Annotated in this window: 39 protein-coding genes; 32 read left to right on the forward strand and 7 right to left on the reverse strand. The window is 34.4% G+C overall.

The window, feature by feature from the left end:
* Positions 1–201 precede the first annotated feature (201 nt).
* The 16 genes from ACW9JY_RS06260 (at position 202) to ACW9JY_RS06335 (ending at position 19,784) form a co-directional block, all read left to right on the forward strand.
* The gene (locus ACW9JY_RS06260; RefSeq protein WP_103076768.1) at positions 202–1,617 is read left to right on the forward strand and encodes an MFS transporter; all 1,416 of its coding nucleotides are present in this window, start codon (positions 202–204) and stop codon (positions 1,615–1,617) included.
* A gap of 79 nt (positions 1,618–1,696) precedes the next feature.
* Entirely contained in the window at positions 1,697–4,321 is a 2,625-nt protein-coding gene (locus ACW9JY_RS06265) for a valine--tRNA ligase (protein ID WP_457283740.1), read from the forward strand.
* The gene (locus ACW9JY_RS06270) at positions 4,322–5,638 is read left to right on the forward strand and encodes a bifunctional folylpolyglutamate synthase/dihydrofolate synthase (RefSeq protein WP_457283741.1); all 1,317 of its coding nucleotides are present in this window, start codon (positions 4,322–4,324) and stop codon (positions 5,636–5,638) included. It abuts the gene before it with no gap.
* A 24-nt stretch (positions 5,639–5,662) separates the two neighbouring features.
* Positions 5,663–6,235 carry a Holliday junction branch migration protein RuvA gene (gene ruvA, locus ACW9JY_RS06275; protein ID WP_457283742.1) on the forward strand — a complete coding sequence of 191 codons (573 nt, stop codon included), beginning with the start codon at positions 5,663–5,665 and terminating at the stop codon, positions 6,233–6,235.
* A gap of 209 nt (positions 6,236–6,444) precedes the next feature.
* Positions 6,445–7,800, forward strand: coding sequence for a bifunctional UDP-N-acetylglucosamine diphosphorylase/glucosamine-1-phosphate N-acetyltransferase GlmU (gene glmU / locus ACW9JY_RS06280; protein WP_457283767.1), 1,356 nt, complete (start codon positions 6,445–6,447; stop codon positions 7,798–7,800).
* A gap of 1 nt (position 7,801) precedes the next feature.
* Positions 7,802–8,752: a ribose-phosphate pyrophosphokinase gene (locus ACW9JY_RS06285; protein ID WP_103076763.1), complete on the forward strand. Its 951-nt coding sequence runs from the start codon at positions 7,802–7,804 to the stop codon at positions 8,750–8,752.
* 226 nt (positions 8,753–8,978) lie between these two features.
* Positions 8,979–9,650: a 50S ribosomal protein L25 gene (locus tag ACW9JY_RS06290; protein WP_457283743.1), complete on the forward strand. Its 672-nt coding sequence runs from the start codon at positions 8,979–8,981 to the stop codon at positions 9,648–9,650.
* A 3-nt stretch (positions 9,651–9,653) separates the two neighbouring features.
* The gene (gene pth, locus ACW9JY_RS06295) at positions 9,654–10,229 is read left to right on the forward strand and encodes an aminoacyl-tRNA hydrolase (protein WP_103076761.1); all 576 of its coding nucleotides are present in this window, start codon (positions 9,654–9,656) and stop codon (positions 10,227–10,229) included.
* 28 nt (positions 10,230–10,257) lie between these two features.
* Positions 10,258–11,673, forward strand: coding sequence for an Rne/Rng family ribonuclease (locus tag ACW9JY_RS06300; protein WP_103076760.1), 1,416 nt, complete (start codon positions 10,258–10,260; stop codon positions 11,671–11,673).
* A 28-nt stretch (positions 11,674–11,701) separates the two neighbouring features.
* Entirely contained in the window at positions 11,702–12,952 is a 1,251-nt protein-coding gene (locus tag ACW9JY_RS06305) for a hypothetical protein (RefSeq protein ID WP_457283744.1), read from the forward strand.
* 36 nt (positions 12,953–12,988) lie between these two features.
* Positions 12,989–14,071 (forward strand): AAA family ATPase, encoded by a 1,083-nt coding sequence (locus ACW9JY_RS06310; RefSeq protein WP_103076758.1) that lies wholly within the window; start codon positions 12,989–12,991, stop codon positions 14,069–14,071.
* Position 14,072: 1 nt separating this feature from the next.
* Positions 14,073–15,257, forward strand: coding sequence for a vWA domain-containing protein (locus ACW9JY_RS06315; protein ID WP_103076757.1), 1,185 nt, complete (start codon positions 14,073–14,075; stop codon positions 15,255–15,257).
* An 18-nt stretch (positions 15,258–15,275) separates the two neighbouring features.
* Positions 15,276–15,662, forward strand: coding sequence for a YbaB/EbfC family nucleoid-associated protein (locus ACW9JY_RS06320; RefSeq protein ID WP_103076756.1), 387 nt, complete (start codon positions 15,276–15,278; stop codon positions 15,660–15,662).
* 98 nt (positions 15,663–15,760) lie between these two features.
* Positions 15,761–16,765: a type I glyceraldehyde-3-phosphate dehydrogenase gene (gene gap, locus ACW9JY_RS06325; protein WP_457283745.1), complete on the forward strand. Its 1,005-nt coding sequence runs from the start codon at positions 15,761–15,763 to the stop codon at positions 16,763–16,765.
* A gap of 70 nt (positions 16,766–16,835) precedes the next feature.
* The gene (gene tpiA, locus ACW9JY_RS06330; protein WP_457283746.1) at positions 16,836–18,803 is read left to right on the forward strand and encodes a triose-phosphate isomerase; all 1,968 of its coding nucleotides are present in this window, start codon (positions 16,836–16,838) and stop codon (positions 18,801–18,803) included.
* Positions 18,804–18,938: 135 nt separating this feature from the next.
* Entirely contained in the window at positions 18,939–19,784 is an 846-nt protein-coding gene (locus tag ACW9JY_RS06335; RefSeq protein ID WP_457283747.1) for a GNAT family N-acetyltransferase, read from the forward strand.
* A gap of 4 nt (positions 19,785–19,788) precedes the next feature.
* On the opposite strand, the gene ACW9JY_RS06340 is transcribed toward ACW9JY_RS06335, so the two are convergent.
* A complete protein-coding gene (locus ACW9JY_RS06340) occupies positions 19,789–20,112 on the reverse strand; it encodes a hypothetical protein (protein WP_457283748.1) in 324 nt (107 codons plus the stop codon).
* Positions 20,113–20,523: 411 nt separating this feature from the next.
* Between ACW9JY_RS06340 and ACW9JY_RS06345 the strand changes: the two genes are divergently transcribed.
* Positions 20,524–22,200, forward strand: a complete 1,677-nt coding sequence (locus ACW9JY_RS06345) for a peptidylprolyl isomerase (protein ID WP_457283749.1) — start codon at positions 20,524–20,526, stop codon at positions 22,198–22,200.
* Positions 22,201–22,269: 69 nt separating this feature from the next.
* Entirely contained in the window at positions 22,270–22,722 is a 453-nt protein-coding gene (locus ACW9JY_RS06350) for a QueT transporter family protein (RefSeq protein ID WP_103076750.1), read from the forward strand.
* Here the strand turns inward: ACW9JY_RS06350 and ACW9JY_RS06355 are convergent.
* The gene (locus ACW9JY_RS06355; protein WP_457283750.1) at positions 22,719–24,467 is read right to left on the reverse strand and encodes a proline--tRNA ligase; all 1,749 of its coding nucleotides are present in this window, start codon (positions 24,465–24,467) and stop codon (positions 22,719–22,721) included. The genes ACW9JY_RS06350 and ACW9JY_RS06355 overlap by 4 nt on opposite strands.
* 263 nt (positions 24,468–24,730) lie before the next feature.
* Here ACW9JY_RS06355 and ACW9JY_RS06360 point away from each other — a divergent pair, with 263 nt between their 5' ends.
* The 14 genes from ACW9JY_RS06360 to ACW9JY_RS06425 all read left to right on the forward strand — a co-directional run bounded on the left by ACW9JY_RS06360 (position 24,731) and on the right by ACW9JY_RS06425 (position 40,702).
* On the forward strand, positions 24,731–24,937 hold the full coding sequence (locus ACW9JY_RS06360; RefSeq protein WP_041534088.1) for a type II toxin-antitoxin system HicB family antitoxin: 207 nt from the start codon (positions 24,731–24,733) through the stop codon (positions 24,935–24,937).
* A gap of 556 nt (positions 24,938–25,493) precedes the next feature.
* Positions 25,494–27,431: a methionine--tRNA ligase gene (gene metG / locus ACW9JY_RS06365; protein WP_457283751.1), complete on the forward strand. Its 1,938-nt coding sequence runs from the start codon at positions 25,494–25,496 to the stop codon at positions 27,429–27,431.
* Between the two features lie 18 nt (positions 27,432–27,449).
* The gene (gyrA, locus tag ACW9JY_RS06370) at positions 27,450–29,891 is read left to right on the forward strand and encodes a DNA gyrase subunit A (RefSeq protein ID WP_457283752.1); all 2,442 of its coding nucleotides are present in this window, start codon (positions 27,450–27,452) and stop codon (positions 29,889–29,891) included.
* A gap of 35 nt (positions 29,892–29,926) precedes the next feature.
* A complete protein-coding gene (lexA, locus tag ACW9JY_RS06375) occupies positions 29,927–30,544 on the forward strand; it encodes a transcriptional repressor LexA (protein ID WP_103076746.1) in 618 nt (205 codons plus the stop codon).
* A 224-nt stretch (positions 30,545–30,768) separates the two neighbouring features.
* A complete protein-coding gene (gene rpiB / locus ACW9JY_RS06380; protein WP_103076858.1) occupies positions 30,769–31,203 on the forward strand; it encodes a ribose 5-phosphate isomerase B in 435 nt (144 codons plus the stop codon).
* A gap of 14 nt (positions 31,204–31,217) precedes the next feature.
* On the forward strand, positions 31,218–32,207 hold the full coding sequence (locus ACW9JY_RS06385; RefSeq protein ID WP_457283753.1) for a hypothetical protein: 990 nt from the start codon (positions 31,218–31,220) through the stop codon (positions 32,205–32,207).
* 3 nt (positions 32,208–32,210) lie between these two features.
* On the forward strand, positions 32,211–32,975 hold the full coding sequence (locus ACW9JY_RS06390; RefSeq protein ID WP_457283754.1) for a hypothetical protein: 765 nt from the start codon (positions 32,211–32,213) through the stop codon (positions 32,973–32,975).
* Entirely contained in the window at positions 32,972–33,487 is a 516-nt protein-coding gene (locus ACW9JY_RS06395) for a ComEA family DNA-binding protein (RefSeq protein WP_457283755.1), read from the forward strand. Before ACW9JY_RS06390 ends, ACW9JY_RS06395 begins: the two co-directional genes overlap by 4 nt.
* Complete coding sequence (locus ACW9JY_RS06400) at positions 33,484–34,290, forward strand: epoxyqueuosine reductase QueH (RefSeq protein ID WP_457283756.1); 807 nt, start codon at positions 33,484–33,486, stop codon at positions 34,288–34,290. Before ACW9JY_RS06395 ends, ACW9JY_RS06400 begins: the two co-directional genes overlap by 4 nt.
* Before the next feature lie 16 nt (positions 34,291–34,306).
* A complete protein-coding gene (locus tag ACW9JY_RS06405) occupies positions 34,307–35,695 on the forward strand; it encodes a DUF342 domain-containing protein (RefSeq protein WP_457283757.1) in 1,389 nt (462 codons plus the stop codon).
* A gap of 54 nt (positions 35,696–35,749) precedes the next feature.
* Entirely contained in the window at positions 35,750–36,928 is a 1,179-nt protein-coding gene (locus tag ACW9JY_RS06410; protein WP_457283758.1) for a tetratricopeptide repeat protein, read from the forward strand.
* Positions 36,894–37,613 carry an FAD-dependent thymidylate synthase gene (gene thyX / locus ACW9JY_RS06415; protein WP_457283759.1) on the forward strand — a complete coding sequence of 240 codons (720 nt, stop codon included), beginning with the start codon at positions 36,894–36,896 and terminating at the stop codon, positions 37,611–37,613. The genes ACW9JY_RS06410 and thyX overlap by 35 nt, the downstream gene beginning before the upstream one ends.
* Before the next feature lie 312 nt (positions 37,614–37,925).
* Positions 37,926–40,187: a POTRA domain-containing protein gene (locus tag ACW9JY_RS06420; protein WP_457283760.1), complete on the forward strand. Its 2,262-nt coding sequence runs from the start codon at positions 37,926–37,928 to the stop codon at positions 40,185–40,187.
* A 29-nt stretch (positions 40,188–40,216) separates the two neighbouring features.
* Entirely contained in the window at positions 40,217–40,702 is a 486-nt protein-coding gene (locus ACW9JY_RS06425; protein WP_457283761.1) for an HPP family protein, read from the forward strand.
* An 85-nt stretch (positions 40,703–40,787) separates the two neighbouring features.
* On the opposite strand, the gene hpf is transcribed toward ACW9JY_RS06425, so the two are convergent.
* From hpf to ACW9JY_RS06450, 5 genes are all read right to left on the reverse strand, one after another.
* Positions 40,788–41,387: a ribosome hibernation-promoting factor, HPF/YfiA family gene (gene hpf / locus ACW9JY_RS06430; RefSeq protein WP_457283762.1), complete on the reverse strand. Its 600-nt coding sequence runs from the start codon at positions 41,385–41,387 to the stop codon at positions 40,788–40,790.
* Positions 41,388–41,475: 88 nt separating this feature from the next.
* On the reverse strand, positions 41,476–43,770 hold the full coding sequence (gene priA, locus ACW9JY_RS06435; RefSeq protein WP_457283763.1) for a replication restart helicase PriA: 2,295 nt from the start codon (positions 43,768–43,770) through the stop codon (positions 41,476–41,478).
* Positions 43,771–43,785: 15 nt separating this feature from the next.
* On the reverse strand, positions 43,786–45,777 hold the full coding sequence (locus ACW9JY_RS06440; RefSeq protein WP_457283764.1) for an alpha-amylase family glycosyl hydrolase: 1,992 nt from the start codon (positions 45,775–45,777) through the stop codon (positions 43,786–43,788).
* Positions 45,778–45,839: 62 nt separating this feature from the next.
* Positions 45,840–46,649 (reverse strand): Mrp/NBP35 family ATP-binding protein, encoded by an 810-nt coding sequence (locus ACW9JY_RS06445; RefSeq protein ID WP_457283765.1) that lies wholly within the window; start codon positions 46,647–46,649, stop codon positions 45,840–45,842.
* A 32-nt stretch (positions 46,650–46,681) separates the two neighbouring features.
* Positions 46,682–47,098 (reverse strand): OsmC family protein, encoded by a 417-nt coding sequence (locus ACW9JY_RS06450; protein WP_457283766.1) that lies wholly within the window; start codon positions 47,096–47,098, stop codon positions 46,682–46,684.
* Positions 47,099–47,439: the final 341 nt, after the last annotated feature.

Raw genomic sequence — 47,439 nt, forward strand, 5'->3', positions numbered from 1 at the left:
TTTCTTACATGATACCAGATTATTTAATCATTTGTTCATATTTCATTTTTTCTACCCACACTTTTTGGAAGAGAACCCAAAAATAACATTTATTAAATTAGAAAGTAAACTTTATTTTTCATTGGTGAATTATAATATATTTTCAAACGACTACACTTCAAAAACAAAAAAATAAATATAGTAGCAAGGAGAAAAATAAATATGGCAAAATATGCAAAAACAAGGTTTCTCTCTATCTTAGAGGCAGGTTCATACAACGCGTTTTTTATCGGTACACAAGGGTTTATTTTTACGACTCTTGCTCTATACTTTAACGCATCTCCTCTTTTTATATCAATAATGACCTCTTTTCCTATTATAGCACAGATGTTTCAGATTTTCTCTTCACGAATAAACCAATTCATTGGTTCCAAGAAGAAAAGCTTGATAATAAATGCGTTTATATCGAGAACTTTATTTGTTTTATTACCCATTTTCATCTTTTTTGATGTGAGATCTGAGTACATTATGTTAATTATTATACTTTTATTTTCTTTTTTCGGAACATTCGTAGGCAACACTTGGACAGTTTTGATTAGAAGCGTAGTACCCTTTGAGCAAAGAGGTAAATATTTTGGACTTCGTAATATTTTCGCTTCCATAACTGGTATAATTATGATGTATCTTTACTCTATGTTTTTAGAATTTCCAAATTTTAAAACAGGATTGTTGTTGGTTACAAGTTTTATGGCATTTTTCTCTGTTCTTTCAGCTCTTTTGCTGATGAAACATGAGTTTCCAGAAGAAAGCGAAAAAAATCACTCCGTTAACCTAAACATTTTTTCACCCTTTAAAGATAGAAACTTTAAAAATTTTCTCCTTTTTATGTTTGTTTGGAGTTTTGCCATAGAATTTGCAAGGCCTTATTTTGCCTATTATGAAGTGGCGATTTTGAATATAAATTATCAATTTCTTGGGAATATGGGAATAATAACTAGTGTTATCTCTATTTTTTTATATTTGTTTTATGGTATAGTAGCAGATAGATTTGGTAGTAAAAATGTTCTAAGTCTGGGGATTTTGTTGTCAACTTTTAGTCCGTTGATGTACTTTTTAATGAATACAACGAATTATAGGAGTATTGAATTATTAAATGCGATTTTTGCAGCCTTTGCGTGGTCGGCGATAAACTTAGCAATTTTTAACTTACTCTTAGAAATATCCAAAGAGCCATCCGAAAATTATATCGCAGCCAACTCTTTCGTTGCCGGGATCGCAGCGATTTTTGGGTCGTTGAGTGGAGGTTTCTTAGCAAATCATCTTGAAAATATAGAGATTCATTTTATGGGGGACCCCTATCATGGGATTCAATTGATTTTTATTATAGGATTCATATTAAGGATCATATCTGTTATTCTATTAACTGAAGTTGAGGCAATGGAAAAGCCCATCAGATATAAAGGAATATTCTCACCCGAAGCAGCTTTGTTTAAAAGAAGAGAAATCAATTTTCCTTTTGATTTATTCAGAAGGAACAGAAGGAAAATCAAAAAAAGTGAACTTCCCCCTTCCGTTGATGTAGAAAACGAAGAGAAAAATCAAGTAGTTACAAATGACAATAAAGAAGATAAGGAATAAATTCAATCTTTGATTTAATAAAGCATAGAGTGTAAAATTAGATTGACACCATTCATCAAAAATTTAGGAGGTCGCATTAATGGATATTGGAAAAAGATATATGCCACACGAACTTGAAAATAGATGGTATAAGATTTGGGAAGAATCCCATTCCTTTGAGCCAAGACAAGGAAACGATAAGTTCAGTATAGTAATTCCGCCTCCAAATATAACTGGTAAAATACATATTGGTCATGCTTTAAATATCGTTCTTCAGGATATTTCTGTGAGATACAATAGAATGAAAGGGAAGGAAACAGTTTGGATACCCGGAGAAGATCATGCGGGGATAGCAACACAACATGTTGTTGAAAAATATCTTTTAAAAGAAGAAGGTAAAAGAAGAGAAGATTATACTAGAGAAGAATTTTTAAAAATTACTTGGGATTGGGCAAACAAATATCGTAATCACATACGTGAACAGATAAAAGCATTGGCAGCCTCTGTCGATTGGAGCAGAGAAAGATTCACTTTAGATGAAGGGCTCAACCAAGCGGTAAGAAAGGTCTTCGTTTCTTTGTACAATGAAGGTTTAATATACAAAGGAAAATATATAGTAAATTGGTGCCCTTCCTGTGGAACCGTCCTGGCAGACGATGAGGTTGAGCACAGCGAAGAAAAAGGCAAACTTTGGTATATAAAATATCGTCTTGAAAATACTCAAAATTATGTAACTGTAGCAACCACTAGACCTGAAACTATGTTAGGAGATACAGCTCTCGCTGTTAATCCTTCAGATGAAAGGTATAAAAATTTGGTTGGAAAAATCGCTATTTTGCCAATTGTCGAAAGAAAATTGAAAATTATAGCGGATCCTTACGTAGACCCAAACTTTGGTACAGGTGTCGTCAAGGTTACACCTGCCCATGATCCCAACGATTATCAAATTGGTTTAAGACACAACTTGGAAAGAATACAAATTATAGACGAAAATGCAAAGATAAACGAAAATGGCGGCAAGTACGCTGCATTAGATAGGTATATAGCTAGAGAAAGAATAGTCGAAGACTTGAAAAAAGAGGGATTATTAGAAAAAGAGGAAGATTATACTCATTCAGTCGGTCATTGTTACAGATGTGGCACCGTTATAGAACCTCTTCTTTTGGATCAATGGTTTGTGAAAATGAAACCCTTAGCAGAAAAAGCAATACAAGTAGTGGAAAATGATGAAATAAAATTTTACCCCGAAAGATGGAAAAAAGTGTATCTTAACTGGATGTATGAAATAAGGGATTGGTGTATATCAAGACAGCTTTGGTGGGGACATAGAATCCCAGTTTGGTATTGCCAAAACTGTGGGCATGTGAATGTATCCGTCGAAGACGTTAAAAAGTGTGAAAAATGTGGTTCTACGGATCTAAAACAAGATGAAGATGTACTAGATACGTGGTTTTCTTCAGCTCTTTGGCCTTTTTCTACCCTAGGATGGCCCGAAAAAACGGAAGATCTTAAAAAATTCTATCCAACCGATTTGTTAGTCACCGGATTTGATATAATCTTTTTTTGGGTTGCAAGAATGATAATGATGGGAGAAAAGTTCATGGGGGAGAAGCCTTTTCATGATGTTTACCTACATCAATTGATAAGAGACAAATATGGAAGAAAGATGTCTAAATCGTTGGGCAACGGTATAGATCCCTTAGAAGTAATTAACGAATATGGAACGGATCCTGTTAGATTTACTTTAGCAATTTTAGCTGCTCAAGGAAGAGATATTAAATTAGATGTTGGATCCTTCGATGCCTACAGAAAGTTTGCAAATAAAATATGGAACGCCGCTAGATTTGTACTCTTAAATATGGAAGACTACGAGAAAATTGTACTGAAAGAAGAAGATTTAAAAATCGAAGACAAATGGATTTTAACCAGATTGAATTCTACAATACTAGAAATATCCAAAGATTTAGAAGTTTATAACTACGATCAAGCTGCAAGAAAACTGTACGATTTTTTCTGGAATGAATTATGTGATTGGTATATAGAAGCCTCAAAAAATAGGTTAAATTCGAGTGGTAAAGATAAATTGGTAGTACAAAATGTTATTCTGCAAGTCTTTGATTCTTCATTACGTTTATTACATCCCTTTATGCCTTATATATCGGAAGAACTATGGCAAAAATTGTCTATAGAGAAAGATTCAGAATTATTGATAAGCGCTAAGTGGCCAGAGAGTAACGAGAATAATATTTATCCTGAATCAGAAAAGGTATTCTTGAAGATTATGGAGTTAGTTAAGGGTGTAAGGAACGTTAAAGCCGAAATGGATATACCCCAAACACAAAAGGTTGACTTGAAATACAAAATTGTCGCAAAAAACAACGATTTTATAGAAAAAAACATAAGTTTAATTGAACATTTAGCTTTTTTGAAAGATATAACTCAAACTGAAGTGAAACCAGCAAAATCTGCCACTGCTTATGTAGATGAAAGTGTAGAAGTTTACATACCTTTAGGTGATTACATAGACATCGATACAGAGAAACAAAGGTTAACAAAAAAGTTGGAAAAGCTAGCAAAAGATATAGAATTATATAATAAAAAATTATCAAATAAAAATTTCGTCGAAAAGGCTGATCCGGATGTAGTAGAAAAAACAAAAGAAGATTTGATAGAAAGTGAGAAAAAATATCAAAAATTGCAAACACTCTTAAAGGAGATTAGTTAAATGGAATTTACCAATTTAGTTGATTATCTTTATCAAAGAGGAGCAGCAAATTTCAAGGTGAAATTAGGTCTCGAAAGGATAGAAGAATTAACTAAACGTATAGGATGCCCGCAGAATTCGTTCAAAAGTATACACGTCACAGGTACTAACGGAAAAGGAAGTGTTACCACTGCACTTTCACAAATTTTAAGATATAATGGAATGAAAGTTGGAACCTTTATATCCCCACATTTGGTTTCATTAACTGAGAGAATAAAAATAAATGGGAAAAACATTTCTGAGAGAGAATTTGTGGAGATATACAATGAGATTGAAGAAGAAATAAAAAAAATGGATCTGAAAGGTGAAGAATATGCACCATCATTTTTTGAAATAACAACAGCTATGGCCTTTAAGTATTTTGAAAAGCAAAAAGTGGATGTAGGAATCATTGAAGTGGGCTTAGGAGGAAGGTTGGATGCTACTAATGTTATCAATTCTGATGTCTCAGTGATAACCTCTATATCTAAAGACCATATCAAAACCTTAGGTAATACTCTTGAAGCGATAGCTTATGAAAAAGCAGGTATCATAAAGAAAAACAATTTTTTGGTATTGGGAAATATAGACGAAAGCCCAAAAAAAGTTATCTTAAATAAAGCTAAAGAAGTCAATGCAGAAAAGGTTTATGAACATGGAAAAGATTTTAATTCTACCAACCATAGATATTTTATTAACAATAATATGTTAGATTATTATGGTATCAATTCTGAAATTAAAGATCTGATTTTTGGTGCCAACGGGACGTTCCAAATGGAAAACGTTACAACATCTTTGGCAGTAGTAGAAGCGTTTATGCAAAAATTTGGAAAAGCTCTATCTATTGAGAAAATCCGAGAAGCTATGGCAAACTTTTATTGGGAAGGTAGGTTTGAGTACACAGAAATAAACGGTAAAAAGATAGTTTTCGACGGTGCCCACAATTTTGCTGCTGCCCAGCAATTAGAAAAAAGCATCAATCTTTACTTTCCTACTCAGAAAAAAATTGCCTTGATTGGGATATTGGATGATAAAGACTACAAAAAAATGTCACAAATTTTTGCTTCAGTTTTTGATAAAATTATTGTAACATCAGTTCCTACCGAAAGGGGAAGACATCCCGAATTAATATATGAAGAATTTAAAAAGCATTCCAAAAATGTTGAGTTTATAAAAGACCCTTCGGAAGGTTTCAATAAGCTTTTATCAGAAAAAAGTGATATTTATTTTTTCACTGGTTCTTTGTATCTCCTTGGAAAAATTAAAGAATTAATATCTACTAATTTAGTAGCATTGTAGATATCTTTTATCGAGGTATATAATATGATAAGAAAAATTAACGCAACAATTGAAGATTTTGAGGACGAAAAAGTTCTAATCAAAATTGGAGCTTTAACTCTGGAAGCGTATCCTTCGTTGAACGTTATAAGATACTTAAAAAAGGGTGACAAATACGATTTTTTTGCATCCCTTGAAACAAGCGAATGGAACACATCACTTTATATTTTTAAAGATAAAATAGAAAGAGATGTTTTTGAAAGTTTAAAGAAAGTTTCAAAAATCGGACCAAGAATTGCTTCAAAAATCCTTAGAAAAACGGATGCAGAAGAATTTATACAAATGATAAACTCCCAAGATACAACGCTCCTTTCAAACCTGCCTGGCATAGGTAAGAAAACAGCCGAAAGACTAATATCTGAACTTTCTGATTCTTTCAGTGCCTATTCAGCTGGGGTAGGCGCTCAATCGTATGGAAATAATAATGTAAAAGAAGCTATAGAAGCTTTAGAAACTCTTGGATTTCAAAGATATGAAATTATGAAGGTCATAGGTCAACTTGATCTAGAAGAACTAAAAACGGAAGAAATAATTAAAGAATGCCTTACAAGGCTGTAGGTAATTTTCTGGTGGGATTTGCGAAGCGAAGAGGCGCTAACAAAAATCTTTAGAAATTAAAAAAATTTCAAAAAAATCTTTTGATTTTAAAAGGGTCAAAGGGCGAAGCCCTCCACCCCTTGTTGGACTTAGGGACCGCAGGTCCCTTCCTTAAGAAGGGTGGGGAGAGGGGGTAGGGGCGCTAAAAATTATGAAAGGAGGAGGTAGATATAAAAGTATTAATACTTGCCGCTGGGCAAGGAAAACGAATGAAATCAAAGATCCCAAAAGTTGCACATAAAATTCTAGATAAGCCAATGATAAATTGGGTCATAGATGTTGCAAGAAAAATAACCGACGAAATCGGGATAGTCCTAGGAAATGGTAAAGATCTAGTAAAAGAATTGTTGGATGAAAATGTTAAAATTTTTGAGCAAAAAGAAAGATTAGGAACGGGTCATGCTGTACTCTGTGCAGAACAATTTCTCGATGATAGCGATATCTTGATACTTTACGGCGATGTGCCATTTATCTCTTACCAAACTTTAAATTCTCTCATTGAAAAACATTTAAAAGATAATAACAGTTCGACTATACTCTCAGTAAAATTAGAGGATCCAACTGGTTATGGACGTATAATAAAAAACGAAGATAAATCTGTTAAAATTGTTGAGGAAAAAGATGCCGATACTTTTGAAAAGCAAATAAAAGAAGTTTATACAGGAATTGCAGTTTACAAAGGAGAGCAATTAAAAGAAGCCTTACACCGTATCACCCCCCAAAATGCGCAAGGAGAATATTATTTAACCGATGTTTTTGAGCATTTGGAAAAAGTTGGTGTGGTAGAATTAGAAAATGAAACAGAGGTTATAGGTATAAACGATAGAATACAGTTAGCGCAAGCTGAAAAAAAGATAAGAAATGAAATTTTAAAGAAACATATGTTAAATGGAGTTACAATACAGGATCCAGATTCTACTTACATCTCCGTCGATGTAAGTATCTGTCCTGATACAATAATTTATCCCCAAACATTTATATACGGAAAAACGACCATCGGAGAAAATTGTGAAATAGGTCCATTAACAAGGATCAAAGATTGTATCATAGAAGACAATGTGAAAATAATTCGATCGGAATGCGAACTAAGTAGAATACAAAAAAATGTTTCAGTAGGTCCTTTTTCAAGGCTGAGAGAAGGAACAGAGTTGCAAGAAAACGTTAAAATAGGTAATTTTGTTGAAACTAAGAAAACTAAAATATCTTGCAACAGTAAAGCACAGCATTTAACTTATTTAGGTGACACTTATGTTGGAAGAAATGTAAACATTGGTGCAGGAACTATAACATGTAACTACGATGGTAAGAAAAAGAATAAGACCTTTATAGATGATGGAGCCTTTATTGGAAGTAACACCTCTTTAGTTGCACCAGTTAATGTTGGGAAAAATTCTCTTATAGGAGCGGGGTCTGTAATAACAAAAGATGTGCCAGACAATGCCTTAGCCTTAGCAAGGACGCATCAAATAAACAAAGAAAATTGGGTGTTAAAAAAGGATTCAAAAAATGTAGAGAAGGGAGTATAAAATGTCAACTAAAGAGAATCAATTCAAAGTATTTGCAGGAAACTCTAACCCTCCTTTAGCTAAAAGAATTGTAGAATACATGGACACAAGATTGGGAGACTGCGAAGTATCAACTTTTGCAGATGGTGAAGTAAATGTAAAAATTAACGAAACAGTCAGAGGATTCGATGTATATATAATTCAATCCATAGCTCCACCTGTAAATAATAATTTCATGGAGTTACTAATAATGATCGATGCTTTAAGAAGGGCTTCAGCTGCATCTATATCTGTTATAATTCCATACTTTGGGTATGCTCGTCAAGATAGAAAAGCGAGGGGTAGAGATCCAATTACTGCAAAGCTAGTTGCTAATTTAATAACAACGGCAGGAGCAACTAGGGTAGTAACAATTGATCTTCATGCCGAGCAAATCCAAGGGTTCTTTGATATACCAGTTGATAATCTGTGGAGTTTCCCAATTTTTTCAAAGTATTTTTTAGAAGAAATGAAATTGACACAGCACGACACCGTGGTAGTCTCCCCGGATGTTGGTGGCGTAAAACGAGCTAGAAAGTTTGCCGAAAAATTAGGATCTTCTTTAGCCATTCTAGACAAAAGAAGGCCCAAAGATAACGTTGCAGAAGTAATAAACGTAATAGGAGAAGTAGAAGGATCCAATTGTATAATATTCGATGACATAATAGATACTGGTGGATCTCTAGTAGCTGCTGCTGAAACTCTACATAACAAAGGTGCGAAGAAAATTATTGCTGCCGCTACACACGGGATATTTTCACTCAATGCTATTGAAAAATTGCAAAATTCAAGTATTGATAAAATAATTGTTACAGATACAATATATCATAAAGAATTGCCTGACAAGTTTGTAGAATTAAAATCCTCTGAACTTTTGGGAGAAGCGATAGTCAGAATAAGAAAAAATTTATCTGTTAGTATACTTTTCCGATAATTAACGGTTGGGAAGCTAGGCAAAAGGATTATTTTCTTTTCCTTATGGGTGCGGAGCGGGGCGAATCCCGTTTGCTGGTTTGTGCAAAAAATGTTTTTAAATAATTTTAATATTGAACTTGGGGATTTTAAGGGGGTTACCCCTTAGCGTCCCGGGACAAAAAGCGCTAACAAACAACTTTTAGAATTTATAAAGTACTAATAAATAATGGTTAGGAGGTTATTGTATGGCAACAGTTTTCAAAATGGATGTTAATAGAAGAGATTCAAAGATCAAGGCCAGGAAATTTAGAAATGAAAAATTAATTCCAGCAGAAATATACGGCCCGGCTTTAAAGGAGAACAAACACATAAATATTCCATATAAAGAACTGGAAAGTATGTTAGAAAAAGTTTCTGAAACTACTTTGCTTGAGCTTAATGTAAAAGGAGAAAACAGCGAAGAAAAAGTGAGATGTTTCATAAAATCTGTTCAAAGGCATAAAGTGTCGGACCAACCAATCCACGTAGATTTTTATGTTCCAGAAGAAGGAAGAAAAATGCATTTAAGGATACCTCTAGAATTTGAAGGAGAGCCTCTTGGAGTTACACAAGGCGGTTATTTAAATACCTATGTCCATGAAATACCTGTCGCAATTCTACCTTCGGATATCGTTGATTCAATAAAGGTAGATATCTCTGAGCTAAAAATGGGCGAATCTTTATCCGTTTCAGATATTAAAAATCTTCTTCCAAAAAGTGCGGAGGCCCTTCTAGAAGACGAAGAAATCGTCATTAGTGTAATAGAACCGAAAGCGGTAGAAGAAGTTACCGAAGAAACTGAGGAAACTGAAGAAGGAGAACTAACTGAACCCGAAGTAATAGAAGAAAAAACGCCTCAAGACATGAAGGAAGAATAAAAAGTGAGAAATTTGGTAATAGGTTTAGGAAATCCTGGCCCGCGTTATGTTTTTACAAAACATAACGTGGGTTTTTTAGCTTTAGATAAATATGAAGAAACCAAAAAAAATAGATCGAACATAAAAAAAATATCTGGTAAGAACTTTGAAGGCTTTACTATAGAAAACGATATTTTCATCAAACCGTTAACTTACATGAATGCAAGTGGAGAAGTGTTACCATATGTTTTTAAAAAATTTGGTAAAATAGAGGGAAGTTTATTAATAATTTACGACGATATATGGTTGGACTTAGGTGAAATTCGTATAAGAAAAAGCGGCTCTGATGGGGGACACAATGGATTGAAATCAATAATAGCCATTTTAAAAAGTACCGATTTCCCTCGAATAAGAATAGGTATCAACAATGGATACGAGCATGGATCTGGAAATTTGGCAAATTATGTTTTAAGTCCTTTTACCGAAGAAGAATGGGCCAAATTGGACAAAGTACTTGATTATGTTACTACCGCGATAGACTTGATTTTAGAAGGAAGAATAAACGAAGCGATGAATAAATTTAACAAAAAGATAATTTAGAACAGAGTTGGAGGAAGGAAATAAAGCAATGGACGAAGAAAAGACAATGTTAGTAAGTAAGGCTCTAGAAGAAATCAGAATAGCAATATTGGAAGAAGATAAATTAAGTGAAATTTTTTTCGAAGATTTTGAAACCGATAGGAATACGGGGAAAATCTTCTTAGGTATAATTGAAAATAAAGTCCCAAGTTTGGAGGCTTTTTTTGTAAACATTGGATTAGGAAAAAATGGTTTTCTAAGATACAGAGACGCTCTTGATGATCCTAATCAATATAACGTGGGAGACAAAATTCTAGTTCAGGTAAGAAAAGATGGGGGAACGAGAAAAGGTCCTCAACTTTCTATGCAAGTAAGTTTACCTGGTAAATATCTGGTATACATTCCAAATTCTGATGACAGTATTGGCATATCCCGAAAAATCCTCCAAGAAAAAGAAAGAACAAGATTGAGAGAAATTGCAAAAAAGATACTAATGGATAACGAATCCATTATATTTAGAACCAATTCTGAAGGAATAGACGAAAAAGAAGTAGAAATAGAATTAAAAGAAATGAGAAAAATATACAATAGTATTTTACAAAGATTTCGATCCCAAAAAAATCCTGGAGTTTTATATGAAGAAAGCGACTTTCTTGAGTACATATTAAGAGAGCGACTGGATTCTAAAACAAAAAAAATAATCACAGATGACAGACAAATTTACAGGAAACTAAAAAAAAGTTTGAAAGGCTTTGAACTAAAACCCAAAGTTGAGTATGTTAGAGGAGATGTTTTTCGGATCCATAATATATACCATCAAATGGAAGAGATCTTTACAAAAAAGATCGAACTATCAGGGGGAGGTACCATTACTTTAGATAGAGCAGAAGCTTTAACCGCCATAGATGTAGATTCTGCTGGAAATTTAGAAGGTAAGAACATTGAGGAAACTTCTTTTATTACAAACATGGAAGCAGCCAAAGAAATAGCCAGACAATTGAAATTAAGAAATATTGGAGGAATGATCGTCGTAGATTTTATAGATATGAAAGACTCTTCGCATAAAAAAACGATTATCAATATTCTTAAAGAAGAGACTAAAAAAGATAAATCAAAAGTTACCATTTTAGGATTCACAAACATGGGACTTTTAGAAATTATTAGAAAAAGAACCACACAACCTTTGGATACCAATGTGTATTCACAATGCCCATTGTGTCATGGAACGGGTAAAGTCATAGCCCCTTCTCTGGTGCATGGAAGATTAATAAAAGAATTGTTATCCTCGACCAAGGAAATAAAAAAAGAAAAAATAAAAGTAGTAGAAATAAATGCATTTCATAACCTCTCAGGATATTTAACCCCATCTTTGACTGAAGAACTGGAGAAAAAGTTAAACGTAAAATTAGAAGTATCTTTTAATTGGCAAAATCCTAATTCTTACAATATTAAATACAAAAAATAATTTGTTTGCAAGAAAGCGGTGAAAGTCTATGTTAAAGAAAATATTATTTTTTGCGATAATTACTCTTTCTATCTTTTTTTTCGTTTCTGGAATATACTTTTCTAATTCAAAAACCAACGATACTGTAGATTTTTTAAGTAGCACTTATGATAATCAAAAGGAGCCTCTAATACAGTATCTTTCAGATACGCAAGAAGTCATATCAACCAACAGTCAATCCTTCTTCAAAAAAATCGATGAAAATGGGACGTATCTAACAAAAATAATTCAAACAAACAACAATGAATATGTTTCATTGGCTATTAAAGGGAACCAGTACTATTTGTATTTCATAGACGAAGAAGGCAATATAAGAAAAGAAATGTTCATAGAAAGCGGTCAGGTAAGTATAAACGACTTTGTTTTTTTCAACAATGCTTTCACTCTAGTGGGACAAAAAAATGGAAAACCTTACATTTTAAATATCTCAAACAGTGGAGAAATGAACTGGTCTCTTGTTATAAATTATCAGGGAACCTTAAATACAATAAAAAACACCTCAGGGAGCTACGTTGTTGGAGGATGGGTAATAACAAATGGTAACGGTCAAGCGTACATCTCTGAAATAAACCTTACGGGAAAGAAAATTTGGGAAAACATGTATGGAAGAGATAAAGAAGAACAAATAGTTGATTTAGTAATTGATAACAACAGAATCATAGCCGCGGGTACTTCTAATTCTAATCCAGAAAAACAAAACGACTTATTAATATTAGAATATAGTAGAGAAGGTATATTGCTTTTTTCAGATGAATATGGGTATACTACCTTCCACGAAAATCCAAATAGTATAACCCAAGATAATGAAGGTAACATATATATAGGGGGATATTTAGCTACAATAAACGAAAAAGAGTGGAAAGGCTTTATAATGAAGATATCGAAAGAAATTGAACAAAAAGATAATCTCGAAGTTGAATACTTTGAAACGCTATCGATAAAATCACTTTCTAGGGTTGAAAAAGTAAAAGTTTATAACAATCAAATTTATTTGTTAGGAGTTTGTATTGATAATTGGCCGGATTACGATTTGTTTTTGAGAATTATAAATTCCAACGGGGTATTAATTGAACAGAAAATTTTTGGCACTAACGATCAAGAATTAATCTATTCTTTCGAAATATTACCTGCAGGGGAAATTTTAGGTACGGGGCAGGTAAAAGATTCAAATAACCAAGTTTATCCTTTGATCATAAAAACTGATTCATCATACGGAATACCCCAAAAAGAAAAACCCTGATTCTAAATCAGTATCAACGAAAGGAGAGTACATCAATTGAAACCATCAACGGTAAAATACCTATCAAAAAAAATAATGGCTTCTGGAGAAATTCCTCTCTTATGGGGACATTTTGGTGTAGGTAAAACGGATATCGCTAGGGAGATAGCAGAAGAGACAGGAAGAGAATTAATCATATTGATTATCTCTCAGATGGAACCCGGGGATCTGATTGGACTTCCTTCAAGAGGCTCAGAAAAAACTGTCTTTTTAAAACCTGACTGGTGGCCTAATAAAGATGAAGTAATAATAATGATCGATGAAATAAACAGGGCACATAGATCAATAAGAAATGCTATCATGCAATTATTGATAGACAGAAGAATACATAATCACATATTACCGGCTGGGGCATGGATCATGGGAGCAGCTAATCCTCCAGATGAAGAGTACGACCAAGTAGATTTGATAACCGATCCTGCCTTCATGTCAAGATTCTTTCATTTAGAATTGTCTCCTGATGTTGATGATTGGATAAACTGGTCTAATCAAGAGCAAGTAAAAGGTGAAGTTATTTCTTTTATCAAAGAATATCCTGAATATCTCTCTTCCGATAATATAGTATCAATGAGACTCAATTTAAGGCCTAGTCCTAGAAGTTGGTATAAATTATCCAACGTTTTATCTAATTTATCTGAAAACGATATGAAAAAATATGGGTACGTTATTGCTGCCTCAATAGTTGGATCGGAAGCAGCAAGAGCATTTCTGTCTCATCTGGAAAATAAAGTTGAACTACCAAACCCTAAAGATTTACTAATCGAGGGTAAAAATCTTGAAAGAATTGAGAAATTGACCAATGAAGAAAAAGTAAGTCTTATTTTGAGAATAAATAATTACTTTGAATCATTAAAAGAGGAAGATATAGAACAATTATTATCTAATGGAGATCAAAAAACAATCGCAGAAAATGTAAAGAACATAAGTGTGTTCATACCTAAGGATGCTATGTTCTCTGTATTAAGATTTCTAAACGAAATGGTAGAAAAAAACAAAGGATTAAAAAAAGTCTTTTATGATAAACTTTTGGAAGAAATTGCCATTAAATTAGGAGATTCCACTTGGATGGAAGGAATTTAGGATGAATGATATACTCCAAAACGCTTGGATTGAACTAGAAAAAGAAAGCTTATTTTTTTCTTTTTTGAGGATGAATTTTGATTCCATGCCAACTACTTCTGTAAGAACTATAAGGGTTTCAATAACAGCTCAAGGGAAATTTAGATTATTGTACAATCCGAACCGTTTAAAAAATATTGGTTTAATTTTAACCAAAGGAATATTAAAACATGAGATTTACCATATAATATTTGGACACATATTCATAAAACCCAAAAATAAAAGGGAAAGAGGTATTTGGGATTTAGCAATGGATGCAGCGGTAAACCAATATATCAGAGAATTAGATGTATTTGCAGAACCTTTAGATGTAATGGTAGCCGAAGGACATGCCCCAGACAACGAATTCTTTTTTGTTACCGCTCCTATGAACCTCTTAAATAAAACGGCAGAAGAATACTATAAATATGCAATGGATTTATTAGAAAAAAACAAGATGATCGATATAGAAGAGATACTAGAAAAAAGGGAAAACAATCTCGACTCACACGACTTTTCATCAGATATTCCAGAAGAAATGGCTTTTGATATCGTAAGTGAATTCGTTACAAAAGCCTACGATAAAAGCAAAGACAATCTACCCGATGGCATTGAATTAGCGGTTTCTCTTATGGTAACGAAACCTTTCTTCAACTGGGAAACGATGTTAAGAAGATTTTTTGGCAGTTCTATAGTCGTTGAAAAATACAGGACCCTAATGAGACCAAATCGAAGATATGAGGATCAACCGGGTTGGAGATCCAAAATGGGACCAAATATTGCAATAATAATCGATACTAGTGGTTCCATTATAGAAGAAGAATACAACGCATTTTTCAGTGAAATAGAACATATCTCAAAAACTCTCGGTGGAAAAGTCACCTTAATTCAAGCAGACAGTCATGTCCAAAATATCATGACTTATCACAAAGGAAGCTGGAAAGAACTAGTTTTAAAAGGTAAAGGTTCAACTGACATGCAACCTGCGGTTGATTACGTTGAGGAAAATTTAAGACCCGAAGGCATAATCATATTCACAGACGGTTGGGTTGAAGTACCAAATGTCCAAAGAAGGGTTCTCTTCATCTTGTCAAAAAAACACAATCCTGATTTTATAAATAATGTGATAGAATATTATGGGAAGAACAGTGTTGCAATTATCAGTTAACCGTTAGGAGGAATATTCATGGCCAAAAAAATGAAAAGTTTAGGTGGAAGATCCCTTTCAAAAAAATCTGGTAGCAAAAACAATATGAACAAAATGCTTCAAGAAGCCCAAAGGGCCCAAGCTGAAATGCAGGAAGAATTAGATAGGCTGGATGAAGAGTTATCCAACGTTGAAGTAGAAGCCACCGCAGGCGGTGGTGTAGTAAAAGTTGTGGCCACATGCGATATGCGAATAAAAGATATAGTTATATCTGAAGAAGTTGAAGATGAAGATATAGACACTCTAAAAGATCTTATCATAGCCGCTTCAAACGAAGCTATAGAAAAGGCTAATAAACTTAAAGAGGAAAAGACCAACGAGATTTCACAAAAGTTTTTAGGAACTCTTCCTAACTTTGGGGCTTGAAAAAATTAACTTTTTCTTTTCAAAAAAGTATAATTTTATATGTACAATAAAAGTAAGAGAAAAAAATAACAAACAATTTATCAGGAGGTGTTGTATAAGTGGCAGTTAAAATAGGGATAAACGGTTTTGGAAGAATAGGGAGATTAGTTTTTAGGCAGTTAGTTGAAAACCCAAACTTTGAGGTAGTAGCAATAAATGATCTTACAGATTCAAAAACCTTAGGAACACTTTTAAAGTATGACTCCGTTCACGGAAAATTCAATGGAACGGTAGAGGTAGTTGACAATGGTTTAAAGGTTAATGGGAAAGAAATCAAAGTTTTCGCAGAAAAAGATCCCGCTAACCTTCCATGGGCTAATCTAGGTGTTTCAATAGTTATTGAATCTACAGGTGTATTTAGAAACAAAGAAAAGGCTTCAGCACATCTAAAAGCAGGTGCTAAAAAAGTTATAATAACCGCTCCTGCAAAAGGTGAAGTAGATGCAACAGTAGTTATGGGAGTAAATGACAATGTCATCACTCCGCAGATGGAAGTTATTTCAAATGCATCTTGTACAACCAACTCAATTGCACCGGTTATAAAGGTGCTAAACGACAAATTAAAAATTAAAAGAGGTTTGTTAACAACCGTTCATTCATTCACAAATGATCAAAGAGTTCTAGATTTACCTCATAGTGATTTAAGAAGAGCAAGAGCAGCTGCTCTAAATATCATCCCAACAACAACTGGGGCTGCGAAAGCCGTTGGATTAGTAATTCCAGAACTAAAAGGTAAATTAGATGGAATGGCTTTGAGAGTTCCAACACCAGATGGATCTATTAGCGATTTAACTGTAGAAGTAGAAAAATCAACAACCGTTGAAGAAGTAAACAAAATGATGAAAGACGCCGTTGAAAACGAATTGAAAGGTCTCTTTGGATACAATGAAGAACCAATTGTTTCTTCTGATATTGTTGGTTCAACTGTTGCAGGAATATTCGATGCTACATTAACAAATGTAATCGATGGCACTTTTGTTAAAGTCTGTGCATGGTACGACAACGAAAATGGATACTCAACAACCGTTGTGAAATTGGCTGAAAAATTAGCTAAGATGCTGTAATTTCCAATCAAAAAGAGGGGATTTAATCCCCTTTTTCTTTAAAATAAATGTGAATATAGGGGGTGTCAATATGGAAAAATTAACTATAAAAGACGTTGATTTGAAAGGCAAAAAAGTCATAATGAGAGTTGATTTCAACGTTCCTATAAAAGATGGAAAGATAACCGATGAAACTCGAATTAAAGCCGCTTTGGACACAATTCAATATACTCTGGACAAAGGAGCAAAAGTAATATTACTATCTCATTTAGGACGTCCCAAAGGTGAAAAAAATCCTCAATTTTCTTTAAAACCAGTAGCCGATAGATTAGGTGAGTTATTAAATAATAAAGTTTATTTTGTAGATGAAACCAGGGGACCCAAAGTTGAAAAAGCCGTCTCAGAATTAAAAGATGGTGAAGTGTTACTAATTGAAAATACAAGATTTGAAAAAGGTGAAACAAAAAACGATCCTGAACTGGCAAAATATTGGGCGTCTTTAGCGGATCTTCATGTTAATGATGCATTTGGAACGGCTCACAGAGCACACGCTTCCAATGTTGGTATAGCAAACTATATACCAAGTGTCGCAGGATTTTTGATGGAAAAAGAGATCGAATTTTTGCAAAAGGCCGTTGAAAACCCAGAAAAACCATATGTAGTAATTCTGGGTGGTGCTAAAGTATCCGACAAAATAGGGGTTATAAATAATCTATTAAATAAAGCTGATAAGATATTAATTGGCGGTGCTATGATGTTTACTTTCTTAAAAGCCTTAGGTAAAAACGTTGGTTCTTCGTTGGTGGAAGAAGATAAACTCAATGTTGCAAAAGACATATTAGAAAACGCTAAAGCAAAAGGCGTTGAAATTGTTTTACCTGTTGATACCGTTATCGCCCAAAAAATAGAAGCAGGTGTTGAGAAGAAAACTGTAAAAATAGATGATGGAATTCCCGAAGGTTGGATGGGCTTAGATATAGGACCTGAAAGCGTTTCTTTATTTAAAGAGAAAATTTCCGATGCTAAAACAATTGTTTGGAACGGTCCTATGGGAGTTTTTGAAATGGATGATTTTGCTTTTGGTACCGAAGAAGTAGCAAAGGCAATCGCAGAAGTAACCAAAAAAGGTTGTATAAGTATTATAGGTGGAGGAGATTCTGCAGCTGCCGCTGAAAAATTTGGATTAGCTAGCGAATTTTCACACGTTTCAACTGGTGGAGGTGCCTCTTTAGAGTTTTTAGAAGGTAAAGAATTACCGGGCATCTCTTCAATAAACGAAAAAAAAAAGCTGAATGAAAGAAAATTTATTCTCGCCGGAAATTGGAAGATGAACAAGACTAATACAGAGGCAGCTGAATTTGTCTCAAAACTTGTAGGACAGATAAAAACCGAAGATAAGTTTGAAGTTATTGTTTGTCCCCCTTTCACAGCTCTTGAAAAGGTTAGAGATATCACAAGTAGTTCAAACATAAAAGTAGGTGCCCAAAATGTTTATTATGAAGATAAGGGTGCTTACACAGGCGAGATCTCTGTAAATATTCTAAAGGATATAGGAGTGGAATATGTAATTCTTGGTCATTCTGAAAGAAGGCACATCTTTCAAGAAAGCGATGAACTCATAAACAAAAAACTTAAAAAGGTAATATCATCAGGGTTAACACCCATATTGTGTGTTGGTGAACAGTTAGAAGAGCGTGAAAAGGGTTTAACGTTCAACGTTGTAGAAAGACAGATTAAAGAAGCCTTTTATGGTTTAACTGAAGAAGAAGCAAAAACAATCATAATCGCCTACGAACCCGTATGGGCGATTGGAACAGGAAAAGTTGCCACACCCAACCAAGCCCAAGAAGTTCATAAGTTTATTAGAGACCTTTTGAAAGATATCTTCAATGAAGAATTTGCTAAAAAAACCACAATACTTTATGGTGGAAGCATAAAACCAAACAATTATTTAGGCCTCTTTGGTAAACCAGATATAGACGGCGGTTTGGTTGGAGGTGCTTCATTAACAGAAGATTTCGTGGAACTCGCCAATATTATGAAAGAAATTATCGAATAAGCCACCCTAAAGGGTGGTTTTTTCATATTTTTCAGTTTTTATGTTAAAATTATAGATGGTAGAGATTTTAATTCTGAGGTTTCAAAAAATTGGGATCATATGGTTTGATCTGTGAAGAGAAAGGTGGGGGGTACGATGATTACTTACGAATCATTGAAAAATGTTCCGGCGAGTGTTGTTATCGAGCTTGTGAATGAAGTGTTTAAAGACTATGTTTTCCCAGTGAATTGGAATTTAGAAAGTTTTGATAAAGATGTGAAAGAAAACTCTATTTCCATGGAAGATTCTTTTATAGCTTTTTCTGATGGTATACCTGTGGGATTCAGTATTATATCAATAAGAAAAGATGTTGGAAGAATTGACTCAATTGGAGTAAAAGAAGAATTTAGAGGAAAAGGATTGGCTTCTGAAATCATCTTTCGTACAATTGAAACATTAAAATGGAAAGAGATAAAGAAAATAATTTTAGAAGTTGCCCAAAGTGATGAAAGGTCTATAAGATTTTATAATAAACATGGTTTTAGAGCAACAAGAGAGCTGTCTTCTTTCTTAAAAGAAAAAGATAAACCAACGAATACTCATTTCAAATACGAACAAACTACTTCAGATGTAATCTACGAAATGGCTACCGAGGCAAAATTTAGATTTAAAAGAAAACCAAATTGGCAAAGAGAACCTATAACCATAAAACTTAGCGAAAATAGATACAACTATGAAATCATATACGATAACAATAAGAAATGCGGCTACGTAGTATGGGGATTCAACAAAGATAATTGTTATATAGTTGATGCCTCCCCGATTGAAGAGGGTTACGCCTTCGAGGCAATAATTGAAGATATTACATCCAAACTTTTAAAAATAAAAAATAGAATTGTCTTAGTCTCGGTTCCAGAAGATGATCCATTGCACAAAGCATTGATTGACAATAATTATTCTATATTCATAAAGCAGATAGAAATGGAAAGAATCATTCATTGATTTGTCAAATAAGCTCTATTTGGACAAATTCATCGATATTCAAATTGTTGTTTATAGATACGAAATAATAAGATTTATAATTTTCCTTAGTCTCTAATTTCAGGTAATGTTTGTCTCTTCCAAACTCGAGTGTAAAAATAAACTCATTTCCATTTTTTACGAGATCGTAAGATACTAACTTGTCACTAGTAGCTTGTAAGGTGTAGAAAACAAAAAATAGATACTTGTTTCCCCTTTTGTAGCTAATTTCAGTTTCTAACTGAGGAAGTTGATTATTGAACTTGTGGTATAGAATTCTCATTATCAATTTCTCTTTTAAAGGAATCAATATATGTCCTCCCTCCTGTAGATAGGTTAATCTACTTTTAACTAGAAAGTTATATAATTTTCACTCGATTATACCACATTTAAAAGGAATCAGTCAAATTTTCTGCCCCAGTTTTTAAGGTTCTTTTAATTATTAAAAGATATAATGAAAATATTACTATTTTCTCAGCGGTTAAGAACTGCTCCTTATAGGTGCGCTGCGGAGGAAAAGAAAAAACTTCCTTTCCTTATAGGTAGGCTGCGAAGCCTTACTATCCATTTTCCTTATGGGTGGGCTGCGGGGCGAAGGGGCGCAAACAAAGACTAAGCAAGACTTAAGAGAAAACCCTGCAGACAATTAACTCCCAAAGAGTTTAGTTGTAAAAGTAGTTACAGAGCAACATTAAAATTATCAAATCAGAGGAGGTCCATAATGAAAAAACTTTTAGTAGTACTCGGTGTTCTAATGGTTCTATCCGTATCAATATTCTCAGAGTCAGTGGCATATTTAACTTCACAGGACGGGCAGCAAGTATACGAATCTTATTTTTTGGAATTAGATCAATTGATGGGGGAGTATCATAATACATTATTAAATATGTTGAGTCAAAATCCCCAATACGACCAGTATTTTAACAAACCAATAGATCTAATAAGCATAACGGATGTATTAATGGAATACAAAGCCATGGAAAAGTTTTTAAACGACAATGGGATAACGTTAGATGCAACGAAAATTTCCCAAGAAACAGATCAAATGTACAATCAATACATGGGAAGCGAAAGCACTAAACAAATTTTCTTGCAGTTTTTTGAAAAAGAAGAATATTTTCGTGGTTTCGTTAGCAGCCTAGTGTACAGAAACGAGGTAATTAATGAATTAAGAAATTACTTTTCCAATTTCTCTGAAGAAGAGCTATCAACCTATGTTTCTGATAATTTTGAAAATCTGAAAAGTCAATATGATACGGTTAAAATTAGCAGGATCGTAACTACAGATGAAGGTACGGCCAATAACATTAAATCTGAAATATTGCAAAACAAGATCTCTTTCTCACAAGCAGCTTCAGAAAACTCTGTAGATACTCAAACTGCATCAGTTGGCGGCTTGGTGGGATGGGTTAAACGTGGAGATATTTCTGAAAATATATTTGAAGCTTCACTCTCTTCAACTCCCGGAGAAATAATCGGTCCATTAAGTTCTCCATTGGGATATCAAATAGTGCGAGTCGAAGGCAAAAAAATATATGAAACGCCGGATGAGTTATTAGTAGACGAAGATATAAAAAATCAATTAACTACCAGCTTCGTGGATTACCAGATTACTAATTGGTACGATCCATATATGTCTAATTATGATTTTGTAATTTCATACGAACCCTTGGCTATAGCATATGATATTTATAAAGCTCAATCTTTCGATGACTTAGCAAACGTTGAAAAGAAGTATCGTGACGATATATTGAGTGGTAATGGGTTACCTGAAGAATGGTATGTCTCTTATATTTTCATCGTTGAAAATTTACTACCTATGAAAATATCTCAAAAAAATGACCTTGAAAGTTATTTGAATATAGCTCAATCGTACCCCGAGTTTCTAGAATACAGCAACGATGAAATAAATAGTCAAATTGAACATTATACTCAACTTATGGACACGGCCGAATCAACAGATCTACGTAATGAAGCCTCCCAAAAAGAGAGTGCTTTAAGGGAACTACAATATTTGCAAGGTGCTTACGAGGTCTTCACACAGCCAGAAATTCAGAACAAATACGATGAATTAACAAACGATATAGAACAAATGAATGAAGCCCTGGAAAATTCTCTCGTAACCTTAAGAGAAATGAATCCAGATGCTATAGAGGTTATTGGAAAACTATACCAAACAAAACCCGATGATCCAAATGTAGCTTTTGACTATTATGCAACGGTTTATTCCTACATTTTAGATTATTATAATTCAACTGGAGATATTGAATCTGTAAGGCAAGATTTAGAGACAATAAAAGGTACCTTAAATTCATTAAACACAGAAGACCTTGATGAAGAGAGAGCAAATCAAAGGCAACAAATACTCGAAAATATAGACCAACTTTTAAATCAATAAAAACTTTAAGTTAAAGATAATCTGGTAAAGTTGAAATGCTTTACCAGATTTTTTTTGTTGGAGGGAAACATGAGTTCAATTAGAATCGTTAGAGCCTCTTTAATTGCGGCATTATATGTAGTTCTTTGTATAATCTTTCAACCTATCAGTTTCGGTCCTATACAGGTTCGAATTGCTGAAGCTTTTGTGGTTCTGACTTTTCTCGATCCTGCATTCATTCCCGGTATCTACGTAGGTGCTCTGTTGGCTAATATAATAGGAGGCTTGGGTGCTTGGGATATCTGGTTTGGAAGTCTATTGACCTTGATAGCGGGAATTATAACTTGGAAAATGCCAAACGAGTATTTAGCTCCTCTTCCTCCCATATTAATTAACGCCTTCGGAGTATCCGCTTATGTTGCGCCATTGTATGGAGTACCATATTTCTTTTCTGTACTTTGGGTAGGAGTTGGAGAAGCTGTTGCTACGTATATTATAGGGCTACCTATTTTAAAGATTTTCAAAAGAAATTTCTACAATTAGATTGTTAAATTTTGAGTTGGATCATAGTTTTCTAATGCTTCTTTGACTTTATCGTATAACGCTTTTACGTTTTTGAATTCTATCAGTGTGCTTTCTTCTTTATCTCTTTGTTTTAACTCAATTTTTCCTTCTTTTAAACGTTTGCCGATAATAATTTTTATCGGTACCCCTATTAGATCTATATCTTTGAACTTAAATCCAGCGGAGACTTCTCTATCGTCTATAATAACATCGATTCCTTCTTTTAAAAAGTAATCGTAGATCTCTTGGGATGTATTTACAATTGCTTCGTCGTTCATGGCAATGGGTATTATTGCCACTTCAAAAGGAGCGACGCTTTTGGGCCAGATTATCCCATTTTTGTCGTTTAATTGTTCAACTATTGCACCTAAGGTTCTCGATACCCCCCAGCCATAGCATCCCATTATGTAAGGTTTTTGTTCCCCATTTTCATCGGTGAAAACTGCGTTCATTTTTGAAGAGTATTTGTCTCCTAACTCAAAAATTTGACCAACTTCTATGCCTCTTGTTTTTTTAAGTGTGGAATTACAGCCTTGGGTTGGACATTTTTCTCCTTCTTTTACATATCTAATGTCTGCAAACAAATCTATTCGGAAATCTCGTTCGGGATTGGCGTTTATATAATGCCTTTTTTCCTCCATAGCCCCTATAACACCATTTTTTATGGATTTTACACTTAAATCTGCAACTATTTTGATGTTTTCAGGTATGTTCACTGGACCTATAAATCCAACGTTTACACCAAATTCTTTTAGAACGTCTTGCGGATCGGCTAGTTCCAGACTTTGATCTTGAAGAACGGACCTGATCTTGGCAAGGTTTATCTCATAGTCTCCTCTAATTAGTGCCATAACCCATCCTTTGCTGGATCTTAGCAGTATAGATTTTATCAACTTTTTTTCAGAAATGTTCAAGAATTTGGAGACTTCTTCGATGGTTTTGGCGTGTTGAGTATCAACTTTTTCCATTTCTTTGACAGCTTCGTTTTCATCTACTGAAAAATCTTCACCCGATCTTGCCTTTTCATCACTGGCAGCATAACCACATTTTTCACAGTAAAATATTTCTCCCTCGCCGTTTTGTGCCAATACATGAAATTCATGAGAAAAAGAACCACCAATTGCGCCGGTATCCGCTTCTACAACTACATATTTCAAACCTATCCTTTTTAAGATGTTTTCGTAGGCATCATAGAAATGTTGATAAGATTCATGCAATGAGTTGTAGTCGGTGTGAAAGGTATAGGCATCCTTCATGATAAACTCTCTTGCCCTTAACACCCCAAACCTTGGCCTTATTTCATCTCTAAACTTAGTAGCTATTTGGAAAAGGTTGATGGGGAACTGTTTGTACGACCTGAGCTCATTTTTCATCAAAAATGTGATAATTTCCTCATGTGTAGGACCTAAAGTAAACTCTCTATCGTGTCGATCCTTAAGTTTCATCAATTCTGGACCGTAATCTTCCCATCTTCCCGTCATTTTCCACAGCTCTGCTGGATGTATTATAGGTAGCATGATCTCTTGAGAACCTATCTTTTCCATTTCTTCTCTGACTATCTGTTCAATTTTTCTTATGACCTTCCATCCAAGAGGAAGATAACTGTAAACACCTGACGAAATCTTTCTTATAAACCCTCCTCTGATCAATAACTCGTAACTTTTTATGTCAGAATCAGATGGTGTTTCTTTTAAAGTAGGAGCATAAAGTTTGGAAAATCTCAAGATTATCCCTCCGATTTTTTAGCATATTTAATATTTTATACTTTACGAGAAATTATACCATAGAAATATTGTTAAGTTAAATTTTTATTGTAAGGAATATATTGAATCTTTTGGTATAATTAAATTAAGAAATAAAAAGATCCTTTTGAGTGCGTTCTACTACCCACTCATTTTTTAAAGAAAATAGTTGTTTATGCTTATATTGTATCATCAAATATCATAGAAGACAGTAATAATACATATTATACGAGGAGGTACAAACTATGAAATTTATTGTAACAATTGATCGGGATGAGGATGGCATGTTCGTAGTAGAATGTCCTTCTATCCCTGGATGTGTAAGTCAAGGAAAAACCGAACAAGAAGCGATTGAGAATATCAAAGATGCAATAAAGCAGTGCCTTGAGGTGCGAGCCGAAAGAGGTATGCCTCTCACCGTTAGTATGCGTGAAGTAGAGGTATCAGTTTAATGCAGAAACTTCCGCACATCTCCTGATAGCAGATAAAAGGCTGCGTTTCATTTCACCCAGAGTGCCAATAGTAGATTCTTTTATCCGCAAAACGTTTAGCGACTTTCTCTAAATATTTTCACAAAGGGGTAAAATGAAAGACACCAACAGAACGGCAAACATTCACAAAGACTAAACCGTCGAATATCATGAACCCAATTTTCCAAAGATAATCTCAATAAAACCAATAGAAATACCAGTAATAAACTCATCAAACCAAAACACGGATATATAAGAACTAAAAGAAATATTGAAGTAAGGGTAGTAGGTAGATTCTTGGGTTTTAAAATATATATCACTCCTATATTTTTATGTGGGGTGATATCTTTTTGATGATTTTATTAGCGCCCTTTCACCCCGCTGCTATTCATAGGGGAAGGAATGGTAAGGCTATGCCTTGTTTTTCTACCCTAAAAGAATAAACGAGAATACCAAAACAATTTTAATGTGATATAATATTTTAGGCTTCACAATTAGATATGGGAAAGAAGGTTGAACAGTTTTGGAGGTGCCATTAATGGATAAGTTTTACGTCACTACACCTATTTACTACGTTAACAGTGAACCACATATTGGTTCGGCATATACGACGATAGTTGCAGATATAGTAGCAAGATTTAGGAGAATGATGGGGTACGATGTTTTCTTTTTAACCGGCACGGATGAGCATGGACAAAAGGTGTTACAGGCAGCTAAAGAAAAGAATATACCTCCTCAGGAATATGTTGATTCGCTCTCTTCAAAATTTAAAAATTTATGGGATGAAATGGGGATTAGTTACGATCATTTTGTTAGAACAACAGATGATTATCATATAAAGACCGTGCAGATGTTTGTTGATAAGATGATGGAGAATGGAGATGTGTACAAAGGAAAGTACGCCGGTTGGTATTGCATACACGATGAATCCTTTTGGGATGAATCTGAGATAATCACTCAAGATGGTGTTAAACTCTGCCCTGAATGTAACAGAGAATTGAAATGGGTAGAGGAAGAGAATTACTTTTTTAAACTTTCTAAATATACCGAACCGTTGTTGAAGCATTATGAAAATAATCCGGATTTTGTGGAACCATCTTTTAGAAGAAATGAGATGCTACAAATTTTGAATAATGGATTAAAAGATCTTAGCATCACTAGAACTACGTTCAATTGGGGGATCCCTTTAAAGAGCGATCCTAAACATGTGGTGTATGTTTGGGTGGATGCGTTAATTAATTATATAAGTGCGATAGGCTATTCTGATGATCAACAAAAATTTAACAGGTACTGGCCCGCTGATTTACACCTTATTGGAAAAGAAATAAATAGGTTCCATTCGCTGATCTGGCCTGCTATGTTGATGTCAGTAGGATTGCCTTTGCCGAAGAAGGTATTCGCACATGGTTGGCTAACGGTTAATGGACAAAAGATTTCAAAATCCTTGGGCAACGCCGTTGATCCAAGGGTTCTCATGAACGCCTATGGCAGAGATGTTATAAGGTATTATTTGTTGAGGGATATTGCTTTTGGTAGAGATGGAGATTTTTCGGAAGAAAACTTAATTACTCGATACAACGCTGATTTGGTCAATGATCTAAGCAATTTAGTGCATAGAACACTTACGATGGTTGAAAAGTATTTTAACGGTGTCATACCAAAACCTGAAAGAAAGGATAAGGTGGACGAGGAACTCATAGAACTTTTAGAGAGTAAGAAAAACGCTTATTTGAATTTGATGGAGCGGTATCAGTTTACACAAGCACTTGAAAATCTATGGGAAATCATACGTTTTTCTAATAAATACATAGATTTAACAGAACCCTGGATCTTGGGGAATGATCCAAATAAGAAGGATAGGTTGTCCACCGTTTTATACAATCTGCTCGACGTTATTCGAATTATTTCTATTTTGATTTATCCAGTTATGCCTGACACTTCCGAAAAAATATTAAAAAAGATAGGTTATGGTTTGGAAGTTTTAAATCGAGAGAGCCTTGAAAAGGGCCTTTTACACAGTGGAGTTAAAGTTGTGAAAGGTGATCCCATATTTCAAAGAATCGACGTAAAAAGTTGGAAAAGAATAATTAAAACAGTAGATATCAGTAAGGAGGACGAAGTAATGTCAGAAAGTGAAAATGTTCAAAATATAGTAGAGATAGAAGATTTTAAAAAGATCGACTTAAGAGTTGCTAAAGTAGTAAAGGCAGAAAATATCGAAAAATCTAACAAACTACTGAGACTACATCTTGATTTAGGACAGATGGGTGAAAGACAAGTAATCGCAGGCATCAAAAACTTTTATTCACCTGAAGATTTAGTCGGTAAGAAGATAATAATCATCGCCAACCTAAAACCCGCCAAATTGATGGGGGAATTATCCGAAGGTATGCTTTTAGCCGCTAAAGATGGAAACGGTAATCTGAGTATACTCACAGTAGATAAAGATGTTGAAGCTGGTTCAAAGATTTCTTAATGGAGGTAATATCAAGAGATGGACGATAAAATATTTATCAAAGATTTTACTGAAGAATTAAAAACTTCTTACTTACTTTATTCTTTAAGTGTTATTGTAAGCAGGGCTATACCCGATGTTAGAGATGGGTTGAAACCTGTTCAGAGAAGAATACTTTACTCTATGAGCGAATTAGGGTTGAAACATAACTCTTCATTCAAAAAAAATGCCCGTATCGTTGGTGAGGTAATGGGTAAATATCACCCCCATGGAGATGCGGCTATTTATGATGCCTTAGTTAGAATGGGACAACCTTTTACTATGAGGTATCCGTTAGTTGAGGCACAAGGAAATTTTGGCTCGATAGACGGCGATCCTCCAGCGGCTATGAGGTATACAGAAGCACGTATGCCTGAACTGGGAGAGTATATGCTCAAGGATATCGAGAAAGAAACTGTAGATTTTAGAGAGAATTTCGATGGTTCTCTGAATGAGCCCGTTGTTTTACCCACAAGAGTGCCTAACCTTTTGATGAACGGAGCAAGTGGAATAGCTGTTGGAATGACCACCAACATTCCACCTCATAATTTAAATGAACTCGTAGGTGCATTAAAATTGTTAATAGAAAAACCCGACTCTGAAGTAGCGGATCTGTTGAAGTATATTAAAGGACCTGATTTTCCAACAGGTGGCCAAGTTGTTGACGGAGAAGGGTTGAAAAAACTTTATGAAACAGGTAGAGGAAAGATAACGATTCGAGGAAAGTACAGAATAGACGACGAAGGTAAAGGGACCGCTATCATTTTTGATGAGATCCCTTACAACGTTTCTAAGACCGATATCATCGAGCAAATTGTAAAATACGTGGTTAAGGCAAAAGAACAAAAGAAAGATGTTGGGATAAAAGACGTTAGAGATGAGAGCGATAAAGAAGGAATAAGACTAGTAATAGAGTTGAAAAGAAACGCTAACATAAAAAGATTGATCAACGAATTGTTCAAGCACACAAATCTTCAATCCTATTTTTACGTTCAAATGAATGTAATCGATAACGAAAAGCCCTCTTTGATGAATTTAAAGGGACTTTTACAGAGCTTCTTAGACCACAGGGTTAACGTCATAACAAGAAGAACCCAGTACGAGTTAGAGAAGGCAAGAAAGCGTGCACATATCGTCGAAGGTCTTATCAAAGCAGTTCAAGGTATCGATACAGTGGTAGAAATCATTAGAAACTCAGAAAATCCTCAGGAAGCTTTAAAAAATCTTCAAGAAACAATAGGCGTGAGTGAAGAACAGGCAAAAGCCATAGCAGATATGAGATTGATCAGCCTTTCAAAACTTGAAAGCACCAACTTAAATGAAGAGCTGAAAAACCTATACAAAGATATAGAAAACGCTGTGAATATTCTTCAGAACAAAGAAAAACTTATGGAAGTAATCAAAGAAGAGCTCGATGAAGTAGTGAATAAGTTTGGTGATAAAAGAAGAACGGAGATACTATACAACAAAGGGGATTTAGCCGAAGAGGTTGAAATGATTCAAGATGAAGATGTCGTAATAGTTTTAACCAAATGGGGTTACCTCAAAGCCATTCCTTCATCGGAGTACAAGGTTCAAGGAAGAGGCGGAAAAGGGGTAAAAGGATTAAAAATTTCTGAAGAAGATGATGTAAAAGAGGTCATATATACGAACAAATTATCCAAATTAATGCTCTTTAGTTCTGCTGGTAAAGCATATCAAATAAATGCCTACGAAATCGAAACCAGTTCGAAAAGCACAAAAGGCAAACATATCGCTAACTTCATCAGTTTAGATGAAGGAGAAGAGATAAAAAGTATCGTTTCCATATCTTTAGACGGAGATTACGACAAAGACATTCTCATTTTTACAAAACAAGGTAAGGTGAAGAGAACATCTTTGAGAGAATTCAGCAGTGCACGAGCTTCTGGTATTAGAGCCATCAATCTGGTTGATAACGACTCAGTTGTCGATGTAATATTGCTTGATGGAACGGATAGAGATTTGTTGGTTGTGACAAAGCTAGGTATGTCCTTAATGTTCAACTCTTCCCAGGTAAGAACGATGGGAAGAACAGCAATGGGTGTTAACTCAATAAAATTGCGTGAAGGCGATGAAGTGATCAACGTGGTGAAGGTCGATGAAGGCAAAAAACTGTTGTTGATCACAGAAAGAGGTTATGGAAAGAGAGTTTCGTTTCATTCTTATAAGCCACAAAATCGTGGAGGAATTGGGGTAAAAACGGTACGAGACATAACAAAAATAGGTCCGATAGTTTCAACTATGAGTGTTGAAGATGGGAGAGACATACTGATATTCACTAAAAAAGGTAAGGCTATAAGGGTAAATGTAAATAATATAAATGTTTTAGGAAGAATCACCCAAGGTGTTATAATTGTTAGACTGGATGAAGACGATTCAGTTGTAGGAGCGATTGAAGTTCAAGCTAATGATGAAAAGTAGTTTTATAATTATTAAGCATGGAAGGGGTAAATAAAATGGAGGAATTGACAAAAAGGCAGTCACAGGTTCTGGACTTCATAAAATCTTATATGGAAAAAAATGGATTTGCTCCAAGTATCAGAGATATTATGAAACATTTTAATTTTAAAAGTCCAAGAGCGGCACATAAGCATCTCATAATTTTGGAAAAAAAAGGTTATATCGAGCGTAAAAATGTATCACGCGGAATAAAGATGATGCCAAAATCGGGAGAAATTTTTGCCACAGAGACTTTGGCTCCTGTTTCAGGAAAGATAGCAGCAGGAGATGCCATAGAAGCTATACAAACAATTAGCGATTACATTCCCATACCCACTAACTTTTTCCCAAAAAATTACGAATATTTTTCACTCCGAGTTGAAGGAAACTCCATGATAGAAGCCCAAATCAAGAGCGGTGATTTTGTTATAATACGTAAACAAGATTACGCTATGGATGGAGACATAGTGGTTGCATTGATAGATGGAAATGAAGCAACACTTAAAAGGTACAAAAGGCTGAATGAAGACGAAGTGCTGCTTGTACCAGAAAATAAAAGTATGAAAGAGATAAAGGTCAAAGCTGATCGTTTAAAGATACAAGGAAAGATGGTAGGCTTAATAAGAGTGCTATAAAAGACCTCTTAAAAAGGGTGAGCTACAGATAGGAGCCTTACTATCCCTTCCTTACGGGTGAGTTGCTGAGTAATGGATAAAAATTCTTTTATCCCTACGGGTGAGTTGCTGGGTAATGGATAAAAATTCTTTTATCCTTAGGGGTGGGGAGCGGGGCGAAGGGGCGCTAAATACAAGAGTTACTAAAGACGACATTCTATAATCAAAAGGAGCGAATTTCCGTGATGAAAATTGCAATTGCCTCCGATCATGCCGGATATGAAATGAAAGAACAAATTAAGAATTATCTTTTAGAGAAGAAATTCGATATAATAGATTTGGGGACTAATTCCAATGCTAGTGTTGATTATCCTGATTATGCCAAAAAACTTGGTGAAAAAGTAACCAAAGGAGAAGTTGATTTCGGCATAGGTATCTGTGGTACTGGAATAGGAATGTCAATCGCAGTGAACAAAGTGAAAGGCGTACGAGGTGCATTATGCTTGTATCCATCGATGGCAGAATATGCCAGAAAACATAACGACGCCAACGTTTTGGTTTTAGCAGGTAGACTTATGGGCATTGATTTAGCCATCTGGACGGTAGTAAAATTTTTATCGACAGATTTTGAAGCTGGAAGACATAAAAGGCGTGTTGATAAAATAGACGAAATTAGCTAAAAAGGACGAAAAAAATGAAAAGTATCAGTTTCTCAAAGGGTATTGAAAAAGACATTAATATTAATATAAGCCATGGATATTACAAAGAATTTTCTAAAAGATACGCATCTAAATACGGAACGTTGATGGTAATTGATTCCAATTTGAAAAATCATTTAAATACAGGATCCGGTAACAATATCTTTTACGTAAAAGGCGGCAATGAAACCAAGTATTTCGATAAATATTTAGAACTGTGTAAGGTCATGGTAGAAGGTAGTTACAGCAATTTAGTGGTGATAGGTGGAGGTTCCTTGATAGATATGGCTGGCTACGTTTTTCATACTTTGGATTTTCCAAAAGGGACCTTCACAGTTATGCCAACAACACTGTCTTCTATGATATATTTACCCGTTTCGGGAGAATTCTATTTAGATATGAATTACACTAAGAATTTTTTGAAGGTGAGCGGTTATCCCGATCTAGTTTATATAGATCCGTATTTTTGCAAATTTTTAGATAAAAAAGATATGAAAAACCAGTTTTTCTTGGGATATATTTTAGGACTTTTGTTTGACAATAACTTTGCCAGCTTATCTTTAAAGTATTCTAAAAATTTCATCCGCTTAGATTTAGAGGATTATCTTTATTCTGCAGTTAAATTTGTTTTGTCCCTTTACTCTAACGATTTACCTTTTCCTGGGACCAAATTGATGAAATACATAGCAGATACCTCCGTGAAATCTGATTTTGTTCAAAATGAGAGTTTGTCTTTTGCGTTTCTTGTATATTTGAGTTTTAAATTTGGTTATATACATGAGAAAAGGTTTCAAAATATTTTTCAAAACATAAGAAGTTTCGTAGATTTGAAATCATCAAAAATCCAAAACATCAAGGCTAAAGTGAACAACGTACCTATAAAAGAAATATTACTCAAAGAGGACGGCTTTGTGGATTTGCTTTTGAATTTTGGAGAGCTAAAAGATCTCCTTTTAGAGTTTAAGTCTCTTTTGAGAGGTGTATGAATCATGAAAAAGAATAATCAGCGTTGGTTCACAGTTATTTTAATTCTTGTTTTTATTTTACCTTTGATAACCTTCGCGCTGACAACGTATACCATATATTTAAAAAGTCAGATGAACAATCTTAAGCTTAAAATTGAAGAGTTAGATACTAGTGAAACTGTTGCATCAAATGAAGTTGAATCAGCTTCCCAATCTGCTGTCTTAGAAGATTTAGTACTACCACAGATTGAGATTGGCAACACAATGGCAAGGGCCAGTTACAATATCCAAGAGATCGATTATCAAGTGTTGTTGGAAAATTCAGTGACGATGTTAAAACCATATAATAAAGGTGCCGTAAAAATTTTCTACGATCAGCGTGAGGTTTTTGAAGAGGCGTTGTACGCTTTAAACAATGATATACCTTACTTCATTTTTCAAAACGAGGATAAGTATTACTTGTATCGCTCGGATTATTCTTTAGAAGGGGAAGACAAAGAGCAGTACCTATTTTCTATTCAAATCTATTTATATACTACTCCAGCACCAGCTATGTTCCCAACAATGGCGTTAAGACAAGGGGGTATCCCCGCTTTTGTTTTCAACGGTAAGTTTCAACAGAGTAACGAAGATTATTGGGCCATACTCGTGGGTCTGTTTGACGATTATAACGAGGCACAAACATACCTGAAAAATATGGATGAAGACCTTGTTTTTGAGTTAACTGGGCTCAGTATAGCTGACAGATTCACTAAAGGTATCTACTTTAGTGGAGTAGAAACCCAGTGAGAAAAAAGCTTCTTTTCCCGGTATTAAGCATAATTGTAATCATTTTGCTCGGGATTTTAACGGTTGATCGATATCAAGTTGGAGAAGAAGGTAGTCTTAATTCTTATCAGGAAAATAAAATAGACCTTTTAACGGCGTCAGTTGAAGAGTTGATCGGATTACCTGGAATCGGACCCGCCAAGGCACAAGCGATCATAAATTATAGGCAAGAGAAAGGTTTTAGAGAAATAGAAGACATTATGAACGTTTCTGGTATAGGAGAAAAAACATTTTCAAATATTAAAGACTATATTTATCTTTCAGAGGTTATTTATGAAGTAGTGGATGATAAAGTAAATATAAACGAAGCATCCAGTGAAGAATTGGAAAGTTTGCCTGGAATAGGAGAAGTGTCTGCACAGAAAATCATCGAATATCGGGCTATTAAACGTATACGCTCTTTAGATGATCTAAAAAAGATAGGTATTCCATATTCTACGATAGAAAAAATGGAAGGGAAGATAGTATTTTGAAGATTTTCTTACACGTTTGTTGTGCGCCTGATCTAACGGTTTCTTATAGGAAACTAGTAGAACAAGGATACGAACCTATTGTGTTTTTTTACAACCCGAATATTTATCCCCTTCAAGAATATTCCAAAAGATTGAATGAAGTTAAGAAATTAAGCAATATTTGGGGATTTCAACTCTACGAAGGAGATTATGAACCTGATAAGTTTTTAGAAAGGATAAAGGGGAAGGAAGAAAGTCCCAAAAGATGTTATGAATGTATGAAGTTGAGGCTTGAAAAGACGAAAACCGAAGCTAAAAGATTGAATTTTTCTATCTATTCAACAACTCTTCTTGCTTCTCCTAGAAAGTCTCACAGCGATATTTTAGAAATAACAGACAATTTGGATAAAGAAGAAAGCCCGACTTTTAAGTATATAAACTTCAGATCCGATAATGGTGTTCATATGGCTGCACAAATATGTAAAACTTACAATATTTATCGTCAGAACTACTGTGGTTGTTCTTTTTCTTTGGATGAATCAAAAAGATACGAAGAGCAGTCTAAACAGAAAAATTACAAAAGTTTAGTTGAGATACTTGGAGAAGAATTAACCCAAAAATACTTTAAATATTACAAAAAAGACTTGCTTAGAATCCCACAAGATATTCCAGCAAAACTTCTAGAAAAAGTCGGATTGAAAATTTTGAAATATTTGAAACCTCAGATCATCCTAATAAAAAAGGAAATAGCCCAAGATTTTAACATCCTTACAAGTTCCAGATACAAGATTGGTAATTGGAAGGGAAAAGTGATATTATGGTGAAAGAGGGGTAGTCTAGATGGCTAAGTACGATCTGCGAATCTCTGAAGATGGAATGGTGGCATCTTTAAAATTAATAGATGATGGGCGACCACCTACTATTGGCGGAATAAAGGCTTTTCTAAAGGAAAAAGGTGTAGTAGTGGGGATAAAATCAGAAGTTATTGAAGAAATCGTCTCTGAACCCCAATTTGATAAGGAATACGTTATTGCTTATGGAATACCTGCAAAGGTTGGAAAGGATGCTAAGTTAATATTTCAGAAGAATATTGAAGAAAAGCTTAACACCACTGAAAATAGCTACGTTGACTTAAAAGAAAGTAGCCAGCTGATAATCGTAAAAAGAGGAGACATATTAGCAGAGATAATTCCTCCAACTAAAGGTGAACCTGGAAGAAGCGTACGTGGAGAAAAAATTGAAGGCATTCAGGGAAAAGAGTTAAAACTAAAGTTAGGCAACAATATTATAGTAAACAACAATAAAATAATTTCAAAGATAGATGGGAAATTCATCAGTAAAGAAACGTCAAATGGTGAGATAAGTTTAGATGTTTCAGACGAGCACAAAATAGATGGGAATATAGACTACTCTACTGGTAATGTTCGCTTTCCCGGAAAGTTAATCATCAACGGGGATGTTAAATCAGGTTTTCATGTTGAGGCTACTTCTTATTTAGAGATCAAAGGTGTAGTTGAATCTGCTACGATATTTTGTGAAGGGGAAGCCAAAATATTCGGAATAAAAGGTGCCGGAAAAAGTTCGATAAAGGTTAAAATCTTGAGGTGCAATTACATCGAAAACGCCAATATTGAAGCAGAAGAAGATGTAATAGTTAAAACAGCCATTGTCAATTCTAACATCAAAGCAGGGAAACATGTCATTGTTGAAGGTGGGGCTGGAAAGATTTCAGGGGGGTATATCTTAGCCACCAATCTTATAGAAGCGGAAATGTTGGGAAGTGAAATGGGTGTCAGAACCATCTGTGAAGTGGGAGTTTTACCTGACCTAAATGAAGAGTTAAATAAATTAGAACAAAAAATTACCCTCGATATGGAGAATCTTAGAAAACTTAATTCGATAATCAAAGGGATCCAAACTTTAAAAGAAAAAGGTAAAGTAGACCCAGTGAGGTTAGAATACTACAAGAAATCTTTCAGCACCTACAAAATGCTCTTATCAGAGGTAAAATCAGATAAAGAAAAGCTGGAAACGATTAGAAATCAAATTCAGTCATCTAAAGAATCTGCCTTTATCATTGCAAAAAAAGTGGTATATCCCGGAACTGAAATAATAATTCATAAGAAAAAATTTATGCCCACAAAGCCAATCACTAAGGTAGTGTTTAAATTGGAAGATGATGAGATAGTTCCACACGGTTATCAATCGGAAACAAATGTTTCAAGATAACAAACAAAACAACAAGGCGAAGGGGCGCTAAAAAATAATTAGGAGAATTGACACATGTATCGACTTCTTAAAAAAATATCATTTCTAATTCTTTCCATTTTTATTATAACTTTGAATATCTATGCCGGTAATTTAGATAGCTACGTTTATACTTTTGATTCTGATCAATTATTAGTTTCCTCCCAGAAGAATTTAAACGTTTTAGGTTTATATTTAAAATATTATGAAACAGGTAATGAAGAATACAAAACGGCTGCTAATCAAACCAGGCCTTATATACTTTCTTCTTTAAAACCTGATGATTCAGCTGCTCTGAATGTTCTTTCCGAATACTATCCTGGCAATGAAGAGCAAAGTATCAATAGGATTGAGATATTAACCAATAATTATCCCGACTCAGTGATTGTTAATGCCCTCAATGTTTTATTTAATTTCGAAGTGTGGCAAAAAACCAAAAATATGGAAACATTTAATGAAATTTTAAGTTCCATTGATATAATAGAGAAGGCAATCGGAGAGAATCCTTTTTCAGTTTATTACAAATCGCTTCTAACGTGGGAAGCGGCAAGCCTTCAAGAAAAAAAAAATATATTCAAAAATCTAGAAAAAGTTTATTTTTCTTATCCCTCAAACAGAAAAATTCAAGAATTGTTGATAGTTCAAGCTTTTGAATTAGGTAAGTTTGAAGACGTTAAACAACTATCAACAAACTATGTAAATCTCTCACAAAAAGACGAAAGGATCATGTTTTTAATAGCCCTTTCATATTACAATTTAAATGAAAAATTAGAATCAAGAAAAATCGTCGATTGGATTCTCCAAAATTCTAATAAAAAAGCCGTACTCTCGAAAAGTTATGAGCTTTTGGGCGATATTTCTGAAACGAACTCTCAGAAGATAAATTATTATAAAACCGCTATTGATCTTGATCCTGAAAATGCAGAGGCTTTAACTAAACTTGGAACAACTCTGTACGAAAGTGATAAAACCAACACGGATAATTTGACAATTTCAAGAATTTATTTAACCAAAGCACTCATGTACGATCCAGATAATTCTGAAATAAAACAAACTTTGAACACTATAGATAGGAAACTCACTACAAGAAATTTTTTGACCACGTTGTTACCGTTATTTATAGTAATTTCAGCGATATTCTATATAGTATTCAAATTTGGGAAGGAGAAAGAAATTGACAATGACCAATCAAGAAGACAGCCTCACGACAAATAAGGAATCTATCAAAGTACTAGATAAAGGCTTTGTTACCCTTGTTGATATAATGGGAGATGACAGATCTGCAGTTAGAGCCGCGAGAGTCTCGCATGGGAAAGATATATCTACCGATGAAAAAGACAGAAAACTCATAAACTACTTGATGGAACATGGCCATCTATCTCCATTTGAACATATCACTTTTACATTTCATGTAAAAGCCCCCATCTTTGTTGTTAGACAATGGTTTCGTCATAGGATAGGAATGTCTCCCAATGAAATCAGTAGAAGATACACATCGAAAAACGTCAACGAGTTTTATATCCCAGATCATATCAGGGTACAAGATACAAAAGACAAACAGAGTAGTAATGTATACTCCGATGAACAATTAAGAGAAGAGGCTCTTGAAATTATAGAAGAAGTTTACAAGAAAAGTTACGAGGCTTACGAAAAACTTATAAATATGGGTGTAGCTAGAGAAATGGCACGTATTATACTACCCGTAGGGGAATACACTGAGTTTTATTTAACTACGAATGTTCGGGCCCTGATGCATTTCTTGGATTTAAGGGCATCTTCACATGCACAATGGGAAATTCAACAGTACGCTAAGGCTTTGGCACAATTTTTTCAAAAAACTTGTCCGTGGAGTTATGAAGCATATTTGAAGCATCAGTACAAAGGGAATCTTTTAAAGTAGCTTCAATAGTGGGCTAGGGGACCGCAGGTCCCTTTCTAAGAAATGCGGGGAACGAGGTATAAGAGTGCAAAAATATGCTTTATAAATAAGCTTTTGATTTTAGATGGGTCACAGGGCGGAGCCCTCCCCACACCGGGTTAGGGGACCGCAGGTCCCTTTCTAAGAAAGGCAGGGAGCGTTTTGCAGCTTTGTGCAAAATGGTTTGTTTTGCAATGTTTTTAAATGAATTTGCCCTTGATTTGGGGTTATTAAGGGGAACCCCCTTAACGTTCAATGGCGCTATCAAACTACAAAAAATTAGGAGGTTTTAATATGAAAAAACATTTTCTACTATTTGCTATCTTTCTCATTGCAGGATTCGCGTTTTCGATAACCCTTTTAAACGACATTTCTTACAACGTAGACATATCTTATGCAGCAACGGATGTTGAAAGGGTACTAACAAATTATGGTATACAAGAAGGCACCTATGTGGGGGATATAGACATTAGATTGGCTATACAAGAAATACTAAAGTCAGGTTATTTTACCTCTGTTTCTTATAATTTGGACGAAAATGGGAATCTAGAACTCATATTTAAGCCCAACCCCATCGTAACAAATTATGAAGTTGAGATCTTAGGTGATGAATTGATAAACAAAGAAAATATTCGTTCTTCGATCAGTATAAACACCAATATCCCATTGAATCTAAATGATTTTCAAACCACCATGAAAAACATTCAAGATTTGTACATAAAAAACGGTTACCAATTCGTTGATATATACTCCAATCTAAAAATGACAGGGGATGAAATCACTTTAGAAGCAACGGAGATAAACAATAAAGAATATTCATCAGATACCTTGGTTTTCATTGTGAAGGAATATTCTCTCTGGGATTTAGAATTAAGGGGAGAATTAGCCCAACTGGATAAAGAAAACATAAAGGAAAGAATCGGTTTTGATTTTAGAAAAGATTGGAATAGCAAATTCTTCTTATTTAGGCCCAACGCCAAAGAAACCTATCCAAGTTTTCAAAAGGTTCAAAATATATTGAACTCGTTAAATCAAATACCGTTTTTTTCTGCTGACACGAATTTGCGTTTTGAAGTAACCGAAGTAGAAGAAAACGAAGGTGGAGAATTATTACTTGTTTTAGAAGGCAATTTAAGAAAAATTGTTCCTGAAGATCCAGTAATAATAAACAAAATATCTTTTATTGGAAACGAAAGTTTAGAAGAGTTTAGATTGAATGAGGTTGTGAATGAATTCGTTCCGTTAGGAAACCCTGTGAGTAATTTAGACCTTCTATACGCTTACGACAATCTTCAAAAGGTTTATTACGACAACGGATACATTTACACATTAATTACTCCTAAATACCAAGATAATGAATTAATATTCGAAATAACGGAACCAAAGGTTGGAGACGTTGAAATAACTCAGGAAGCGACCGCTAAAACTAAACCATACATAGTTGAATCTCTAGTGAAGATAAAACCAGGCGAAGTTTTTAACCAGCAAAAATTACAAGACACGTACACATCCTTCATGGGAACAGGATTTTTTAAAGACATTAAAATACAGCCCATACAGCAAGCGGAAGATGTAATAGGTTTTAAGATAACCCCTATAGAAAGTGGAAAACTTGGAAAATTAATGGGAGGTGTCACCTGGACCTTACCAGAAGACCAAGAATGGTATCAAGGTTTTACAGGGGAGCTTGAGGTTCAATTTTTAAATCCTTTTGGATACGGACAAACATTCTCTCTTAACTCAGCTTTAAATCCTATGAGAAATTACTATTCTGTCGGATTCGATTACGATGTTATTAAGTTAGCTGGTAGTAACCTTGATTTAGGTGCTGGCATACATTATACGGTAAGTGAAGCTGGAGAGTATTATTCGAATATCGGAGGAGATGCAACGAACTATCTGTCGTTATCTGTTGCTCCAAGATACAGTATACAAGACTTTTCTTATATAACAAGTTCTTTTACCTACAATAACTACAAATTAGTGGATGAAAGCAATCTTAATGTACTTTCTGGATCAGCCGGATATTTATACAACAGCTTAGACAGCCCTTATAGGCCACATAATGGTCAATATTTCCAAATCAATGGTATAGGAGGGGTTGAAACAAGTAATACCGATAATTACTATATCGGTGCCACCACTGAAGGTAAACTATTTTACAGTTTTTATAAATTCACACTGGGAAGTAGGCTAAAATTAGGTACCGTGTATAATTCCAACAGCAATTCTAACCTTAATTATCAATTCAATGTTGGAGGAATGTACTCTGTAAGAACTTCTGATTTTTACGAACAAGAAGGGGAAAATTTACTTTTATTCAACACCGAGTTGGCTTACGAGCTTGCCACAGGTCAAGTTCCATTGGATCTCATTGCCTATTTTGATTACGGTAGCGCTCAAGATGATGTTAGTAAACTTTTTGATGATAGCATCCTGTCCTTTGGTGGTGGATTAAGGTTCACAGTTCCTTTATTAGGACAAATAGGCTTTGGATATGGATGGGATGAGGCTTTAAACGGAAAGGTTTGGTTTGGTTTCGGTCAAACATTTTAAACTAACGTTCTTTTAAGGGGAATCTCTAGTTGGACGAAATTTCTAATATTTTAGTAAAGTTCAAAAAAAACTGGAAGAAGTATGTTTTTCAAAGTTTATTGGCTACCATCACGATCTTTTTCATACTATTGATTTTAAATGTTCAAGACAGGCCTATAATAGTTAGTTCTTTAGGGGCATCGACTTTTATAGTTTTTGCGATGCCAAAAAGTATGGTTGCTAAGGCTAGAAACTTGGTGGGTGGGCATGCGGTAGGATTTATATGCGGAAGTATTTTTTCTTTTTTGCTTAACGGTAATTTTGTATTCTCTAATTTATCGTACGCCCTCGCCGTAGGCCTCTCAATATTTCTTATGGTTGTCATAGATACAGAACATCCACCAGCGGCCGGAACAGCACTGAGCTTGAGTATAACAGGGTTTAGCTTAAATGCCTTTCTGTCAGTTTTTATCAGTGTGGCGATCTTGGCGGTTGCCCATCACTTTCTAAAACCTTATATGATAGATTTAATTTGACAAAAAACATAGGGCCTTTGAAATCAGACCCTATGTTTTTTTCTTAATCAATTTTTATCGAAGGCATCCCTTTTGTATCTAACAATTATTCATTGAATTCTATGAGACCTAAATCTCCATCTTTTCTTTCGTAAAGCACGCTGATAGCATCATTTTCTGGATTTCTGAAAACGAAAAATGAATGACCCAAAAGTTGCATTTGTAACATTGCCTCTTCAACGTTCATAAGAGTTAGATCAAAATTTTTTGTTCTCACGATTTTGGGAGCATCGGGTTTTTCTTCACTCTCTGCTTCACTTTCTTCAGCTAAATCAAGATTTTTAACGTCAGGATTTTGAAGATTTTGTTCTATTTCCATTCGCACCTTTTTTTCAGCTCTGCTTTGTTCTTGTAAACGATTTTTTAGCTTTCTTATTTTTCTTTCCAAAGAATCTGTTACCTTATCAATAGCTTCATAAAGATCGTTGCTTCTTTCTTCTACTTTTATGATCTTGCTTAAAGGTTTAATGTGGGTAGTTATTTCTACTTTGTATATACCCCTTTCTTTTGTGATTCTGACATCAGAGGGAGAGACGATATCGGAATGTTTTTTGAGCAGATGGTCTGGTTTACTCATCCTTTTTTCGATATAATTCTCTAAAGCTTCGGTAAGTTCTACTTCCTTTGTATAAACTTTATACTCCATCTAAATCACCTCCAGATTTGAATAGTTGCTATACTTATATTTCTATATTTTGGGGATAAACGTGAAATAATTGTTTTTATAAGAAAACTTATACTAATGTGGTGGGAGGGTTAACATAAATTTTGATGTCTCTAAAATGTGTTTTAAGCGATGAGAATAAAAACTCATGATTTTTCTTTTTACTTTTTATAATGATTTGATACCTATAATTTCCTCTTAATTTGGAAATGATGGGTACAACTGGTCCTAATATTTCAAAATCATCCTGATTTTCAATTTTACCCAACTCTTCGACGATTTCATTTGCTTTAGCTTTTGCTTTATCAGCAGAAGGGTGGTTCACTAAAATCAAAAACAAGGTTACAAATGGAGGATAACCGTATATTTTTCTTTGTTCGAGATCATTCTCGGCAATCAGGTCAAAATTATGATCAATTAAAGATTTATAAATATTATTTTCTGGTTCAAAACTTTGAATGATGACTTTGCCTTTTTCTTTCCTGCCAGATCTCCCGGCAACCTGCATGAGCAAAGAGGCTGTACTTTCTTGGGCGTTGTAGTCGGGGAAGTTGATATATCTATCAGCGTCAAGAATAACTACTAAATCTAGATCTTGAATATCCAAACCTTTAGTGATCATCTTAGTCCCGACAACGATCTTTTTCCCAGGTTCTTTCATGAAATTGAAAGTGTTTCTTAAATCTTTGAATGTTTTTATAACCGTTCTATCAACCCTTACCAGAGGTTGTGAAGGGAACAACTTAGCCAATTCAGTCATAACCCGTTCCGTACCGAAACCTCTGGTTTGCAGCTTAAAGCCTCCACATTTTGGGCAAAAATTTGGTAATTCACTTTCCTTTCCACAGTAATGGCATCTTAATTTTCTTTCTTTTTTATGAAAGGTTAATGAAACATCACACTCATCACATTTAAATATATATCCACAATCACTGCAAATTACATAATTGGCATATCCTCTTGTTGGTGTAAAAACAATTACTTTTTTGTTTTTTTTCAAAGAAACTTCTATATTTTCTACTACCTTTTTGCTGAATATCCAGTTGTATTTTTCATCTTTTTTCATATCAACTAACTGTACTTCAGGCATTTCGGTAAAATATCTTGTTTTTATTTTTTCAAGATAAAAGGAGCCCGTTTTTACTTTGTGTAGATCAACAACCCGTGGGGTAGCTGATGAAAGTATCAGTTGAATATCTTCTAAATCTTTTCTAAAACAAGCTGTATCTATTGCATCGTAACTAACGTTTTCTATCTGATAGTAAGATTGATCATGTTCTTCGTCGATTATAATCATTTTTAAATCTTTCATGGGTATGAAAATGGCGCTTCTTGTTCCTATGACTAAATCTAATTCACCATTCACGGCTTTATACCAAGTTTGCACTCTTTCACTACTTGTAAGTCCAGAATGGTAAAAAGCTGCATTGTAATTAGCGAATCGTTTTTTTAACCTGTTCATTAGTTCTGAGGTTAAAGAAATCTCCGGAACCAAAAGAAGTACTTTCCCACCACTTTCCAAAATAGGTCTTGCCACCTCGAAAAATACTTCGGTTTTACCGCTCCCTGTAACCCCATACAATAAATGTGGTTTATCAGGATTTAGCTGTATTGCCTTAACTGCTTGTCTCTGTTCATCATTTAAAGAAACTTCTGTATTTTCTTGGCAAGCCGTTGTACTTTCTGATAATTCTATTATACCTTTTTTCCTTAAGGTGTTCAAAACGGTGGAACCTTTTTTCACAATACCTTGTGAGTACAGATCGCTTTCTAAGGTTTCACCGTTTATGGAAAGATAATTTATTACCTCTCTGGCAGATTTTGATACATTGAACTTCCACGTCTCTTTTAAGTCCATTTTTAGACTAACAAACTTATCTATTTTCTTTGTAAATTCTTTTCTATATAGTTCTATCTCAATTAAATTCGAATCCAAATATTCTCTTAACTGCTTGTTGGCTTTTGAAGCATTATCAAAAGATTTTAAAAACTGCTTGTAAAAAATAGGTTTTTGAATAGGAGCTAAAGAACTTTTAGGTATAATTCTCAGTTTATAAATATCCGAAGAAAGAGGAGGAAAAAACAATCTTGCAACCTCCCCAATAGGAGCCATAAATTTTGAGCTTACTTTTTCCATAAGTTTGATGTGATTCTCATTTAATAAACTTTTATTATCCAATGGAAATGCGATCTCTTTTATTTTGCTAAATTCGGTGCTTTCAGCTTCTTTGTAAATTAAGCCAGAAAGGAACTTACCTCTTAAATCAATAATAACCCTTTGACCTATCTCTAATTTTTTATCGCTTTTGTAGGTAAACCCATTAAAAACCATTTGCCCTATGGGGATTACTTCATAATAATACATCTAAATCCTCCAATTTCACTCGCTAACAAGTACAAGAAAACTTTTACCTGGCATTTTTTCTATGGTATTAAAGCTTTCTCCAGTTAAGATATCTCTGTAACTTCCGTTCAAATCATACTCAATTTCAATTTGTGAATCTTTAGAATTTAGTGCAATTATGACATTCTCTGATTGATAGCGCCTTTCATAAATTAGAACACTTTCATCGGCATACAATACCGTATAATCACCTTTTCTTAAGGCATTACTTTCTTTTCTTAATTCAGCTAACTGGGAGTACAATTCTAAAATTTCCATATTCCACTTACTATCATCCCAATAAAATGGAACCCTGCAAAATGGATCTGTGGTCCCCGTCATACCTATTTCATCACCGTAATATATTAGAGGAGATCCTATAAACGTCATTTGAAGAACAACAGCTAATTTCATTCGTTGTGTATCTTCACCGAGGGCCGTTAGTATTCTTTCAGTATCATGTGAACCTAAAAGGTTCCATAACCCATGCAACACTTGTGGTGGATATTTGTCTATGTATGCGTTAGTGGTATTAATAAAGTTAATAGCCCTTCCACCTTTGGCATATGCAATAGCCGCATCTCTGAAAATGTAATTCATAACCGAGTCGAAACTTGGATCTTCAAAATAAGAAGTGGCATCTCTCCAAAATTCTCCCACAACTAAGGCTTCTTGGTCTATGCTTTTAATATTCTCGTAAAGAGCTGACCAATAAGTTTCAGGGAGTTGATCGACCGCATCCATTCTCCATCCATCTATCCCAAAACTCATCCATTTACCAATTACCTGATTTATGTATGCCCTTACTTCGGGATTTTCATTGTTTAATTGAGGGAGATCAGCGTATCCATGCCAACCTTCGTAACTTTCTGTGGATTTTTTGATAGGAAACGATTTGATATAATACCAATCCAAATAATTGGATTTTTCTTGTTTGAGAAAGTTTTCTTTCATGGCGAAGAATTCAGTTCCAGTATGATTGAATACACCATCTAAGATTACTTTGATATCTGATTCATGTAACGCCTCTATCATATTAGAAAAGACCTCTTCGTTACCGAAAGAATCATCAATTTTTAAATAATCAGTTGTATCGTATTTATGGGGAGTTTGAGCTTCAAAAATGGGGTTGAAGTAGATCGCTTCCACCCCAATGTATTCTAAGTGGTCAATTGAATCAATGACCCCCTGAAGATCTCCACCATAAAAACCAAAAGAAAGAGAATTTCTGTTGTGAGGGCCGTTCCAACTATAGGTCCCTTGCGGATCGTTGGAAGTATCACCATTTCTGAATCTATCAGGAAATATTTGATAATAGATCCTTCCTTTTGACCATTCTGGTATATCAAAATAAGAAATTATAGGATGATTAAAGTCGAACTCAAAAAACTCTTCTGTTCCGTTGAAACCGTATATTATTTCTTCGCTATCGTGGATCAAAAATCTATACTTTAAAACTTCAGCTTCGGTAAATACGTGAAACCTATAAAGGATGGTATTATTGAACTCTATTACAGATTTTTGTATAGAAGATGCGTTAGCTTGTAGTTCAACGTCTTCAATATCATTTTTTTCGAATTCTATTGAAAGATATATTTCACCCTTTTGGACCGGATTTATATATCTTCTTTCGTTATCGAAATAAACCTTTTTAATTGAGCCGTCTCCAACTTTTGGAAAAACAAATGATTCTTGAACGGTGCGTACATTGAAGATTTCACCGTTATAGGCTTGTACATCCTCGTTTGAAAAATCTATCGTTCTTTTTCCATCTACGATGAATTTATACAGGTATTCGCCAGGTTCTAAATCAACATTGTAACGCCATAGTCCCGTGAAGCTTTTCTCCATGACGATAGGTTCAAAGTTGTTAAAACTGGCAACTAAATAAATAGAAGTTGCTTCTTTCGAATATAAAAACGTAGTGCTAACAGAAAAAGAAACTACAGCAAAAGTAAGTATCATGACAACGAATAATACTTTCTTCATGAAAGTAACCCCCCTATCAATGAAAAAAGTTTACTGATTCGAGACAGTGATCTAATACCTCATTAACTAACGGCTTCTACTTTTTCTATTACCGTCTTTGCCAAGTTAACGTAGACATTAGTTACTTCTGGAGTTCCGAAATAAGCAACAGGTTTACCTGCATCCATGTTTTCTCTGACAGTTGAATCCAAAGGAATTTGTGCAAGTAATTCCAAATTGTATTTTTCTGCTAAAGATTTTCCACCATTTTCACCAAAAATGAAATGTTTAGTCTTACAATTTGGACAGATAAAATAAGACATATTTTCAACTATCCCGATAACTTGCTTATCCATTTTTTTTACAAAATTAATAGCCCTTTCCACGTCGTCTTGTGAAACGGTAGAAGGTGAAGTTACGATCAAAGCACCCTTAATCTTTTCCACATTTTGGAAAACCGTCAGAGGTTCGTCTCCTGTACCTGGAGGTGCATCAATAATTAGATAATCCAATTTACCCCAAGCAACATCACCAATAAATTGCATTATAGCACCTGTTTTTAAAGGACCTCTCCAGATAACAGCATCATTATCGTTATCTAAGAATTGGGAAATAGAAATAACTTTTATTCCGTGTACTTCAGGGGGTAGTATTTCTCCTCCCAAAGCAGATACTTTAGCTTCCCTTCCTCCCAACATTCTTACTACATCGGGACCATGTAAATCAACATCCAAAAGGCCTACTTTCCTACCTTCTAGAGCCAAAGCTACCGCTAAATTCACCGCAACGGTAGTTTTTCCAACTCCTCCTTTACCGCTCATAACCATAATAACGTTGTCTATATTTTCAAGTTTTTGAGAGATTTTCTCTTTTCGTTCCTTTAAGTTAGCCATTTTATTCCTCCTAAAAATTATTGTATTTAAATTCACTCAACAATCTTTACTTCGTAGGTCATTTCTGTGGAACCTCTAAATGTAGCGGTTGCTCCACAATATTTTTCTTGTGAAAGTTGAGCAGCTCTTTGTAATCTATCCATAGGTAGATCTTTCCCCTTAAATTCGAAAATTATATGAATCTTCGTGTATTTTTTGGGATGCTCCTCACTTCTTTCTGTTAATATTCTCAAATTCAATGCATCGTACTTTACTTTCATTTTGTCCAAAATCGTTACCACATCTATCCCTGTACACCCACCTAAACCAGCGATTAAATACTCCATGGGTTTTGCACCTGAGTCATAGCCAAGGAACTCTGGATCTGTGTCCACATGAATATCATGACCAGAAGGTGTTTTCATGTAAAAATGACTACCGTATGTGTTTTGCAATAGAAATTCTGTCAATGTTAAAACCTCCATTTTAGTTTTATAGCGCCCCTTCGCCCCGCAGCCCACCCATTATAAGGAAAGGGGAATCAGTGTTTCACCCTGCTCCTCACCTATATACTGAATTTAATTCTTCTTAGTATTAAATTATATCATGAAAAAGTAAGTTATAAGTTGAAATTAAGTTTCTATAGGTTATAATTTTGCCATGAAATGTCGTGGAATTTTGAATTTTTTTGCTACCCATTTATTTTACAGTATTTGATAGTAAAACATATTGACGGCTGTATAATAAAAATGGTTGATGAGATACTTGACAAAAGGGATAAAAAAAGATATCACTCCTCATAGAACAAAAA

Source organism: Petrotoga sp. DB-2, from assembly GCF_054051725.1.

What these genes read in the sequence shown, in the direction of transcription:
- ACW9JY_RS06260 (WP_103076768.1), top strand. Translation starts at nt 202, where the DNA reads ATGGCAAAATATGCAAAAACAAGGTTTCTCTCTATCTTAGAGGCAGGT.
- ACW9JY_RS06265 (WP_457283740.1), top strand. Translation starts at nt 1,697, where the DNA reads ATGGATATTGGAAAAAGATATATGCCACACGAACTTGAAAATAGATGG.
- ACW9JY_RS06270 (WP_457283741.1), top strand. Translation starts at nt 4,322, where the DNA reads ATGGAATTTACCAATTTAGTTGATTATCTTTATCAAAGAGGAGCAGCA.
- ruvA (WP_457283742.1), top strand. Translation starts at nt 5,663, where the DNA reads ATGATAAGAAAAATTAACGCAACAATTGAAGATTTTGAGGACGAAAAA.
- ACW9JY_RS06285 (WP_103076763.1), top strand. Translation starts at nt 7,802, where the DNA reads ATGTCAACTAAAGAGAATCAATTCAAAGTATTTGCAGGAAACTCTAAC.
- ACW9JY_RS06290 (WP_457283743.1), top strand. Translation starts at nt 8,979, where the DNA reads ATGGCAACAGTTTTCAAAATGGATGTTAATAGAAGAGATTCAAAGATC.
- ACW9JY_RS06300 (WP_103076760.1), top strand. Translation starts at nt 10,258, where the DNA reads ATGGACGAAGAAAAGACAATGTTAGTAAGTAAGGCTCTAGAAGAAATC.
- ACW9JY_RS06305 (WP_457283744.1), top strand. Translation starts at nt 11,702, where the DNA reads ATGTTAAAGAAAATATTATTTTTTGCGATAATTACTCTTTCTATCTTT.
- ACW9JY_RS06315 (WP_103076757.1), top strand. Translation starts at nt 14,073, where the DNA reads ATGAATGATATACTCCAAAACGCTTGGATTGAACTAGAAAAAGAAAGC.
- ACW9JY_RS06320 (WP_103076756.1), top strand. Translation starts at nt 15,276, where the DNA reads ATGGCCAAAAAAATGAAAAGTTTAGGTGGAAGATCCCTTTCAAAAAAA.
- tpiA (WP_457283746.1), top strand. Translation starts at nt 16,836, where the DNA reads ATGGAAAAATTAACTATAAAAGACGTTGATTTGAAAGGCAAAAAAGTC.
- ACW9JY_RS06335 (WP_457283747.1), top strand. Translation starts at nt 18,939, where the DNA reads ATGATTACTTACGAATCATTGAAAAATGTTCCGGCGAGTGTTGTTATC.
- ACW9JY_RS06345 (WP_457283749.1), top strand. Translation starts at nt 20,524, where the DNA reads ATGAAAAAACTTTTAGTAGTACTCGGTGTTCTAATGGTTCTATCCGTA.
- ACW9JY_RS06350 (WP_103076750.1), top strand. Translation starts at nt 22,270, where the DNA reads ATGAGTTCAATTAGAATCGTTAGAGCCTCTTTAATTGCGGCATTATAT.
- ACW9JY_RS06360 (WP_041534088.1), top strand. Translation starts at nt 24,731, where the DNA reads ATGAAATTTATTGTAACAATTGATCGGGATGAGGATGGCATGTTCGTA.
- metG (WP_457283751.1), top strand. Translation starts at nt 25,494, where the DNA reads ATGGATAAGTTTTACGTCACTACACCTATTTACTACGTTAACAGTGAA.
- gyrA (WP_457283752.1), top strand. Translation starts at nt 27,450, where the DNA reads ATGGACGATAAAATATTTATCAAAGATTTTACTGAAGAATTAAAAACT.
- lexA (WP_103076746.1), top strand. Translation starts at nt 29,927, where the DNA reads ATGGAGGAATTGACAAAAAGGCAGTCACAGGTTCTGGACTTCATAAAA.
- rpiB (WP_103076858.1), top strand. Translation starts at nt 30,769, where the DNA reads ATGAAAATTGCAATTGCCTCCGATCATGCCGGATATGAAATGAAAGAA.
- ACW9JY_RS06385 (WP_457283753.1), top strand. Translation starts at nt 31,218, where the DNA reads ATGAAAAGTATCAGTTTCTCAAAGGGTATTGAAAAAGACATTAATATT.
- ACW9JY_RS06390 (WP_457283754.1), top strand. Translation starts at nt 32,211, where the DNA reads ATGAAAAAGAATAATCAGCGTTGGTTCACAGTTATTTTAATTCTTGTT.
- ACW9JY_RS06405 (WP_457283757.1), top strand. Translation starts at nt 34,307, where the DNA reads ATGGCTAAGTACGATCTGCGAATCTCTGAAGATGGAATGGTGGCATCT.
- ACW9JY_RS06410 (WP_457283758.1), top strand. Translation starts at nt 35,750, where the DNA reads ATGTATCGACTTCTTAAAAAAATATCATTTCTAATTCTTTCCATTTTT.
- thyX (WP_457283759.1), top strand. Translation starts at nt 36,894, where the DNA reads ATGACCAATCAAGAAGACAGCCTCACGACAAATAAGGAATCTATCAAA.
- ACW9JY_RS06420 (WP_457283760.1), top strand. Translation starts at nt 37,926, where the DNA reads ATGAAAAAACATTTTCTACTATTTGCTATCTTTCTCATTGCAGGATTC.
- hpf (WP_457283762.1), bottom strand. Translation starts at nt 41,387, where the DNA reads ATGGAGTATAAAGTTTATACAAAGGAAGTAGAACTTACCGAAGCTTTA.
- priA (WP_457283763.1), bottom strand. Translation starts at nt 43,770, where the DNA reads ATGTATTATTATGAAGTAATCCCCATAGGGCAAATGGTTTTTAATGGG.
- ACW9JY_RS06440 (WP_457283764.1), bottom strand. Translation starts at nt 45,777, where the DNA reads ATGAAGAAAGTATTATTCGTTGTCATGATACTTACTTTTGCTGTAGTT.
- ACW9JY_RS06445 (WP_457283765.1), bottom strand. Translation starts at nt 46,649, where the DNA reads ATGGCTAACTTAAAGGAACGAAAAGAGAAAATCTCTCAAAAACTTGAA.